This is a genomic window from Amycolatopsis albidoflavus (assembly GCF_039525725.1).
GTDB classification, from domain to species: Bacteria; Actinomycetota; Actinomycetes; order Mycobacteriales; family Pseudonocardiaceae; genus Amycolatopsis; species Amycolatopsis albidoflava.
In genome coordinates this window covers 600,798-657,351 of record NZ_BAAAHV010000011.1, presented here as the reverse complement: position 1 = coordinate 657,351, position 56,554 = coordinate 600,798, and the positions used below count along the sequence as shown (strand labels likewise).

55 protein-coding genes (2 of these 55 only partly in view) are annotated in these 56,554 nt (G+C 70.3%); 34 read left to right on the top strand and 21 right to left on the bottom strand.

The features are described from left to right. Positions 1-577 carry the start of a sarcosine oxidase subunit beta family protein gene (locus ABD156_RS17510; protein ID WP_344273956.1) on the bottom strand. It extends 668 nt beyond the left edge of the window, so only the first 577 of its 1,245 coding nucleotides appear in the window; the start codon lies at positions 575-577; its stop codon lies beyond the left edge, outside the window. Between the two features lie 71 nt (positions 578-648). On the opposite strand from ABD156_RS17510, the gene ABD156_RS17505 reads away from it, so the two are divergent. Next, on the top strand, positions 649-1,311 hold the full coding sequence (locus tag ABD156_RS17505) for a GntR family transcriptional regulator (protein WP_344273953.1): 663 nt from the start codon (positions 649-651) through the stop codon (positions 1,309-1,311). On the opposite strand, the gene ABD156_RS17500 is transcribed toward ABD156_RS17505, so the two are convergent. Next, positions 1,308-2,429 carry an aromatic ring-hydroxylating oxygenase subunit alpha gene (locus ABD156_RS17500; protein WP_344273950.1) on the bottom strand — a complete coding sequence of 374 codons (1,122 nt, stop codon included), beginning with the start codon at positions 2,427-2,429 and terminating at the stop codon, positions 1,308-1,310. The genes ABD156_RS17505 and ABD156_RS17500 overlap by 4 nt on opposite strands. 279 nt (positions 2,430-2,708) lie before the next feature. On the opposite strand from ABD156_RS17500, the gene ABD156_RS17495 reads away from it, so the two are divergent. Both ABD156_RS17495 and ABD156_RS17490 read left to right on the top strand, forming a co-directional pair. After that, the gene (locus ABD156_RS17495) at positions 2,709-3,026 is read left to right on the top strand and encodes a bifunctional 3-phenylpropionate/cinnamic acid dioxygenase ferredoxin subunit (RefSeq protein ID WP_344273947.1); all 318 of its coding nucleotides are present in this window, start codon (positions 2,709-2,711) and stop codon (positions 3,024-3,026) included. Continuing rightward, positions 3,023-4,180, top strand: a complete 1,158-nt coding sequence (locus ABD156_RS17490; RefSeq protein WP_344273943.1) for an NAD(P)/FAD-dependent oxidoreductase — start codon at positions 3,023-3,025, stop codon at positions 4,178-4,180. Before ABD156_RS17495 ends, ABD156_RS17490 begins: the two co-directional genes overlap by 4 nt. Here ABD156_RS17490 and ABD156_RS17485 read toward each other — a convergent pair whose 3' ends face one another. Both ABD156_RS17485 and ABD156_RS17480 read right to left on the bottom strand, forming a co-directional pair. Next, positions 4,181-4,615, bottom strand: coding sequence for a L,D-transpeptidase (locus ABD156_RS17485; protein WP_344273940.1), 435 nt, complete (start codon positions 4,613-4,615; stop codon positions 4,181-4,183). An 85-nt stretch (positions 4,616-4,700) separates the two neighbouring features. Continuing rightward, complete coding sequence (locus ABD156_RS17480) at positions 4,701-5,255, bottom strand: HD domain-containing protein (RefSeq protein ID WP_344273938.1); 555 nt, start codon at positions 5,253-5,255, stop codon at positions 4,701-4,703. A gap of 93 nt (positions 5,256-5,348) precedes the next feature. Here ABD156_RS17480 and ABD156_RS17475 point away from each other — a divergent pair, with 93 nt between their 5' ends. The 11 genes from ABD156_RS17475 to lepB all read left to right on the top strand — a co-directional run bounded on the left by ABD156_RS17475 (position 5,349) and on the right by lepB (position 18,848). Next, positions 5,349-6,113, top strand: a complete 765-nt coding sequence (locus tag ABD156_RS17475; protein WP_344273935.1) for a crotonase/enoyl-CoA hydratase family protein — start codon at positions 5,349-5,351, stop codon at positions 6,111-6,113. A 526-nt stretch (positions 6,114-6,639) separates the two neighbouring features. Then, positions 6,640-7,509 carry a glycosyltransferase family 2 protein gene (locus ABD156_RS17470; RefSeq protein WP_344273932.1) on the top strand — a complete coding sequence of 290 codons (870 nt, stop codon included), beginning with the start codon at positions 6,640-6,642 and terminating at the stop codon, positions 7,507-7,509. Between the two features lie 2 nt (positions 7,510-7,511). After that, positions 7,512-7,988 (top strand): hypothetical protein, encoded by a 477-nt coding sequence (locus tag ABD156_RS17465; protein ID WP_344273929.1) that lies wholly within the window; start codon positions 7,512-7,514, stop codon positions 7,986-7,988. Continuing rightward, a complete protein-coding gene (locus tag ABD156_RS17460) occupies positions 7,985-9,085 on the top strand; it encodes a glycosyltransferase family 4 protein (protein WP_344273925.1) in 1,101 nt (366 codons plus the stop codon). Before ABD156_RS17465 ends, ABD156_RS17460 begins: the two co-directional genes overlap by 4 nt. Continuing rightward, positions 9,082-11,352, top strand: a complete 2,271-nt coding sequence (locus ABD156_RS17455; protein ID WP_344273921.1) for a DUF2206 domain-containing protein — start codon at positions 9,082-9,084, stop codon at positions 11,350-11,352. Before ABD156_RS17460 ends, ABD156_RS17455 begins: the two co-directional genes overlap by 4 nt. Beyond that, entirely contained in the window at positions 11,349-12,488 is a 1,140-nt protein-coding gene (locus ABD156_RS17450) for a glycosyltransferase family 4 protein (protein WP_344273918.1), read from the top strand. Before ABD156_RS17455 ends, ABD156_RS17450 begins: the two co-directional genes overlap by 4 nt. Beyond that, entirely contained in the window at positions 12,485-13,831 is a 1,347-nt protein-coding gene (locus ABD156_RS17445; protein ID WP_344273915.1) for an oligosaccharide flippase family protein, read from the top strand. Before ABD156_RS17450 ends, ABD156_RS17445 begins: the two co-directional genes overlap by 4 nt. Further along, positions 13,776-14,951 carry a glycosyltransferase family 4 protein gene (locus tag ABD156_RS17440; RefSeq protein ID WP_344273912.1) on the top strand — a complete coding sequence of 392 codons (1,176 nt, stop codon included), beginning with the start codon at positions 13,776-13,778 and terminating at the stop codon, positions 14,949-14,951. Before ABD156_RS17445 ends, ABD156_RS17440 begins: the two co-directional genes overlap by 56 nt. A gap of 118 nt (positions 14,952-15,069) precedes the next feature. Beyond that, positions 15,070-16,323 carry a polysaccharide pyruvyl transferase family protein gene (locus tag ABD156_RS17435; protein ID WP_344273909.1) on the top strand — a complete coding sequence of 418 codons (1,254 nt, stop codon included), beginning with the start codon at positions 15,070-15,072 and terminating at the stop codon, positions 16,321-16,323. A gap of 239 nt (positions 16,324-16,562) precedes the next feature. Next, complete coding sequence (locus ABD156_RS17430; RefSeq protein WP_344273906.1) at positions 16,563-17,714, top strand: glycosyltransferase family 4 protein; 1,152 nt, start codon at positions 16,563-16,565, stop codon at positions 17,712-17,714. Between the two features lie 249 nt (positions 17,715-17,963). Continuing rightward, positions 17,964-18,848, top strand: coding sequence for a signal peptidase I (lepB, locus tag ABD156_RS17425; RefSeq protein WP_344273903.1), 885 nt, complete (start codon positions 17,964-17,966; stop codon positions 18,846-18,848). A gap of 364 nt (positions 18,849-19,212) precedes the next feature. Here the strand turns inward: lepB and ABD156_RS17420 are convergent, their stop codons facing one another. After that, positions 19,213-19,668 (bottom strand): nuclear transport factor 2 family protein, encoded by a 456-nt coding sequence (locus ABD156_RS17420; RefSeq protein ID WP_344273900.1) that lies wholly within the window; start codon positions 19,666-19,668, stop codon positions 19,213-19,215. A 194-nt stretch (positions 19,669-19,862) separates the two neighbouring features. Between ABD156_RS17420 and ABD156_RS17415 the strand changes: the two genes are divergently transcribed. Then, positions 19,863-20,354 carry a hypothetical protein gene (locus tag ABD156_RS17415; protein WP_037814340.1) on the top strand — a complete coding sequence of 164 codons (492 nt, stop codon included), beginning with the start codon at positions 19,863-19,865 and terminating at the stop codon, positions 20,352-20,354. A 266-nt stretch (positions 20,355-20,620) separates the two neighbouring features. Here the strand turns inward: ABD156_RS17415 and ABD156_RS17410 are convergent, their stop codons facing one another. Together ABD156_RS17410 and ABD156_RS17405 are read right to left on the bottom strand one after the other, a co-directional pair. Beyond that, on the bottom strand, positions 20,621-21,247 hold the full coding sequence (locus ABD156_RS17410) for a DsbA family oxidoreductase (protein ID WP_344273892.1): 627 nt from the start codon (positions 21,245-21,247) through the stop codon (positions 20,621-20,623). A 23-nt stretch (positions 21,248-21,270) separates the two neighbouring features. Then, positions 21,271-22,128: an EamA family transporter gene (locus ABD156_RS17405; RefSeq protein WP_344273889.1), complete on the bottom strand. Its 858-nt coding sequence runs from the start codon at positions 22,126-22,128 to the stop codon at positions 21,271-21,273. Positions 22,129-22,212: 84 nt separating this feature from the next. On the opposite strand from ABD156_RS17405, the gene ABD156_RS17400 reads away from it, so the two are divergent. Together ABD156_RS17400 and msrA are read left to right on the top strand one after the other, a co-directional pair. Then, positions 22,213-23,100, top strand: a complete 888-nt coding sequence (locus ABD156_RS17400; protein WP_344273886.1) for a LysR family transcriptional regulator — start codon at positions 22,213-22,215, stop codon at positions 23,098-23,100. A 38-nt stretch (positions 23,101-23,138) separates the two neighbouring features. Beyond that, positions 23,139-23,639 carry a peptide-methionine (S)-S-oxide reductase MsrA gene (msrA, locus tag ABD156_RS17395; RefSeq protein ID WP_344273883.1) on the top strand — a complete coding sequence of 167 codons (501 nt, stop codon included), beginning with the start codon at positions 23,139-23,141 and terminating at the stop codon, positions 23,637-23,639. A 6-nt stretch (positions 23,640-23,645) separates the two neighbouring features. Here the strand turns inward: msrA and ABD156_RS17390 are convergent, their stop codons facing one another. Next, a complete protein-coding gene (locus ABD156_RS17390) occupies positions 23,646-24,866 on the bottom strand; it encodes an MFS transporter (protein WP_344273880.1) in 1,221 nt (406 codons plus the stop codon). 324 nt (positions 24,867-25,190) lie between these two features. On the opposite strand from ABD156_RS17390, the gene ABD156_RS17385 reads away from it, so the two are divergent. From ABD156_RS17385 to ABD156_RS17370, 4 genes are read left to right on the top strand one after another with little or no spacing between them, the layout of a single operon-like run. Continuing rightward, entirely contained in the window at positions 25,191-26,768 is a 1,578-nt protein-coding gene (locus ABD156_RS17385; RefSeq protein ID WP_344274496.1) for an ABC transporter substrate-binding protein, read from the top strand. Further along, positions 26,765-27,724 (top strand): ABC transporter permease, encoded by a 960-nt coding sequence (locus tag ABD156_RS17380; RefSeq protein WP_344273878.1) that lies wholly within the window; start codon positions 26,765-26,767, stop codon positions 27,722-27,724. The genes ABD156_RS17385 and ABD156_RS17380 overlap by 4 nt, the downstream gene beginning before the upstream one ends. Further along, positions 27,717-28,541: an ABC transporter permease gene (locus tag ABD156_RS17375; protein WP_344273876.1), complete on the top strand. Its 825-nt coding sequence runs from the start codon at positions 27,717-27,719 to the stop codon at positions 28,539-28,541. The genes ABD156_RS17380 and ABD156_RS17375 overlap by 8 nt, the downstream gene beginning before the upstream one ends. Positions 28,542-28,545: 4 nt before the next feature. Beyond that, positions 28,546-30,129, top strand: a complete 1,584-nt coding sequence (locus tag ABD156_RS17370; protein ID WP_344273872.1) for a dipeptide ABC transporter ATP-binding protein — start codon at positions 28,546-28,548, stop codon at positions 30,127-30,129. A 2-nt stretch (positions 30,130-30,131) separates the two neighbouring features. Here the strand turns inward: ABD156_RS17370 and ABD156_RS17365 are convergent, their stop codons facing one another. After that, positions 30,132-31,103, bottom strand: coding sequence for a quinone oxidoreductase family protein (locus ABD156_RS17365; RefSeq protein ID WP_344273870.1), 972 nt, complete (start codon positions 31,101-31,103; stop codon positions 30,132-30,134). Positions 31,104-31,204: 101 nt separating this feature from the next. Between ABD156_RS17365 and ABD156_RS17360 the strand changes: the two genes are divergently transcribed. Both ABD156_RS17360 and ABD156_RS17355 read left to right on the top strand, forming a co-directional pair. Next, positions 31,205-32,227, top strand: coding sequence for an LLM class flavin-dependent oxidoreductase (locus tag ABD156_RS17360; RefSeq protein WP_344273867.1), 1,023 nt, complete (start codon positions 31,205-31,207; stop codon positions 32,225-32,227). A gap of 26 nt (positions 32,228-32,253) precedes the next feature. Then, complete coding sequence (locus ABD156_RS17355; RefSeq protein ID WP_344273864.1) at positions 32,254-33,033, top strand: nitroreductase/quinone reductase family protein; 780 nt, start codon at positions 32,254-32,256, stop codon at positions 33,031-33,033. Positions 33,034-33,118: 85 nt separating this feature from the next. Here the strand turns inward: ABD156_RS17355 and ABD156_RS17350 are convergent, their stop codons facing one another. Beyond that, positions 33,119-33,985: an aminoglycoside phosphotransferase family protein gene (locus ABD156_RS17350; RefSeq protein WP_344273861.1), complete on the bottom strand. Its 867-nt coding sequence runs from the start codon at positions 33,983-33,985 to the stop codon at positions 33,119-33,121. 136 nt (positions 33,986-34,121) lie between these two features. Between ABD156_RS17350 and ABD156_RS17345 the strand changes: the two genes are divergently transcribed. Both ABD156_RS17345 and ABD156_RS17340 read left to right on the top strand, forming a co-directional pair. Then, a complete protein-coding gene (locus ABD156_RS17345; protein ID WP_344273857.1) occupies positions 34,122-35,237 on the top strand; it encodes an LLM class flavin-dependent oxidoreductase in 1,116 nt (371 codons plus the stop codon). 17 nt (positions 35,238-35,254) lie between these two features. Next, positions 35,255-36,577 carry an NtaA/DmoA family FMN-dependent monooxygenase gene (locus tag ABD156_RS17340; protein ID WP_344273854.1) on the top strand — a complete coding sequence of 441 codons (1,323 nt, stop codon included), beginning with the start codon at positions 35,255-35,257 and terminating at the stop codon, positions 36,575-36,577. Here the strand turns inward: ABD156_RS17340 and ABD156_RS17335 are convergent. From ABD156_RS17335 to ABD156_RS17315, 5 genes are read right to left on the bottom strand one after another with little or no spacing between them, the layout of a single operon-like run. Beyond that, positions 36,574-37,548 carry an amidohydrolase family protein gene (locus tag ABD156_RS17335; protein WP_344273851.1) on the bottom strand — a complete coding sequence of 325 codons (975 nt, stop codon included), beginning with the start codon at positions 37,546-37,548 and terminating at the stop codon, positions 36,574-36,576. The genes ABD156_RS17340 and ABD156_RS17335 overlap by 4 nt on opposite strands. A 2-nt stretch (positions 37,549-37,550) precedes the next feature. Next, positions 37,551-38,075: a 3-hydroxyanthranilate 3,4-dioxygenase gene (locus ABD156_RS17330; protein WP_344273848.1), complete on the bottom strand. Its 525-nt coding sequence runs from the start codon at positions 38,073-38,075 to the stop codon at positions 37,551-37,553. Then, positions 38,072-38,503 (bottom strand): RidA family protein, encoded by a 432-nt coding sequence (locus tag ABD156_RS17325; RefSeq protein ID WP_344273845.1) that lies wholly within the window; start codon positions 38,501-38,503, stop codon positions 38,072-38,074. The genes ABD156_RS17330 and ABD156_RS17325 overlap by 4 nt, the downstream gene beginning before the upstream one ends. Further along, positions 38,500-39,231 carry a 2-keto-4-pentenoate hydratase gene (locus ABD156_RS17320; protein WP_344273843.1) on the bottom strand — a complete coding sequence of 244 codons (732 nt, stop codon included), beginning with the start codon at positions 39,229-39,231 and terminating at the stop codon, positions 38,500-38,502. Before ABD156_RS17320 ends, ABD156_RS17325 begins: the two co-directional genes overlap by 4 nt. Continuing rightward, positions 39,228-40,685: a 2-hydroxymuconic semialdehyde dehydrogenase gene (locus ABD156_RS17315; protein WP_344273840.1), complete on the bottom strand. Its 1,458-nt coding sequence runs from the start codon at positions 40,683-40,685 to the stop codon at positions 39,228-39,230. The genes ABD156_RS17320 and ABD156_RS17315 overlap by 4 nt, the downstream gene beginning before the upstream one ends. A gap of 156 nt (positions 40,686-40,841) precedes the next feature. Here ABD156_RS17315 and ABD156_RS17310 point away from each other — a divergent pair, with 156 nt between their 5' ends. From ABD156_RS17310 to ABD156_RS17300, 3 genes are all read left to right on the top strand, one after another. Beyond that, on the top strand, positions 40,842-41,672 hold the full coding sequence (locus ABD156_RS17310; RefSeq protein ID WP_344273836.1) for an alpha/beta hydrolase: 831 nt from the start codon (positions 40,842-40,844) through the stop codon (positions 41,670-41,672). A gap of 35 nt (positions 41,673-41,707) precedes the next feature. Next, positions 41,708-42,634, top strand: a complete 927-nt coding sequence (locus ABD156_RS17305) for a LysR substrate-binding domain-containing protein (protein WP_344273834.1) — start codon at positions 41,708-41,710, stop codon at positions 42,632-42,634. A gap of 74 nt (positions 42,635-42,708) precedes the next feature. Next, positions 42,709-43,347: a cysteine hydrolase family protein gene (locus ABD156_RS17300; protein ID WP_344273831.1), complete on the top strand. Its 639-nt coding sequence runs from the start codon at positions 42,709-42,711 to the stop codon at positions 43,345-43,347. A gap of 84 nt (positions 43,348-43,431) precedes the next feature. Here ABD156_RS17300 and ABD156_RS17295 read toward each other — a convergent pair whose 3' ends face one another. Further along, positions 43,432-44,625 (bottom strand): FAD-dependent monooxygenase, encoded by a 1,194-nt coding sequence (locus ABD156_RS17295; protein WP_344273829.1) that lies wholly within the window; start codon positions 44,623-44,625, stop codon positions 43,432-43,434. 72 nt (positions 44,626-44,697) lie between these two features. Here ABD156_RS17295 and ABD156_RS17290 point away from each other — a divergent pair, with 72 nt between their 5' ends. Further along, positions 44,698-45,261: a TetR/AcrR family transcriptional regulator gene (locus ABD156_RS17290; protein WP_344273826.1), complete on the top strand. Its 564-nt coding sequence runs from the start codon at positions 44,698-44,700 to the stop codon at positions 45,259-45,261. A gap of 21 nt (positions 45,262-45,282) precedes the next feature. Here ABD156_RS17290 and ABD156_RS17285 read toward each other — a convergent pair whose 3' ends face one another. Then, positions 45,283-45,960: a phosphonatase-like hydrolase gene (locus ABD156_RS17285; protein WP_344273824.1), complete on the bottom strand. Its 678-nt coding sequence runs from the start codon at positions 45,958-45,960 to the stop codon at positions 45,283-45,285. Beyond that, positions 45,957-46,946, bottom strand: a complete 990-nt coding sequence (locus tag ABD156_RS17280) for a phosphotransacetylase (RefSeq protein ID WP_344273822.1) — start codon at positions 46,944-46,946, stop codon at positions 45,957-45,959. The genes ABD156_RS17285 and ABD156_RS17280 overlap by 4 nt, the downstream gene beginning before the upstream one ends. Positions 46,947-47,150: 204 nt before the next feature. On the opposite strand from ABD156_RS17280, the gene ald reads away from it, so the two are divergent. The 5 genes from ald to ABD156_RS17255 all read left to right on the top strand — a co-directional run bounded on the left by ald (position 47,151) and on the right by ABD156_RS17255 (position 53,303). Continuing rightward, entirely contained in the window at positions 47,151-48,266 is a 1,116-nt protein-coding gene (ald, locus tag ABD156_RS17275) for an alanine dehydrogenase (protein ID WP_344273820.1), read from the top strand. A gap of 93 nt (positions 48,267-48,359) precedes the next feature. Next, positions 48,360-49,823 carry a MocR-like pyridoxine biosynthesis transcription factor PdxR gene (gene pdxR / locus ABD156_RS17270; protein WP_344273818.1) on the top strand — a complete coding sequence of 488 codons (1,464 nt, stop codon included), beginning with the start codon at positions 48,360-48,362 and terminating at the stop codon, positions 49,821-49,823. Positions 49,824-49,968: 145 nt separating this feature from the next. Further along, complete coding sequence (locus ABD156_RS17265; protein ID WP_344273815.1) at positions 49,969-51,633, top strand: amidohydrolase; 1,665 nt, start codon at positions 49,969-49,971, stop codon at positions 51,631-51,633. Beyond that, the gene (locus ABD156_RS17260) at positions 51,630-51,863 is read left to right on the top strand and encodes a DUF3311 domain-containing protein (RefSeq protein ID WP_344273812.1); all 234 of its coding nucleotides are present in this window, start codon (positions 51,630-51,632) and stop codon (positions 51,861-51,863) included. Before ABD156_RS17265 ends, ABD156_RS17260 begins: the two co-directional genes overlap by 4 nt. Beyond that, complete coding sequence (locus tag ABD156_RS17255; protein ID WP_344273809.1) at positions 51,864-53,303, top strand: sodium:solute symporter family protein; 1,440 nt, start codon at positions 51,864-51,866, stop codon at positions 53,301-53,303. On the opposite strand, the gene ABD156_RS17250 is transcribed toward ABD156_RS17255, so the two are convergent. The 3 genes in view from ABD156_RS17250 to ABD156_RS17240 are tightly spaced (at most 13 nt apart) and all read right to left on the bottom strand, a layout consistent with a single transcriptional unit that may run on beyond the window. Next, positions 53,300-54,979: a cobaltochelatase CobT-related protein gene (locus ABD156_RS17250; protein WP_344273807.1), complete on the bottom strand. Its 1,680-nt coding sequence runs from the start codon at positions 54,977-54,979 to the stop codon at positions 53,300-53,302. The two genes, ABD156_RS17255 and ABD156_RS17250, sit on opposite strands and share 4 nt — an antisense overlap. Beyond that, the gene (locus ABD156_RS17245) at positions 54,976-55,929 is read right to left on the bottom strand and encodes an AAA family ATPase (RefSeq protein WP_344273804.1); all 954 of its coding nucleotides are present in this window, start codon (positions 55,927-55,929) and stop codon (positions 54,976-54,978) included. Before ABD156_RS17245 ends, ABD156_RS17250 begins: the two co-directional genes overlap by 4 nt. Before the next feature lie 13 nt (positions 55,930-55,942). Next, positions 55,943-56,554 carry the 3' portion of an IclR family transcriptional regulator gene (locus ABD156_RS17240; protein WP_344273801.1) on the bottom strand. 234 nt of this gene lie beyond the right edge of the window, so the window shows 612 of its 846 coding nt (coding positions 235-846); its start codon lies off the right edge, out of view — the gene reads right to left on this strand; its stop codon occupies positions 55,943-55,945.

Sequence of the window (56,554 nt, the reverse complement as noted above, 5' to 3'; positions counted from 1 at the left end):
CCGCGCGGGCGAAACCCCAAGCCACGTAGTCGTGTTTGGCGATTCCGGCGCGCGGCTGGTAGGTCGCGCCGAGCACCGGGTAGCGGACGTCCGGCGAGGTGTTGACGATCGGGCAGAGTTCCTTGACCCCGTCCGCGTCGACCCACTCCGCGTCGATCCCGTTCAGCCGGTTGGCGTTCACGCGGCGCACGCTGTCGCGGACGTCCTGCAGGCTGTGCGCGAGGTTGAGCACGCCGCGCTGGCTGAACAGGATCGGGTAGCCGAGGTCTTCCTCCAGGCCCTCCCACAGCTTCAGCGAATGCTCGTAGATGCCGGAGCTTTCGTCCCACAGGTAGTTGGACCGGATGATCGTCGTGTTGCGGGCCATGTTCCCGCCGGCGAGCCAGCCCTTCTCGAGCACCGCGACGCCTCTGATGCCGTGCACCTTGGCGAGGTAGTAGGCGGTCGCGAGGCCGTGTCCGCCGCCGCCCACCACGACGACGTCGTACGCACGCCGCGGCTCCGGGTCCCGCCACAGGAAATCCGGGTGCTCCGGAAGATCCGCGCCCGGGGGACGCGGCTGGTCCGTCGTGGTCATTCCCGCTGGCCTCCCGTATCGGACAACTGGTCGACTACTGATATATCAATCTTCGCTGTAGAGTAAGGCGAGTGAGCAACCCGGTCAACCACGTCATCCCGGCCGCCGCCCCGTCGCTGGCCGAACGCGCCTACGAGTTCCTGCGCGACCGCCTCGTCATGCTCGACATCAAGCCGGGCGACCCGATCAACGAGGAATGGGCGGGCGGCGTGCTCGAAATGGGCCGCACGCCGATCCGCGAAGCACTCAAACGACTCGAGACCGAACGCCTGGTGGTCGCGTATCCGCGCCGCGGCACGTTCGCCACCGACGTGAACATCTCCGACCTCGCGCACATCTCCGAGGTCCGGCGCACCCTCGAACCGGCGGCCGCCGCGTCCGCCGCCACGCGCGCGACCGACGCGGATCGCGCGCGGCTGGCGCAGCTGCGCGATCAGCTGGATTCGGCCGCCCAAAAGGAAAACGCCGACCTCCTGCGCATCGACCTCGAGCTCCACCGCGCGATCTACCAGTGCGTGCACAATCCGTTCCTCGAGGACACTCTGATCCATTACGACAACCTCGCGACCCGGATCTGGTGCGTGTTCCTGCCCCGGCTGCGCGGGATGGCCGGACACGTGGACGAGCATTCGCCGCTGCTGACGGCGATCGTGGAGGGGGACGCCGACAAGGCATCGGAGCTGACGCTCGACCACGTGACCGGCTTCGAGAAAGCGATCCGCGCGCTGATCTAGTCCCCGGCCTTCGCCCGCACCCACTCGTGGAATTCGCCGATGTGGTGCTCGCTCGGCACCAAGACGCCGCCGCGGGCGTAGGCGCGGGACCCCATCGCCTGCTGACACCGTTCGCACGCCTCGAAATCCTGCTGGTTCACCCGGTGGAACAGCTCCACCGAACGGTCGAGGTCCGCGCCGGAGTCGACCACCGCGGGCAGGTACAGCCAGTCGCAGCGGACCAGGGTGCGGTCCGGGGCCAGCGGGAACATCCGGTGCACGATCACGTGGTCCGGCACCAGGTTCACGAACACCTGCGGCCGGATCGTGATCGCGTAGTACCGCCGGTCCTGGTGCTCGCCGACGCCCGGCAGCCGCTGCAAACCGTCGCCGCCGTCCACCGTGAACCCGGTGACGTCCGACCCGAATTCCGCGCCGTGGCCGACGAAATACTGCGCGGCGTACCCGTCAGCGAACTCCGGGAGCACCTCGGTCAGCTCCGGATGGATCGTCGCGCAGTGGTAGCACTCCATGAAGTTCTCGATGATCTGCTTCCAGTTCGCGCGCACGTCGTACTCGATGCGCCGGCCCAGCGACAGATTCTCGATGCCGTACGCCTCGATTTCGCCCGGCCCGCCGAGGCGTTCGCTCACGTCGGCCTGCACAGTGTCCGCAAAGGACGGTGCGTCCTCGGCGAGGCAAACCCAGGCGTAGCCGAGCCATTCGCGCAAATGCACCTTCGTCAGGCCGTACTCGACGCGGTCGACGTCCGGCATTCCGGTCAGATTCGGTGCTGCGACAAGCTTTCCGTCGAGGCCGTAGGTCCAGGCGTGGTACATGCACTGGAAAGCGCGCTTCACCGAACCCTTCTCGTCGGTGCACAGCCGCGCGCCGCGATGGCGGCACACGTTCAGGAACGCGCGCAAGGCCCCGTCGCGGCCGCGCGCGATCAGCACGCTTTCGCGGCCGACCTGCACGGTCTCGAACGAGCCGGGCGACGGCAGGTCGGCGCTGCGCACCGCGCAGAACCAGCCCGTTTCGAAGATCCGCTCCTGCTCCCGGGCGAAGATCGCCGGGTCGGTGTAGTGCGGCCCGGGCAGAGTCGGCAGCAGGCTCTGCGGGAGGTCGATAGCGGTCACCGGCAGGGCTCCTCTCGAACACACTCGATGTTGCGTATTACGCGTCTGGTTGCCCTCTACGGAACAAGATGAGGCTCGGCCGGGGCGCTGTCAAGCACCCTTCCCGGTGCCGCACCGCGCGCCGGAACCGCCTTCGACCACGGCTTTCACCCGGAACGGCGCTCCGCAAAACTCCACCCCGGAACCTCTTGACGGCGCCCCTCCGGCGCGCTCAAACTCTGTTGCGTATCACGTCGGGTGTTCCTCAATACGCAACAATCCCCAGCTTCGGAGGAATCAATGCTGCGCGCGTGCTCAGTGGACGAACTGCCCCCGGGCGAGTCCGTCCGGATCGCGGGGCCCGAGCCCATCGCCGTCTTCAACGCCGACGGCGAGTTGTACGCGATCGGGGACACCTGCACTCACCAGGACGCGTCGCTCGCCGACGGCTGGCTCGAAGGCTGCTTCGTGGAGTGCCCGCTGCACGCGGCGCTCTTCGACCTGCGCACCGGCCTGCCGTCGTGCCTGCCCGCGAAGCAGCCGGTGCGCACGTACCAGGTGCAGGTCGACGAGGGCGTGATCTACGTGCTCGCCGACGCCGCCGAGGACGCTGCGTGAAAACGGTCGCGATCGTCGGCGCGTCGCTCGCCGGCGCCCGCGCCGCGCAGGAGCTGCGCGCACAGGGGTTCGACGGTCGCGTGGTGCTCATCGGCGAAGAGCCGCATCTCCCCTACGACCGGCCGCCGCTGTCGAAGACCTTCCTCGCCGGAACCGCGTCGCGTGAGTCGCTGGATTTGCTCGACGCCGACGATCTCGCGTCCTTGGACGTCCGGCCCGGCACCCGCGCGGAACGGCTCGACCCGTCGACCGGCCGCCTCGTCCTCTCCGATGGCGAGCTCGAAGCCGACGGCGTCGTCCTGGCGACCGGCGGGCGCGCTCGAGCCTTGCCGGGGACGGAATCCGTTGCCGGAGTTCATGTTCTGCGCACCTTGGACGACGCACTCGCCCTCCGCGAGGAGCTGGTCCCCGGTGCCCGGGTGGTGATCGTCGGCGGCGGATTCATCGGGGCCGAGGTGGCTTCGACCTGCCGCGGCTTGGGCCTGGACGTCACGGTGCTGGAGGCATTGCCGACGCCCATGGCGCGCGTGCTCGGCCCCGAGCTCGGCTCGATCTGCGCGCGGCTGCACGGCCGGAACGGGGCCACGCTCCGCTGCGGCGCTTCGGTCGCCGGGCTGTCCACGACCTCCGGCCGGGTCACCGGCGTTCAGCTGGAGACCGGCGAGACTCTGCCCGCCGACGTCGTTGTCGCCGGGATCGGAATGAGCCCCGCAGTCGGCTGGCTGGACGGCTCGGGGCTGGAGATCGGCAACGGCGTGCGCACCAACGCCGGCCTGGTCACTTCACTGCCGAACGTGGTCGCGGCGGGCGACGTCGCGGCGTACGGACCGGCGGGCCTCCGGCACGAGCATTGGACGAACGCCACCGAACAGGCTTCGGTCGCGGTCGCCAACCTGCTGGCCGGACAGGTGGTCCGGGAGTACGAGCCGAGCGGCTACGTCTGGTCCGATCAGTACGCGGGGACGCTCCAGCTCGCCGGGCATCCTTCCCCCGGCGACGAGGTGCGCTTCGCCGACGGCGGCCCGGGCGACGAGTCCTTCCTCGCCACCTACCACCGCGACGGCCAGACGGTGGCCGTGTTCGGGTTCAACAACCCGAAGGGGTTCGGCCGCCTGCGCCGGCAAGCGCTGCGGCGGCCGATGCCCGTCGGGTGACTACCGCACGACCTGGACCACGTCGCCCGGCTGCAGCGTGTTGAAGAACGCCACCGCGTCCGCGTGCGACAAATGCACGCAGCCGTGCGACTGGACCTTCAGGCTGCCCTGATGGAACGCCACCCCGGTGTTGGTGAAGAAGACCGAGTACGGCATCGGGCCGTGGAACTGCTTGCTGTAGTGGTGAAGATCCTTGTACTGCACGCGGAACGTGCCGACCGGCGTGGGGTACGCGGGCTTGCCGACGGTCACGCGCACGCCGCCGCGGGTGACCTTGCCGTTGTTCATCAGCCACGCCGTGTTCGCCGACAGCTTCAGGCACGCTTTCGCCTGCGCGCCGCACGGCGGTCCCGCTGCCTCCGCGGTCGCCGCGAATCCGATCGTTGCCGCCATCGCCGCGATACTGGCCAGCATTGCCGTGAGTTTCCGGTTCATCCTGTGCCTCCCCGAGACGGTCGTACTCTGGATCTTTCCCAGAGAGGGCGGAGTTAAACCAAAAGTGCGCCCATGTGGGTGATCCCTAACGGGACCGCCAGGACAGCGGCGACGTCGCCAGCGCGGCTTCGGCGACGCGCCGGGCGGTTCCGGTGAACAGCCCGGCCTGCGCCGACGCGAGCCATTCGTCCACTGCGGAGACTCCGGTCGCCCGGTATTCGAGGGCCTGGAACAGCATTTCGAGTTTGTCCGCGTCCTTCGCGCACTGCGCCTCGGGCGACTCGCGAGTTTCGTACTCGTCTACCGCCGCCTGCACGGTTTCCGCCGACGCACGCGGCAATCCCGAGGTCTGGTCCGCCGTGATGGCCCGAGGTTCGGGCTTCGTCAGATACGGCGCGGCGGTGTGCGGCAGGTCGCCGGTGCGGGTCTCCTGGGTGTCGTGCCAGAGCGCGAGGAACGCCGCGCGCTCGGGAACCGCGCCTTCCTCGGCGGCGAGCAGCGCGGCCAGCTGCGCCGCGCGGAGGCTGTGCTCGGCCACCGACTCGGGGTCGCGCACTCCCGCCTGCCACCAGCCCGCGCGGCGGACGCGCTTGAGCACCCCCAGCTCGAACCCGAACGCGGCCAAGGCTTCGGCGTCCATCCCGCGATTCCTTTCCCCTGCCGATCTGCCAGCCGGAGCCTACGGGGCGTGGCATGCTGCCCGGACACCCGCTTCTTCGGCAGGAGGCCCCGCGTGAGCACTGTGCTGGTCGAGCACGACGGTCCGGTCACCACCATCGGCATCAACCGGCCGGAGCGGCGCAACGCCGTCGACCGCGCCACCGCCGAGGCATTGGCCGACGCCTTCCGGGAATTCGACGCTTCCGACGCCTCGGTCGCGGTGCTGTACGGCGTGGGCGGGACGTTCTGCGCGGGCGCGGACCTCAAAGCGGTGAGCGAAGGCCGCGGCAACCGCACCGAGCCGGACGGCGACGGCCCGATGGGACCGACGCGCCTGCGGTTGCGCAAGCCGGTGCTCGCCGCCGTGTCCGGACATGCCGTCGCCGGCGGACTGGAACTGGCGATCTGGGCCGACCTCCGGATCGCGGAGGAGACCGCGGTGTTCGGCGTCTTCTGCCGGCGCTGGGGAGTTCCGCTGATCGACGGCGGCACGGTCCGGCTGCCGCGGCTGATCGGGCGCAGCCACGCGATGGACCTCGTGCTGACCGGACGTCCGGTCGGCGCGGAAGAGGCGCACCGGATCGGATTGGCGAATCGCGTCGTGCCTTCCGGGCAGGCATTGCCCGCCGCCATCGCATTGGCCCGGGAAATCGCGGCCTTTCCGCAAACGTGCTTGCGGGAGGACCGGGCGGCATTGCTGGAAGGCGAGTCCCTGACCGAGGAATCCGCATGGGAAAACGAATTCCGGCACGGGATTCAGTCATTGAATGCGGATACTCTTGCGGGTGCCGCGCGCTTCGCCGAAGGAGCGGGCAGGCACGGGTCGTTCGGGAACTAGTCGCGTCCGATTACCGTTGCACAGCAAGGCATGTACTCGCGTCCAAGCACGCGCGGACGACAGGCGGACATAGCAGGCATACCGCGCGATGCCGCCTTTTCGGCCCAGTCGCGCGGTTTTTCCAGACTAGGCCGAACGAGTGAAACCGCACGCGAATCCCTTTCGGTTTTTTCCGCGCCGGTCACCATTACCTGCGACGACCGTTTATTATCGCGGCCACATTCGGCGCTAGCCCGATCGAGCGAACGAAAAATTCGCTAAACGCACGTAGCGCCCAGGCCCTCGGCATCGATACAGATACACGAGGCCGGGCGCCGAAGCGCGCTCGCACGGCCGTCCGCACCGCCCGCCTCGACCACAACAGAACCCCGCCCCCCGACCCGTCGCCGGCAGGCTCTCCGCCGGCGGACGCCGACCGCCCGGCCTGACGAGGCCGGGCAATCGGCGCTTGCCGCCGCCGGAGAGCCTGCCGTGCCCCGTGCTCCCCTCCCCCCGCCGAGCACAAGACAAGAACCGAGGTTCTTCCATGACGTCGAACATCGAGCGTTCCAGCTCCTCGCCGTCGGACGACACCGCCTCCCGCCCGGCCGCCGGGCCCTGCTGCCGCCTCCGGGTCGCCAGCCGCGGCGCCTGCGGGGAAAGACCGCGGCCGCGGAAGCTGTCCATCGTCATCCCCGCGCTGAACGAGCGGGTCAACATGCCCCGGGTGCTGGCCACGATCCCGCGCTCCGGGCTCGCTTCCCTCGGCTACGAGATCGAGGTGATCGTGGTCGACAACGCCTCGACCGACGGGACCGGCGAGGTGGCCGCCGCCCTCGGCGCGCGGGTGATCCTGCAGCCGCTGCGCGGGTACGGGCACGCCTATCACGCCGGTTTCGCCGCCGCGACCGGCGACGTGATCGCGACCGGCGACGCGGACTGCACCTACCCGTTCGACCACTTGCCCGGGCTGCTGTGCACGATGGCCGACCGGCAGCTCGATTTCCTGTCCACCAACCGGCTCGGCCACGAGAACCGGGAGGCGATGAAGCCCTCGCACCGGATCGGCAACCGGGTGCTGACCCTGATCAGCCGGCTCTTCTTCCGTTCGCCGTTCCGCGATTCGCAGTCCGGGATGTGGGTGTTCCGCCGGCACGTGTGGCAGCACCTCGACATCCGGTCCGGCGGGATGCCGTTCTCGCAGGAGATCAAGAACGACGCGTACGTCCGCGGCTTCCGCTGCGGCGAAACGCCGATCGAGTACCGGATCCGCGGCGGCGAAGTGAAACTGCACGCCGTGCGCGACGGCCTGCGCAACCTTTCGCAGCTGGCCGTCCACCGGGCGCGCACCGTCCGCGGGCCCGCGACCGTGCTCTGCGCCGGCGAAGCCGAGTGCGTCCTGGCGATGGCGGACTGAGCGTGGACGACTCCGCGGGAGAAGACCGGGGAAACGCTCGCGGCTGGCTGAAGTTCGCCGGCGCGGTTTCGGCGGTGGTGGTGCTCGGGGTCGTGACGGTCCTGGTGTGGCCCGCCGCGCGGACGCTGTTCCGGCAGTCCTTCACCGAGCTGCCCGAGACCTACACCGAGCTGTATTTCGTCGGCACACCCACGTTCCGGGACGGAACTGTCACCGCCGAAGTCGCGCTCGTTCGGCACGGTCCGGCGCACGCGGACTACACCGTCGTGGCGGCGCTGGAGACCTCGTCGGCGGACCGGCTCGCCGGGGTGTCGCGGCGCGTGACCCTCGAGCCCGGCCAGTTCACCACCCTGGACTTCCGCCTCCCGGTCCCGCCCGGGCACGTCGTGGACGCGATCGCGGTGAACGTCGCGGGCGGCATGGAGAACCTCCGGTTCCGGCTGCCCGGCAACGCTTCCGCCACCGGCGGCAGACCGTGACGCCCCGCCGCCGGATCGTCCAGATCACGCCCTACTACCCGCCGCATCTGGGCGGGATGGAAGCGGTGGTGCGGCACTTGGCGGTGCAGCAGGCGCGGCAGCACGACGTCACCGTGCTCACCACGACCGTCGGCGCCCGAGATTCGCCGCGGCGCGAGCGCGTGCACGACGTCGACACCATTCGGGCGCTCGCGCTCGACGTCGCGCACACGCCGGTGTCCGCCAGCTTCGTTCCCGCGTTGCTGCGCACGCCGAAGACCGCGGTGTGGCATCTGCATGCCGCCCACGCGGTGCTGCCCGAGCAGGTCGCGCTCGCCGCGGCGGTCCGGCGTCAGCCGTTCCTGCTGCACTTCCACCTGGACGTCGACCAGTCCGGGAAGCTGGGATGGCTGTTGCCGCACTACAAAAAGCACATCTTCGGCCGCGTTCTGCGGGCTGCCGCCGGGGTGCTGGTGCTGACCGAGGCGCAGCGGGAGTTCGTCCGCACCGCCTACCGGGTGGATCCGGCACGGATCTTCGCGGTGCCGAACGGGGTGTCCGCCGAGTTCTTCCTGCCGCCGCGTGCGCGACGGGAACCGGTGCTGCGCTTGCTGTTCGTCGGACGGCTCAGCCCGCAGAAGAACCTCGCCCGGCTCCTGCACGCGCTGACCCTGGTGCGCCAGCCGGTCGAACTCGACGTCGTCGGGGACGGGGAACAGCGGCAGCAGCTTGAAGAAACCGTGCAGCGGCAGCGGATTCCGGAGGTGCGGTTCCACGGTCGGCTGCACGGCGCGTCGCTGCTGCAACGGTACGAACAAGCCGATCTGTTCGTGCTGCCGTCGGATCGCGAAGGGATGTCGCTCGCCGCGCTCGAAGCCATGGCCGCCTGGCTGCCGGTGCTCGCGACCGACGTTCCCGGCAACACCGAACTCCTGCACGGCGTCGGAGCCCTCACCCCAGCCGATCCCGCCGCGCTGGCCGCGGCGATCGACGACTTCGCGACGGATGAGGACTTCCGGCGACGGACCGCCGCGGCCAGCGCGGCAGCAGCGCGGAGGTTCACCTGGGCCGAGGTGGCAAGACACGTCGAAGACGTCTACGCCGAGGTACTGCCGTGACGAGACCCAGCCAGCGCACCGTCCTGCTCGGGTCGGTGCTCGTCGCCGGTGCCGTGGAGTTGAGCCCGTGGCGACCGGCCGTACTGGTGACCGTCGCCGGTCTCTGGCTGCTGCTGGGCGCCCCGGCCTGGCTGTGCCGCCGGATTGCCACCCGGATCGTCTCCACTCGGGAAGCCCAATGGTTGCTGGGCCTAGGTTTCGCGGTGCTGGCGGCGATGGTGGCCGCACTGGCGGTCAACACCGTGCTCCCCTGGTTCGGCGTCTCGCGCCCTCTCACGACCGTGTCGCTCGCCGTGGCCCAGACCCTCACCGCGGCGGCGCTCGCGTTCTTGGACCGACGGCTCACCGGCGCCTCGCCGCCCGTGCGCGCGCTGCGGCTGATGCCGGTGCGCGACGTCGCGCCCATCGCTGTTCTCGGGGTTCTCGCGCTGGTGGTCGCGATCGCCGGGGCCGTTCGCCTGAACAACGGGTTCACCGGCGCGACGAGCCTGATCGCGCTGGTCCTCATCGCGGCGCTGCTCGGGTTCCTCGTGCTCAAGGCAGGCCGTTACGGCGACGGGGCCATCGCGTTTGGAATCCTTTGCGCGGCAACGGCTTTGCTGCTGCTGACATCGCTGCGCGGCTGGTACGTCAGCGGGCACGACATCCAGCGCGAGTACCTCCTCTCCCAGCTGACCTCGGCCAAGGGCTACTGGGACATCTCCGGCTATCCCGACGCGTACAACGCCTGTCTGAGCATCACCCTGCTGCCCGCCTCGCTGGCCAAGCTGACCGCGTTGCCCGGCTTGGCGATCTTCAAAGTCGTGCTGCCGACGCTGTTCGCCGCCGCACCGGTCGCGGTGTACCGCACGGCACGGAACCTCACCTCGAAACGCGTCTCGCTCCTCGCCGCGATCTACTTCCTCGCGTTCCCCACGTTTTTCACCGACATGCCCTTCCTCGGCCGTCAGGAGATCGCGTTCCTCCTGCTCGGCTGCGCGGTACTGGCGCTGAGCGACCTCTCGGCCCCGCGACGAGCGCGCAGGATCGCGTTCACCGTCCTGTTCGCGGGAATCGTGCTGTCGCACTACTCCACCACTTACGTGCTGATCGGCGTCCTGATGCTGGGCAAACTCGCCAGCGGCGTCATCCGCGTGGTCCCGCCGCTGCGTCGGCGGCTCGCCGACCGGGCGCCGAAGGAGGCGACCGACTTCGTCGCCTGGCCGATGATCGGCATCGCGGTCCTGTGCTCAGCGCTGTGGACCGGCCCGGTCACCGGCACCTGGCATCAGCTCCAGCACACCGCCGCGGCCACCGCCCAGGACCTGTTCCACCCGGACCAGGTGCAACGCGGTTCCTCCGACACCGCCTACAGCATCTTCAGCTCCGCCCGGGTCAGCCCGCAGCAACGGCTGCGCGACTACGCCGATTCCACCCGGCCGCACACTGGCGGCGAAGCACCGGCGGCGCTGTCCGCGGGGGCGACCGCCCAGGTCGCCCCCGCGGACAATCTCCCGCTCACCGCAGCGGGTTCCGCGCTCGACCATCTCGGCGTCGACGTCCCCCGCGTCAACGGCCTGCTCCGCACTCTGTGCGCGGACGGGCTGCAACTGCTGGTGATCCTCGGGCTGGCCGGAACCGTCGTCGCCACCGCGACGCTGTTCCGCCCGACGCACGACCTGTTCGTCCTCGCCGGCGGAGGTTTGGGCGTGCTCGCCGCAGAGATCGCCCTTCCGCAGCTCTCGGTGGACTACGGCCTCCTGCGCACCTTCCAGCAGGGGCTGTTCGGGTTCGCCCCGTTCATCGCGATGGGGTCGGTCTGGGCGCTGTCGTGGCTCAGGCAACGGTGGCGGATGCCCGCCGCGACCACCGCGGCGCTGCTGCTGTTCCTCGACCTCACCGGCGCGCTGCCCCGGCTGTTCGGCGGCTATCCCGCGCAACTGCACCTCGACAACGCCGGGCAGTACTACGACATCTACTACGCCCACCCGCAGGAGCGCGCCGCCATCGCCTGGCTCGAACAGCACACCGCCGCACCGCGGATCCAATCCGACCGCTACACGCTCAGCCGGCTCCAAACGCTCATCGACGGCCGCCCGGGCGACGACATCTATCCGACTCTCGTGCAGCCGGGCTCGTTCGTCCTCCTCGGCTACCCGACTGTCCGCAAAGACGAGGTCACCGTGTTCTACCAGGGCGACCTCGTCACCTACAGCTATCCGCTGCGATTTCTCGACGCCACCAAAAACAAGGTCTACAGCAGCAACGGAACGAGTGTGTACCGATGACGTCTTCCCGTCCGCTCCGGATCCTGCTCGTCTCGCACTACTACCCGCCGCACGTCGGGGGAATCGAGAACGTCGCCGCCCAGCAGGCCCGGACGCTCGCCGCGCGCGGCGCCGACGTCACCGTGCTGACGAGCGCCGGGCCGCCAGTTGCGGACGAGGGCGTCCGAGTCGTGCGCGTTCCGGCCTTCAACGGGGTGGAAACCCGCACTGGAGTGCCGTTTCCGGTGTTCGGGCCCCGGCTAGCCCGTGCCGTCCGCGAATGGGTGCGGTGGGCGGATGTCGTCCACCTTCACGACACGCTTTACCAGTCCTCCTGGAGCGCCGGGCTGCGAGCCGCGAGGACCGGCACCCCGCTTGTCCTGACCCAGCACGTCGCGGTCGTCGAGCATCCGTCCGCGTTGGTGCGGGCCGTACAACACGCGGTGTACCGGTCTGTCGGGCGGCGGCTGTTCCGGGCCAGCCGCGAGGTCTTCGTGGTCAACGATTCGGTCGCCGCCTTCGTCCGCCGATTCCGGGGCGGCAGCGCGGAACTGCTCCCCAACGGCGTCGACACCGCCCAGTACCGCCCCGCCGCAGCCGGAGAACGAGCGCTGCTGCGGAAACGCTGGCGGCTGCCCGACACCCGAGTCCTGGTGCTGTTCGTCGGACGGCCGGTGCCGAAGAAGGGATACGACCTGCTCCTCGCCGCCCGCCATCACGACTACGACCTGGTCTTCGCCGGCGAACGACCCCAGCACCTTCCCGCCGACCTCGCCGTGCATCACCTCGGCGCGCTCAGCCCCGGGGAGATCAGCGGCCTCTACCGCGCCTGCGACGTCTTCGCCCTGCCCTCCACCGCGGAAGGATTCCCCCTGACTGTCCAAGAAGCCATGGCCTCCGGCCTCCCGGTCGTCACCACCGACGACCCGGGATACGCCTCCTACGGACTCGACCGAACCCAAGTCGCGCTCATCCCCCGCGACGCGGACATCCTGCGCGCGACACTGCGCTCGCTGGCCGCCGATCCCGCGCGCCGCGAAGCCATGGGCCGCTACTCCGCCGATCTCGCCGCCGCACGGTTCTCCTGGCCGAAACACGTCCAGCGCCTCGAACAGGCCTACCGCGAGGCACTCGACCCGGCCGAGGTCCGGGCATGACCGCACTCGCCGGGCCCGTGCCGTCCTTCGCCGCCCGGCTGAAATCCGACCCGCTGGTGCGGAACTCGTTCTTCCTCATGGCCACGACCGCGCTCGGCGCCGGGTCCGGGTTCGTGTTCTGGATCGTCGTCGCCCGGCTGTACCCGCCCGCCGAGGTGGGCTGGGCGAGTTCGCTGCTCTCGGCGGTGACGCTGCTGAGCTATTTCAGCGGGCTCGGGCTCAGCTCCAGCCTCGTCCGGTACCTGCCCACGACGCCGTCCCGCGGCGCGCACGTCAGCACCGCGCTCACTTCGGTGGCCGTCACCGGCACCATACTCGGGGCCGGATTCGCCCTCGCCGCACCGCTGGTCTCGCCCGGGTTGTCGTTCCTCAGCGGGTCGTTCCCGGCGGTCGCGCTGTTCGCTCTGCTGGCGATGGCCGTCGCGCAGAACCTGCTGACCGACTCGGTGTTCGTCGCCCTCCGTGCGGCGAAATACAACATGCTCCTCAACGGCGTCCTGATGAGCGTGGTGAAAATCGGCCTGCCGATCGTTTTCGTCGGCGCGGGCGCGATCGGGATTTTCCTGTCCAGCACGGTGGCTTCCGCCGTCGCCGCCGTCGCGAGCGTCGTCGTCATCCGACAGCGCCTGCGGATCCCGGTGCGGCCCCGCCTGTACCCGGCGACGCTGCGGTCCACGCTGGCGTACTCGCTCGGCAATTACGCGTCCAGTTGCCTGAATCTCGTGCCGCTGCTGGTGATTCCGCTGCTGGTGCTGCGTTCGCTCGGCCCGGAGGCGTCGGCGGCGTACTTCGTGGCGTTCCAGATCGCCAACTTCGTCAACGCCGTGCCGTTCGCGGTCGGCGAGGCGCTGTTCGCGGAAGGCTCGCACGAACAGGAAGACCTCAAGCATCTGGCGAAACGCTCGGCGCTGCTCATCCTCGCGATCGTGGTGCCCGCCGTCAGCGTCACCGCCGCCCTCGCGAAACCCGTGCTGACCCTGTTCGGCGCGAGTTACGCCGCCGACGCCCGGAATTGCCTCGTCGTCCTCGCGGTCTCCGCTTTCGCGGTGGCTTTCAACACGTGGTCCGGGTTTCTGCTCAAGGTCACCCGCCAGCTCTCGGCGATGAATCTGTCGAATCTCGTCTACGCGGTGGTCACCGTCGGCCTCGCCGCGCTCGGGGCGCGGCACAGCCTCGTCTGGATCGCGGCGGCCTGGGGCGTCGGCAATCTCGCGTCCGGCCTCGTCGCGGTCGCCGCGCTGGCACTGCGCGGGTTCCGCTTTTCCCCGAGCGGCAAGGGAGGTTCGGATGAAGATCGCCCACATCGTCAACGTCGGCTTCGAAGCCGGCGGCGCGGAGCGTAGCGTCCGCCTCATCGCCGAGGGCCTGCGCCGCCGCGGGCACCAGGTCCTCGTCATCGCGACCGACCATCTGCTCGACGATCCCGCCGTCAGCGACCGCGAAGTCTTCGCCGACGTTCTGGTGCCCGCCATCCGCGGAGGTGCCGCCCGCCGCTTCGCCGGCTACTTCTGGCACCGGCCGGCCTACCGGCAGGTGACCGCCGCGCTGCGGTCTTTCCGACCCGATGTGGTGCACCTGCACACCATCGGCGAGTTCAGCCCGGCCGTGCTCAGCGCGTCCGCGGCCTGCCCACAGGTCCTCACCGTGCACGGTCCCGAAGACTGGACCGGGGACCTGCTGTCGTGGAATCTCCGCAGCCGCACCGAAGGCCGCGCCCGACTGTCCACGATGGACACTGCACGCCTGGCCTATTTGCGATTCCTGCAACGACCGGCCTACCTGTACCGCCTGCGCACCGTCGACCGCGTGCTGACCCCGAGCCGCTTCCTCGCCGACGCCGTAATGCACGATCTGCCCCGGACACCGATCCACGTCGTCCCGAACGGCGTGCCGCTCCGTGCTGCCGAACCGGTCCCCGACGCCGCCCACGCGCTGTTCGTCGGACGGCTCGAACCAGTGAAAGGCGCGCACGTCCTCGTGGACGCCTTCGCGACCGTCGCCCGCCGACTTCCTCGCGCTCGGCTGACGCTCGCCGGCGACGGAAAACAGCGGGCTGTCTTGGAAAAATCCGTCAGCGAACACGGGCTGGCCGACCGCGTGCGGTTCGCCGGCTGGCTCGACGGGCCCGAGCTGGCGGCCGCGTACCGCGCCGCCTCGGTGGTGGTGATCCCTTCGGTGTGGCCGGAGAATTTCCCGACTGTCGCGCTGGAAGCCCTCTGCGTCGGCCGGGCGGTCGCGGCCACCGAGGTCGGCGGGATCCCCGAACTGGTCCGCCCGGGCCACAACGGGGTGCTCGTCCCGCCGGGCGAACGCCGCGCCCTCGCCGACGCGCTCTCCCGGCTCCTCGGCGACACGGCGCTGCGGCGGGCGATGGGCGCGCGATCGGCCGGGCTCGCTTGCTGCCACAGCCTCAGCACGTTCCTCGACCGGCTAGAGCGGCACTACCAGGAGGTGCAGCCGTGAACCCCGCCCCCTGCTCAGCCCGCCCTCTCCGCTCGCCCCGAACCGCCACGCCAGGAGACCTGCTCATGCGCCGCACCCTCCCCGCTCCGCCGGAGCACCCCCGCCAGGAGGCCCGCCGATGACCCGCGTCCTCGTCGTCAACGCGTTCGAACGCGGCAACCGCGGCGACGCCGCCCTGCTCAGCGTCCTGCTCGACCAGATCCGCCGCGCACTGCCCGGCGCGCGGATCGCGATCGCCGGCTTCGAGCATCCCTCGCGATGGCCGGAGTTCGAGGGCGTGCCCAACCTCGGCTCGTTCCGCCGCTACTCCGGCGAGGAGGACATCCCCCGGTTCCGGAGAATCCTGCGCAAACTGAGCCTGCTGCCCGTCCTCGCCCTCGCCGCCGCCCGGCTCCCGCGCCGTCCGCTGCTGGCCGTCGCCCGGCTGCTGCCCGCCGAACCGCGGCGCGAACTGCGCGCCCTCGCGTCCGCGGACCTCGTCGTCTCCCTCGGCGGCGGCTACCTGACCGGCCGCGCGAACTTCGCCTCCGACCTGAACATCCTGTTCCTGCTGCTGCCGCTGTGGCTGGCCGAGCGGTTCGGCGTCCGGGTCGTGACCGGCCCGCAGTCCTACGGCCCGTTCCCGCGCCGGGTCCAGCGCGTGCTGGTCCGCCACGTCCTCGGCCGGGCGGACGCGGTCCTCGTCCGCGAAGACATCAGCCGCGACCGGCTCGCCGAAATCGGGCTGCCGCCGCGCTTGCTCACGCGCAGCGTCGACAGCGCCTTCGCCTTCGAAACCCGCTCCGACCGCGCCTGGCGCCCCGCCCTCGGCGTCCCCGCCGACGCCCGGATCGCGATGGTCACCGCCCGCCAGTGGCTCGACGAGACCGGCCAGCACCGGTACGAGCACGCCTTGGCCGCGGGCATCCGCCACCTGCTCGGCCGCGGGTACTACGTCGTCCTGGTCCCCCAGGTGACCTGCGCCTTCCAAGGCGACGACGACCGCCGCGTCAACACCCGCCTCGCCGCCGGGCTCGAGCACCCCCGGCTGCGCGTCCTGGGCGACGACACCTTCGACCACCGCGACGCCCGCGCCCTCTACGCGGAGGCCGACCTCGTGATCGGCACCCGCTTCCACTCCGTCATCTTCGCCCTCACCGCGCACGTCCCGTGCCTCGCGATCGAGTACGAGCACAAAACGGCGGGCATCATGCGCGACCTCGGGCTCGAACAGTGGGTCGTCGGCATCGGGGAAGTCCGGGACACCACGTTGCCCGCGCTCCTCGACAGCCTCGTCGACCACCGCGAGGACTACCGGCGGCACCTGCGCGAAGTGCTTCCCCCTTACGCGCGCCGGGCCCGCGACCTGAGCCCGCTGCTGCATGCCGCCTGACCCGGGGTCAGCCCCGCCGCAGCCACCTGAACCGGCGGCAGCCGCACCGCCCGCAGTCGGTGCCGCCGCGCAAATGCTGGTGCTCGCTGCGGTCGTGGCCGCACGCGCGGCACCGCGCCGCCGCCCACGGCATCCGGATCCCGGACATCCTGCGCCTCCTCGAAGTCCCCCATCCCCCGACACAGACCATCACATCCGCGCGCGCCCAGCCAACCGGACCAATGAGGACAGGAGCCTCCGTGAGCCGAGACCGCACCGTCGTCTTCGTGACGCCGTACTACCCGCCGGACGTCGGCGGCGTGCAAACCTACGTGCACAACCTGGCCGCCGCGCTGCGGGAAGTCCCCGGATGGCGGCCCGTCGTCATCACCACCAGCACCCGCGCCGGGTCCGCCGACGCCTTCCCGGTCTACCGGCTCCCGGCGCTCGCCAAACTCTCCAACACCCCGCTCGACCCGCGCTGGCCGTCGCAGATCCGCCGCATCCTGCGCGCCGAACAGGCCGATTACCTCAACGTGCACACTCCCGTGCCCGGCTTGGCCGACGCCGCGACGATGGTCGCCGGACGCATCCCCGTCGTCGTGACCTATCACGCCGCTGCCCTCGCCAAGGACGGTCACCCGCTCTTCAACACCGTCGCGCGCGCGTATTCCGGCGCCGAGGGCTTCATGCTCCGCCGGGCCGACCTGATCCTCGGGGTTTCCGGCTACGTCGCCGACCGCTTCCGTCCCCGCTTCGGCGACAAGGTCGGTGTCCTGGAGAACGCCGTCTCCCCTTCGGTCTTGGCCCCGTCCGCGCCGGCGCACCGTCGTTACGCCGCGGCTTTCCTGGCCAGCCTGGAGCCGACCCATGCCTGGAAAGGTCTGGACCAACTCCTGTACGCGCTGCGCCTGCGCCTCGGCGGTTCCGCGCCGTCCGCCCGCCTGCTGGTCATCGGCGACGGCGCCGCGCGTCCCGGATACGAAGCCCTCGCCCGGAAACTCGGCATCGCGGACAATGTCGTCTTCGCCGGAAACCTCGGCGGAGACGCGAAATTCCGGGCCCTCCGCAGCGCCGGATCGCTGGTCCTCTGCCCGACCAGCCCGAACGACGCCTTCCCGACCGCCCTGCTCGAAGCGTGGGCGAACCGGGTGCCCGTCGTCGCCACCGCGGTCGGGCCGCTTGCCGCGCTGGTGGACGACGGTGTCAACGGGCTGCTGGCCGCGCCGTGTTCTCCCGAGGCATTGGCTGAAGCGTTGCGCCGCCTGGAGAGCAGTCCGGCTTTGGCGGAGACGCTCCGGGACAACGCCTACGAGCTTGTGCGCGGCCGGTACACGTGGAGCCATCGGGTCGCGGAGTTCGTCGAACAGCTGACCGCGATCGATCGGCGCGGTGCTCGGGTCTCTCGGTGATGCCGACGCTGAAACCAGGACGCACCAAACCCCTGTGCCGCTTCACCTCCGCTTCACCTCGCCGCGCCCACCGGATCCCGCGCCCCCGCATCCTTCCCAGCCGGATTCCGGATCTCTCCCCCGGTTCCGGCCCGTTTTCCTTCCCCGCGGGCGAAACCTCCGGTTGCCGTCCCGCTCACCGGCACGACCCCCCGATCGTGGCCGCTCGCGGTCCGCCGTCCGGCGGGCGGTTCTGGGTAGCCTGGCGACGTGGCCGACCCGATCCCCCAAGTCCCTGCCCCCGGCGAGTCCGGATCCGAGCGTCCCGGCGAGGACGAACCGCCCCGGAAGGGCCGGCGGAAGCGTCCGTTCTGGCAGGAGCTGCCGATCCTGATCGGGATCGCGCTGGTGCTGACGATCCTGATCCAGCAGTTCGTCGCGAAGGTGTTCCTGATCCCGTCGGCGTCGATGGAGACGACGCTGCACGGCTGCGACGGCTGCTTCGGCGACCGGGTCGTCGTCGACCGCGTCACCTACGATTTCACCGACCCCGCCCCCGGCGACGTCATCGTCTTCCGCGGCCCGCAGCCGTGGACCGCGAACGAGATCGCGCCGCAGGAATCGGGCAACGTCTTCACGAAGGCGTTGCGCGGCCTCGGTTCCCTCGTCGGCTTCGCGCCGCCGGACGAGCGGGACTTCGTCAAACGCGTCATCGCCGTCGGCGGGCAGACCGTCCAGTGCTGCGACCCCCAGGGCCGCGTCCTGGTCGACGGCAAGCCGCTCGACGAGCCCTACATCCACTGGCTGGACCAGCCGCCGTCGGTGCAGCAGACGTTCCCCCCGGTCACCGTCCCGAAGGGCAGCCTCTGGGTGATGGGCGACAACCGCGAGAACTCGTGCGACTCCCGCTGCCAGGGCGGCGGCGGGGTGAACGGGACCGTCCCGGTGGACGACGTCATCGGCAAGGCCCGGGTGATCGTCCTGCCGCCGTCGCGCTGGGGCGGCGTGAGCGACCACGACCCGCAGGCCGCGCCTGCCGCGCTCGGCGCTCCCGCGTGGCAGCAGGGAATCCCGCTCGGGGCGGGCGCTTTGCTGGCGTTCCCGACGCTCGCCGCCAGCCGGGGTTTGCGGCGGAAGCTCAGCAAGCAGGACTAAGCCGCCGTCTCCCGACTAGAAACCCCATGCCGCGGTGGGCGTACCCACCGCGGCATGGGGCTTTCTCAGCAGCAGTGCGGTGTGCGGCGGTGCTGGCCAGGGGGATGCGGAGCACCGCCTGGCGAGACAGGCCGCGTGGCTCAGTTCCCGCGAACGTCCGTGAGGGGAACCCTGAGGGACTCAGAGTCCCTCAGGGTTCCCCTCACGGACCTCGGCGGCGGTAAGCGGTCCGGCGGTCCTGCTGCGGCCAAGCTCCCAGCTGGGGCCGCGCACCGTCGCCTTCGCCGGAGGGAGTCCGCGCTGCCGGTTCCGAAGTCCGCACTGCCTGTTTCAGCGGCGCGCTCCTTCGACGACGTGGCCGCGGTCACTGCCCGGAACCGGCCGCCCGCACGACGTCCAGCCGGAGATGCCGCGTCAGGTCCCCGGTCATCTGCAGCACCGGCGTCCGCTCCGCGAACAGCCACTCGTCCCCGCGCCGGACGAACCGGTCGTCGTAGTGCCCGGCGGCGATGGGCTGCAGCGGAAGGTCTTCCGTGGCTTGGAAAACGGTGAAGTAACTGTGCGCCGAAGCGGTGTCCTCCCCGGCCGTGATCCGGACGTTCGTCGTCACGTGCCGAGTCCTCGGGGTGCCGTCCGGATGGAGGATCAAGATGGCGCGGAACCAGTTCTCCACGGCTTCCCGTCCGGTCCGCCCGCCGCCGCTGTGCAGGGTTCCCTCGCGGAACAACTCGCCCACCCCGGCCAGATCGCCCGCGTCGATGCGCGCCGCGTAGGTCATGATCAGGTCCTGGATCGCCCACCGGGCCGAGTCTGCCGACATCCGGCCAGCATAGGAGCTCCACTGTGGACAACGGCCGGACAAGAACCGCCGCCGGAGCCCGAAACCGCGCCCGGACCTGTGACCTGCGGTTCTCCCGGACACCGCCCTCCCGCCGCAGCCCGGTCCGGCGGCGGTGGCATGATGCCCGCACGGTCCCGGCCGATCGGACCGCTCGCCGAGGAGGAGGGTGACGCTTGAGCACGCGCACTACCCAGGTGGACGACCTCCGGCTGGTGGCGCAGCCGAGCGCGGTCCCGTGCACCGAGCTGTTCGTCCGCCTGATCCTGACCGACTGGTCGCTGATGCCGATGCTGGACCAGGTCACGAACGCCGCCGTGCGGCTGGTCGGCGACGTCGTCGACCAGAGCAGCCCGTCCGCGCCCGCCTTCGTGACCGTCCGGCTGCAGCTGCGCGGCGACCGGCTCGTCATCGAAGTCGACGACGACCTCGTCGCCCCGACGCCGCCGCGCGACGAGCGGATCGGCGTCCGCCCCGGCGAACGCGGCGGCCGCACCACGTGGTGCGAACTGGCGCTGCCCGGCGGGATTTCGGCGGGCCAGGTCCGCCTCCCGCGCCGGGGCGACCGGCGCACGCTGGTGGACGAGCCCGTGTCCGGCGAACCGGTCACCGCCGACCCGCAGGTGCTCGAACGGCTTCTCAACCGCCTCAGCACCTGGTCCGAGTAATCGTCGCCCGGCAGCCGGTCGCACGCCCCGGCCGGCTGCCGGACGGGAATCCCGCTGACGCCGCCCGCCGGTCGAACGGCCTCGGAAACCAGCGACCGCGCCGCGGACCGAGCCCCAAGGCTCGTCGCCCGGAGCCTCGGCAGCCGAATCAGTTTCGGCCGCCGACACCCGGATACTGCCAAGCACCTCGCGGCCCGGCAGCCAAACCAGCCTCACCGGTCACCACCCGGCCGCCGCCAAAGCCACCGCGACCAGCCATCAGGCCGTCACCCGGCAGAAGCCTCCCAAGCCTGCTCCAGCGCCTGCGCGAAAACCTCCACCGACTGTCCGCCGGAAACCCCGAATCGTCGCCCCAGCACGAAAAACGGCACCCCGCCCGCGCCCAGCTCCGAAGCCTCGCGCTCCTCGGCCCGGACCGCGTCCGCGTACCGCGACGGATCGGCCAGCACCGCTTCCGCCTCCGCGCGCGGCAATCCGGCCTCCTCGGCCACCTCCGCCAGCACCTCGCCGGTGAACACCGCCCGAGCCTCGGCGAAATTCGCGCGGAACAACGCGGACACCATCTCGTTCTCCAGCCCCTTCTCCCGCGCGAGGTGCAGCACACGGTGCGCGTCGAAGGTGTTGCCGATTTCCCGGTCCGTCCGGTAGCCGAGCCCCTCCGCTTCGGCGAGCCCGGCGACCCGCTGCTCCATCTCGGCCGCCTGCGGCCCGTACTTCGCGGTGAGCATGTCCAGCAGCGGCTCGGTCCCCGTCTTCCCGGGGTCCAGTTCGAACGACCGGTACGTCACGGTCACCTCGTCCCGGTGCTCGAACCCGGCCAGCGCCTTCTCGAACCGCGCCTTCCCGAGGTAGCACCACGGGCACACGACATCGCTCCAGATTTCCACCTGCATGCCGCCAGCGTAGAACGCGCCGCCTACGCGCCGGCCTTCACCGGCTCCCGCGCCCCGGTGCGTTCCGCGCCGATGCCCGCGGCCACCACGAACGCGATCCCGGCCACCGCCGCGGGATTCGGCACCTGGTGCAGCACGATCAGCCCGAGCACCAGCGCGATCGCCGGCTCCAGGCTCATCAGCGTCCCGAACGCCGACGCCGTCAACCGCCGCAGCGCCAGCATTTCCAGGCTGAACGGCACTACCGGCACGAGCACCGCGAGCCCGAGCCCGGCCAGCACCAGCGGCAACGTCAGGTCGCCGACCACCGACGGGGCGTGCACGAAGGTGGCGACCAGACCGGCCACCGGCATCGACACCGCCAGCCCGCGCAAGCCCGACACCTCGTCGCCGACTCGTTGGGTCAGCACGATGTAGGCGCCCCAGCAGACCGCCGCCGCGAGCGCGCAGCCGAGGCCGATCAGGTCAGTCCCGCCCTGCCACGGCTGGGTCAGCAGCACCACGCCGGCCGCCGCCAGCACCGGCCAGACCCGGTTTCCGCCGCGGCCGCGCACGATCGCGACGGTCAGCGGCCCGAGAAATTCCAGCGCGCTCGCCGTGCCGAGCGGCAAGCGGGTCGCGGCGACCATGAACAGGATCGTCATCCCGGCGGTCGCGAAGCCGAGCACCACACAGGTCAGCAAAGCCGGGCGACGGAACGCCGACGGCCTCGGCCGCACGAGAACCAGGAGCAGCACGCCGGCCCACGCGAGCCGCAGCCACGCGACGCCGGTCGGCCCGATCTGGTTGGCGAGGCTGACCGAAACCGCCAGCCCGAGCTGGACGGACAGCATGGCGCCGACGGCCAGCGCGACACCGACGCGAGGAGTGGAGGGAAGCACGCTGTCCAGGAGAACTCATCGGGACCGTTCGTGTCCACGTGCCAATCCTGGACGTACCGTCCGGAGATCCTGGACAATCGACGGATGGACACTCGCAGGCTGCAGTTCCTTCTCGAACTGTCGCGGCTCGGCTCGATGCGCGCGGTCGCGGACGTGCTCGAAACCACAACGTCGACCGTCTCGCAGCAGATCTCGGTGCTGGCCAAGGAAACCGGCGTCGCTTTGCTCGAACCGGACGGCCGCCGCGTGCGCCTCACTCCCGCCGGCCGACGGCTCGCCGAACACGCCGTGACGATCCTGGCCGCCGTCGAAGCCGCCCGCGTCGATCTCGATCCCGAGGCCGAGCCCGCCGGCACCGTGCGCGTCGCCGGGTTCGGGACCGGGGTACGGCACGCCGTGCTCCCGGTCGCGGACCTTCTCGCACAACGGCATCCGCGGGTCCGCGTGGTGATCAGCGAGCACGAGCCCGCGGAAGCACTGGCGCAACTCCGGACCGACGACATCGACCTCGCCCTCACCTACGACTACGACCTCGCGCCCGCGACCCACGATCCGTCGCTCGCCGTCCGTCCGCTGTGGACGGCGCCGTGGGGCCTCGCCGTGCCGCGCCCGGAGGCGAACCGGGTGCGGGGCGCCGGCGCTCTAGCAGTGGTCTCCGCGTTCCGCGAGCACGACTGGATCGGCAACTCCCGCAACGGCGCGGACGAGACGGTGGTCGGGACGCTGGCGTCCATGGCCGGGTTCTCGCCGCGGTTCACCCACCGCGCGGACAACCTCGACCTGGTGCAGGACCTGATCGCCGCGGGCGGCGGGGTCGGCCTGCTGCCCGAATCGTGGCCGACGCGGCCCGACGTCACCGTCCTGCCGCTGACCGGCCCCGACGTCCGGCTGCGGGCCTTCGCGTGCACCCGGCGCGGGCGGGACGCGTGGCCGCCGCTCGCCCTTGTCCTCGGTTTGCTGCGCGCCGACTAGCATGGCGGCCGAGGCGGTTCGAGCACGGAGGAGGCGACATGGCAGCGGAAAAGGCAATCCTGGCCGGCGGGTGTTTCTGGGGCATGGAGGAGCTGTTCCGCCACCAACCCGGCGTGACCGCGACCCGCGTCGGCTACAGCGGCGGCGACGTCCCGAACGCCACCTACCGCAACCACGGCACCCACGCCGAAACCATCGAAGTCACCTACGACCCCGCCCGCACCGACTTCCGCGCCCTGCTGGAGTTCTTCTTCCAGGTCCACGACCCCAGCACCACAAACCGCCAAGGCAACGACATCGGCGCCAGCTACCGCTCCGCCATCTTCTACACCACCGACGAGCAAAAACAGATCGCCGAAGACACCATCGCCGACGTCGACGCCTCCGGCCTCTGGCCCGGCAAAGTCGTCACCGAGGTCACCCCCGCCGGCGACTTCTGGGAAGCCGAACCGGAACACCAGGACTACCTCCAGCACTACCCCAACGGCTACACCTGCCATTTCCCGCGCCCCGGCTGGAAACTCCCGAAGCGCGGCTGACCCGGCTCAGCGCGCCATCGCCGCCTCCGCGTCGCGGAACGCCGCCGGGGACAACTGACGCCACACAAACGCCGTCCCCAGCAACTGCACCGCCGCCGCCATCACCCACACCCCGCGCAGACTCCAGTGCACCGCCACAAATCCACCGGCGAGCGCGCCCAGCGGCGTCAATCCCCAAGCCAGCGCCCGGTGGCTGGTCAGCACCCGCCCCAGCAGCTCCGACGGCGTGAACCGCTGGCGGCTGGACTGCGAGCACACGTTCCAGATCAACGTCGTCCCGGTCAGGAAGATGAGCACCGCACCGACGAGCACCGGCCACGGCGGCACGATCGCGATCAGCAGCTGGCTCAGCACCGCGCACGCCTGCGCGATCCGCATCGCCGTCGAGTAGCCGAACCGCCGGACAAACCCGTCCACGAAGAACGACGACGCCACCCACCCGACGGCCAGGCAGGCCAGCAGCACGCCGTACCCGAACGGCGAGAGGTGCAGTTCTTTCGTCGCGTAGAGGACAAGCATCGAGCTTCCCGCGGCCGCCGCGAACGAGCCCAGCGCGACCGTGATGGTGATCGACCGCAGCAACGGCGTCCCGACCAGGTAGCGCAGCCCGGCCGTGACGTCCTTCAGCGGATGCGCGGGCGTGCGCACCGGTTTCGCGGACGGAATCCCGCGCGCGAGCAGCAGCGCGACGAGCGCGGCGACGGCGGCCAGCCACGCGGGCAGTCCCGCGCTGATCCCGATCAGCAACCCCGTCGCGGGCGGAACCACGAACTGGACCATGCCGCGGTCGATCACCTGCAACCGGGAATTGGCCATGGTGAGCTGATCCGGCGTAACGACCTCAGGGACCACCGAGCCGGCCGCGCCGTCGCCGAACACCTGCGCCGTGGTGAGCACGAAGGCCACCACCAGCAACGCGGGAAGGCTCAGCGAACCGGTTGAACCCAGCAGCGCCAAGGTAAGCGCGGCGACGATCTGCACCGCGTACGCGCAAGCCAGCACGGTCGTCCGCCGGACCCGGTCGATCACCACTCCGGCGAACAGCGAAAGCAGCAGCCACGGCGCTTGTCCGGCGACGTTCACCAACGACACCGCACGCGGGTCCGTCGTGATCGAGACGGCTAACAAGGGCAGCGACGCAAGCAAAAGCCCTTCACAGGTTGAACCGGACACCGCCACCGCTTGCAGGCGGACCCAAGCCGATCCGCTCCCACCCCACCCCGCCATGTCCGCCAGTGTCCTGTACCCCGCAACTGGTTTTCCGCAGCACACCGCCGTGTTCTCCCGTTCTCCGGACCTCCTCGCCGAACAAAACGCCACTGGCTATCACGCGGGCGCGGGCCACGCTTTCCCTTGCGCGTCAACCGGAATCCATCCTCCCGGCCGAATCGCGGGACAGCCGCTCACCTGCTGGGACGGGCTTCAGCGAAGCGCTCCGAACGGTTGAGCTGAACACATCCGATCCGTCCCCGCTGGAGGAACTCCGTGCCCCGCCACACCCCGCCCCGACCCGGCCGTCCTGCCCGCGCGCGGTCCCGTTTCGCCTTCGCACTGGCTCTTCCGCTGCTGCTCGCCGCCTGCGGCACCGCGGGCGGGGCCAGCCCGCAGGACGCCGGTCCCCCGCGTCCGGGCGGCACGCTGCGGCTGGGCATCTCGTCCAATCCGGACTGCGTCGACCCGCAGCAGGTCAGCACGAACGCCTCGGTGAACGTCGGCCGTCAGCTGGTCGATTCGCTCACCGACCAGGACCCGAAAACCGGCGCGATCACGCCCTGGCTCGCCGACCGCTGGACCGTCAGCCCCGATTCCACAAGCTTCACCTTCCACCTCCGCTCCGGCGCGACCTTCTCCGACGGCTCCCCGGTGGACGCCGCCGCGGTGAAGACCAGCTTCGACGGCATCAAGGCGCTCGGCGCGAAGGCGCTGCTCGGGTCCAGCTACCTGGCCGCCTACCGCGGTGCGACTGTGGTCGACCCGGCCACCGTCCGGCTCGATTTCAGCCAGCCCAGCGCCCAGTTCCTGCAGGCCAGCTCCACGATGTCGCTCGGCGTGCTCGCGCCGGCCGCGTTCAAGCACACCGCCGAGCAACGCTGCCAGGGCACCGGCCTGATCGGCTCCGGTCCGTTCGTGTTCACCAGCCTGAAGCCGAACCAGAACATCGTGCTCAGCAAGCGCACCGGCTACCACTGGGGTTCGCCGTTGTGGCGGCACCAGGGCGAGGCGTACGTCGACAAGATCGACTTCCGCGTCGTGCCCGAACCGGGCGTGCGGTCGGGCAGCCTGACGTCCGGGCAGCTCGACGCGATCACCGACGTGCAGCCGGTGGACGAACCGCAGTTCTCCGGCAACGGGTTCACCGAACCGGTGCGGCCGAACCCCGGCATCGTGTTCAACCTGCACGCGAACGTGACCCGCGGTGTGCTCGCGGACGAGAAGGTGCGCCAGGCGGTCTCGAAGGGCGTGAACCGGCCTGAGGTCACCAGCACCGTGCTCACCCCGAACTACAAGCCCGCCACGAGCATCCTCGGCTCCGCGACGCCGCTGTACACCGATCTGTCCAAGGAACTCGCCTACGACCCGGCAGGCGCGCAGGCGCTGCTGCAGTCCGACGGCTGGGTCCCCGGCCCGGACGGCATCCGGACGAAGAACGGGCAGCGGCTGTCCGCGTCCGTGCTGTTCTCCGCGGTGTTCAACCAGAACCAGAGCGTGCTGGAGCTGCTCCAGCAGCAGCTGCGCAAGATCGGTTTCGACCTGAAGATCGAGCTGCACACCAACGCCGAGGTCACCCGGTTGCAGCAGGCCGGCGACTACGACTTCCTCTGGTACAACGTCACCCGCGCCGACCCGGACATCCTCCGCCAGCAGTTCTCCACGAAGACGAACAACCGGAGCAAGCTGCCCGCGGACAACCCGCTCGACGCGTCGCTGACCGAACAATCCGCCACCGTCGATGCCGCGAAGCGCAAGCCCGCGGCCGAAAAAGCACAGCGGACCATTGTGGAGCAGGCCTACTCGATCCCGGTGTTCGAGCTGACGCAGGTGCTCGGCGTCGGTCCGAACGCGCATGACGTCGGTTTCGAGGCTTCCTCGCGGCTGCAGCTGTTCGACGCCTGGGTTTCGGCCTCGTGAAAGGGTTTCCGCTGCTTCGCCGGATCCTGCAGGCCGTAGTGGTGCTGTGGGCGGCGTTCACGCTGTCGTTCGTCATCCTGTACCTGCTGCCCGGCGACGCGGTGCTGACCAAACTCGGCTCGGCCGAGGGCGGTCCCAGCGCTTCGCCGGCACAGATCGCCGCCCTGCGCGCCGAGTACGGGCTCAACGATCCGGTCATCGTGCAGTACGGCAAGCACCTCCTCGCCGCGCTGCACGGCGACTTCGGCACGTCGGTGGCGACCGGCGACGACGCGACGCACCAGGTCCTCACCGCGTTGCCGCCGACGCTCGCCGTCTCCGGACTGGCCTTGGTGCTCGCGATCGTCTTCGGCGGCGGGATCGCCGTGCTCGGCACGTTCACCCGCACCCGCTGGGTGAGCCAGCTGCTGCTTTCCCTGCCGCCGCTGGGCACTTCGCTGCCGACGTTCTGGGTCGGGCTGCTGCTGATCCAGCTGTTCTCGTTCCAGCTGAGGCTGTTCCCCGCGCTCGGGTCGACCGGTTTCGCGTCGCTGGTCCTTCCCGCGGTCACCCTTGCGCTGCCGACCGGTGCCATCATCGCGCAGGTGCTGGCGAAGAGCCTGCAGACGCAGCTCGCCGAGCCGTACATCGAGGTCGTGCGGGCGAAGGGGGCGAGCCGTCGCCGAGTCCACTTCGCACACGCGCTGCGCAACGCCGGACTGCCCGCGCTCACGCTGGTGGGCGTGGTCGCGGGCAACCTGCTGGCCGGTTCAGTGGTGACCGAGACCGTCTTCTCGCGCGACGGCCTCGGCCGGGTGACCGCGGCGGCGGTGACCGCGCAGGACGTGCCGGTGGTGCAGGCCGTGATCGTGCTCGCCGCGTTCTTCTTCGTGGTGCTCAACCTGGCCGTCGACCTCGTGTACCCGCTGCTCGACCCGCGGGTGTCCGTGCGCAAGGAGGTGCCCGCGCATGTCTGAAGCTGTGCTGCCCCAACGGTTCCTCATCCGCCGGCCAGGCCTGCTCCTCTCCGGCCTCATCCTCGCCGCGGTCCTGGCCGCCGCCTTCGCGCCCACCCTGTTCACCGGTCAGGACCCCATCACCGGCGTCCCGTCCGAACGCCTCCAAGGCCCCTCGCTCGCGCACCTGTTCGGCACCGACGAGACCGGCCGCGACGTCTTCGCCCGCGTCGTGCACGGAGCCGGATTGTCCCTGCGCGCGACAGTGCTCGCGGTGCTCGTCGCCTTTGTCGCCGGGTCCGCGTTGGGGCTGCTCGCCGGGTTCCGCGGCGGCTGGCTCGACTCGGTGGTGATGCGGATCGTCGACGTCCTCCAGGCAGTCCCGCCGATCCTGCTGTCGCTGGCACTGGTGACCGCGCTCGGCTTCGGCACCACGAACGTCGCGATCGCCGTCGGGGTCGCGCACCTCGCCTCGTTCGCCCGGCTGATGCGCGCGGAGGTGCTGCGAGTGCGCTCCGGCGTGTTCGTCGAGGCGGCCCGGGCGTCCGGCGTGCGCTGGGCTGGGGTGCTCGGGCGGCACGTGCTGCCCAACGCGCTCGGACCGGTGCTGGTGCTGGCCACGGTGACGGTCGGGATCGCGGTGCTCGAAGTGTCCGCGCTCAGTTTCCTCGGGTTCGGCGCGAGCCCGCCGACGCCGGAGTGGGGCGCGCTCGTGGCGGGCGGACGGAATTTCCTGGCCACCGCTTGGTGGATGACCACGTTCCCGGGCTTGACCGTCGCGGCCGTCGTGCTGGCCGCGAACCGCGTGTCCCGGGCTCTCGACGGCGAACGGAGCTGACAAAGTGCTGGAGATCAGCGAACTGGCGGTCTCGTACCGCACCTCGGGCGGCGTGGTGCCCGCCGTGCGCGACGTGAGCCTGCGGGTCGGCGCGGGCGAGATCGTCGCGGTGGTCGGCGAATCCGGCTCCGGGAAGAGCACCACCGCCCACGCCGCGATCGGGCTGCTGCCGCGCGGCGGGCTGGTCCGCCGGGGACGGATCGCCTTCGAGGGACGCGACCTGACCACACTGTCCGAAAAGGACTGGCGGAAGGTGCGCGGCACCGGGATCGCGCTTGTGCCGCAGGATCCGACGGTGTCGCTCAACCCGGTCCGGCGGATCGGCGAGCAGGTGGCCGAGGTGCTGCTGATCCACCGTCTGGCCGCCCGCGGCGATGCCGCCGCCCTCGCGGTGGAACTGCTGCGAAGGGCCGGCGTCGACCGGCCGGAGCTGCGCGCACGGCAGTATCCGCACGAGCTGTCCGGCGGTCTCCGGCAACGGGTGCTGATCGCCATCGCGCTCGCGGGCAAACCGCGGCTGATCATCGCCGACGAGCCGACCAGCGCGCTCGATGTGACCGTGCAGAAGGAAATCCTCGACCATCTGGCGGGACTGGCCGCCGACGACGGCACCGCGATCCTGCTCATCACGCACGACCTGGGCGTCGCCGCCGACCGGGCCGCGCGGATCGCCGTCATGTCCGAAGGACGACTGGTCGAGGGAGGACCGGCCCGCGAACTCCTCGCCGCGCCAACGCAGGACTACACGCAACGGCTCCTCGCCGCCGCGCCGAGTCTCAGCCGCGAACCGCTCCGGCCCCGCCGCGCGGAGGGTCCGGAGGTCCTGCTGTCCGTCGACTCGGTCTCGAAGACCTTCGCCTCGTCCCGGGCCGGTTCGGTGCGAGCCGTGGACGACGTGTCGTTCCAGCTCACCCGCGGCCGAACGCTGGCGCTGGTCGGCGAATCCGGCTCCGGCAAGACGACCACCGCCCGGATGGCGGTCGGCCTGGAAACCCCGACCGCGGGCACGGTCAGCTTCGACGGCCAGGACGTCACCCGCCTCCCGGCCGCCGAACTGCGCCGGCTCCGCCGCCGGTTCCAGCTCGTCTACCAGAACCCGTACGCCTCGCTGAACCCGCGCTTTTCCATCGCCGACGTGATCGGCGAACCGCTGCGCGCGTTCCGCGTCGGCGGCCGGGCCGCACGAGTCGCCGAGCTGGCGGACCAGGTCGCGCTGCCGTCGTCCGTGCTGCGCCGCAAGCCCGCCGAACTGTCCGGCGGTCAGCGCCAGCGCGCGGCCATCGCCCGGGCATTGGCACTTCGCCCGGATCTCGTCGTGCTCGACGAGCCAGTGTCCGCTTTGGACGTTTCGGTTCAGGCGCAGATCCTGAACCTGCTCGTGGAGCTGCAGGACGAACTCGGCCTGACGTACCTGTTCATCACCCACGACCTGGCCGTGGTGCGGGAGATCGCCGACCAGGTCGGGGTGATGCGCCAGGGCAAGCTGCTCGAACTCGGCCCGGCCGACGACGTCCTGCTGCGTCCGCGCGAGCAGTACACCCGCGACCTGCTGGCCGCGATTCCCGGCGGCGAGCAGGTGCGCGCGTGACGCTAGTTGGCGAGCACCAGCCGTCCGACGGCCTCGCCCGCGTCCATCCGCCGGTGCGCCTCGCGCGCCTGCGCCATCGGCAGGACGGTGACCGGCAGCCGGATCCGGCCGTCGGTGTAGAGCGGGAGCACGGCGTCCGCGGCGGGACGGGCGGGCGCGGGGCCGGCGGCCAGGAAACCGCCCACGTTGAAGCCGATCACGCCGATGTTCTTGCCCCACACGGCGTTCGAGTCCACCAGCGGCGCGGTCTCGCTGCCCGCGCTGCCGACGACCAGCATCCGGCCCATCGGCGCGAGCAGGTCCAGCGACTCGATGCGCAGGTCTCCGCCCACCGGGTCGACGATGACCTCGAACCGCTCCTCGCCCAGGCCACTGAGCTCCCCGGACAGCAGGACGCGGTCGAAGCCGAGTTGCTTCGCCGCCTCGACCTGCTCGGGCCGCCGGACCGTGCCGACGACCTCGCGCGCGCCGAGCAGCCGCGCCACCTCGGGATACACCGAGGCGAGACCGCCGAGCGCACCGTGCACGAGCACGCGCGCGTCCTTCGGCAGCCGCACCGCCTCGGTGAGCGAAAGGTAGGCCGTCACGGTGTTCGCCAGTCCGGCGACCGCCTGCGCGCGCTCCACTCCGGCACCGGCCAGCGGCACCACGAGAGCGGCAGGCGCGAGCTTGACGTCGGCGTAACCGCCCATTCCGGGCAGCGTGAGCGTGACGACCTCGTCCCCGACCGAGAAGCCGCTGTCCGGACCGGCCGCGCGGATCGTGCCCGCGACCTCGAGCCCGGGCACCAGCGGCGGCTTCGGCGCGTAGTCGTACTCGGCGAGCGTGCCGCGGCGGATCAGCGCGTCGATCAGCCCGACGGACGCGTGCGAGACCGTGATGGTCACCTCGCCCGGTCCCGGAACGGGCTCGGGCACCTCGATTTCCTCGAGGACCTCGGGACCGCCGTAGCGAGTGATGGACAAAGCGCGCATCGTGCGTACTCCCCAGTGTTCTGCGTTTGTTTCAGCGAGCCGGAACAACCTACGCCACGCGGCGGTTATTCCGGCTTAGTTCACCCGAGGAAGGACGCGCCGTGCCGACCGAAACGCAATCGCTGCGCAAACTGGGTTTCCTGACGATCGGCCTGTTCGACGGCGACGAGCCGCGGCCAGGGCACGAGTCCACGCTGCGCGTGCTCGAACTCGGCGAGCAGCTCGGCTTCGACAGCGCCTGGGTGCGCCACCGGCACCTGCAGTACGGCATCTCGTCGCCGGTCGCGGTGCTCGCCGCCGCCACCCAGCGCACCAGCCGGATCGAGCTGGGCACCGCGGTGATCCCCCTCGGCTGGGAGAACCCGCTGCGGCTGGCCGAGGACCTGGCGACCGTCGACGTGCTGTCCGGCGGACGGCTCAACCCCGGCGTCAGCGTCAGCCCGCCGAGGCACTACGAGGATGTGCGGAGCGCGCTGTACCCGGACACCGGCGACCAGGAGGACTTCGGCTACGACCGGGTGTCGCGGCTGTTGTCGCTGGTCCGCGGCGAGCGGGCCTCGACGTTCAGCGGGGTCGAGGGCATCGAGACGTTCTCCGACCGGGTGCAGCCGCATTCGCCCGGGCTGGCCGGCCGCCTCTGGTACGGCGGCGCGAGCACCCGCTCGGCGATCTGGACCGGACAAGCCGGGATGAACTACCTGACCAGCAGCGTCGTCCGCGCCGAGGAGGGCTCGACGGACTTCGAGAAGATCCAGCTTTCGCACGTCCAGGCGTTCCGGGCGCATCATCCGGACGGCGCGCGGGCACGGGTTTCGCAAGGCCTGGTGGTGATTCCGACCGACAGCGCCACGGCCGAGCAGCGCGCGAAGTACGAGGATTACGCGGCAAAACGCCTGCCGCGCACGAAAACCCCGCAAGGTCCGGGCGGTTTGCTGTTCTCGCGCGACTACGTCGGCACTTCCGCCGAAATCGCCTCGCAGCTGTACCAGCACGCCGCATTCCGCGAGATTGACGAGGTCGCCTTCGCGCTCCCGTTCACCTTCGAGCACGAGGACTACGTGCAGATCCTCACCGACCTGGCCACCCGGCTGGGCCCGGAGCTGGGCTGGAAACCGGCGTCCTGACCGGCGGTGAGTGCTAGCGTGGCAGGGTGCCGGATTTCACGTCCACAGTGGACATTGCCCGTCCCGCCGGGGACCAGCGCGACGCACTGCAGTGGGCCCGCGCGGTCTGGGAAGAAGCTCCGCCGCCGATGCGGACGTTCCTGCGCGCCGGGTGGCTCGGCCTCGGCCTGACCACCCGCCTGGCTCCGGACCGCGTGCTGGGCTGGACGATCGCTTCGGCCACGCCGGACCGGGTCGTGCTCGAAGCGCCGTCGCCGCTGATGACCACGCGCAACATCGTGCACCTCGACGCGGACCGGGTGTACTGGACCACCGAAGTCACCTACGACCGGTTCCCGGCCCGCCAGCTGTGGGCGTTGGCGGTGCCGATCCACGAACTCGTCATCCCGGCCCGGTTGCGGCACGCCGCCGGCGCTTCGCGGCCCGGCGACCTCCAGCACCAGCTCGTCACGACGTTCCAGCGACGGCTCGGCAACCCAGTCCTGTCCCGGCTCCCCGGCCAGACGCTGCTCGAAACGACCGGCCGCACCTCGGGTCTCCCCCGCCAGACCCCGATCGGCGGGCGGCGGACCGGCCAGGAGTTCTGGCTGGTGTCCGAATTCGGCGAGCGGTCGCAGTACGTGCGCAACATCCAGGCCGACCCGAACGTCCGGCTGCGCCTGCACGGCCGCTGGCTGCGAGGGGTCGCGCACCTGCTCCCGGAGGACGACGCCCGGGCGCGGCTGAAGTCGTTGCCACGCTTGAACAGCACGGCGGTCCAGGCGTTCGGCACCGACCTGCTGACCATCCGGATCGACCTCGGCTAGCGCTGGGCCGTCGTGAGTGTTCATGCCGGTTCTCACCGGCGTTGCCACTCACGAGACCCCAGCAGGCTCCCCGGAACGACCCGGCCTATCCGTCGGACAACACAGCCTCGATGGTGCGCCGCGAATTGGCCGCCAGCACCGGATTCGTCTCGCGGTAGTACGGCAGTTGGATCAGCGCGATCGACAACGCCCAGCCCCGGCCGCGCTCCCACGTCGCGTCGTCCACCTCCACCGCCTCCCGGAACACCTTCCGCTCAGCCGCCGCGAACGTGTTCCACGCCGGGATCACATCCACCGCCGGATCGCCGACGCCCACCCCCGCGAAGTCCAGCACCGCGGTCAACCCGCCGTCGCCGACCAGCACGTTCCCGGGCGACAGATCCGCGTGCAGCCACACCGGTCCCCCGGCCCACTCCGGTGCCGCGAGCGCCTTCTCCCAGGCCGCGACATACGCCGGATCGCCACCGAGTTGCGCGATCGCCTCCCGGGTCGGCGCGTCGCGAGTGCGCAGCGGACGGCCCCGGCTGACCTCCGGCGCGCCGGAAATGTCCAGGCCGCGCAACGCTTTCACGAACGTCCCCAAATCCCGCGCGACCTGGGCATCGCCGAAATCCGGATTGACGCCGGGCAGCCAGCGCAGCACCGACCAGTCCCATTCGAAACCCTCGCCAGGCTGTCCTTCGCCGAGCACTTCCGGCACCGCGACCGGCAGCCGCGGCGCGAGCCACCGCAGCCAGCGCTGCTCGTGGCCGATCTCGGCGGCTCCGCGTTCCAGTCGCGGCAGCCGGACCACCAGCTCGTCGCCGAGCCGGAACATCGCGTTTTCCGTCCCCGACGAGGCGACCCGCGAGACCGCCAGCCCGGCCCACCGCGGAAACTGGGCCGCGACGAGGCGACGAACGAGGTCGTCGTCGATTTCCGCTTCGTCCTTGTGCATCCGATTCATCGGCATCGAGCAAACCGCGTCCGCGCGACAGCGGGCAACCGGTTTATTCCCGTTCCCGCCGACTGTCCCAGACCCTGGTTACCGTCGCCGCCGTCCCGGATCCCGAGCCACACTGCAGGCATCCACGGGGAAAGGACGCAGCATGACAGGGCTCACCGGACCACGGCTCGCCGTCGCGCTGGAAGGCGCCGGCTGGCATCCGGCCGCGTGGCGCGAACCGGACGCCCGCCCGGCCGACCTGCTCACCGCCGGATATTGGACCGGGCTGGTCCAGGAAGCCGAAGCCGCGCACCTGGACTTCGTCACCTTCGAGGACTTCCTCTCCCTGCGCGATCCCGCCGAACCGGAGGCCCGCGCCGACCGCGCGCAAACCCGGCTGGACGCCGTCCTGCTCGCCTCGCGGATCGCGCCGCTGACGTCGAACATCGGCCTGATCCCGACCGCGGTGGTCACCCACACGGAGCCGTTTCACCTGTCGAAGGCGATCGCGACGCTCGACTACGTGAGCACCGGCCGCGCCGGGGTCCGCGTGCAGGTTTCCGGGCGTCCGGAGGAGTTCCAGCACTTCGGCCGCCGCACGCCGCCCGAGGTCGCGGACCTCTTCGAGGAAGCCGCCGATTACGTCGAGGTGCTGCGCCGGCTGTGGGACAGCTGGGAGGACGGCGCCGAGATCCGCGACGTCGCCACCGGCCGGTTCATCGACCGCGACAAATTGCACTACATCGACTTCGAGGGCCGCTGGTTCTCCGTCAAAGGCCCGTCCATCACACCGCGTCCGCCGCAGGGCCAGCCGATCGTGGCCGCACTCGCGCACGGTCCCGACGCCTACCGCCTCGCCGCCCGCCAGGCCGACGTCGTGTACGTGACCCCGAACGACCGCGCGCACGCCGCGTCGATCATCGACGAAATCAGTGCCCCCGTTCAGGTTTTCGCCGACCTGGTGGTCTTCCTCGACGAAACTTCGCAGGCCGCCGCCGACCGCAAGGCCCGGCTGGACGACCGCGCCGAGTTCGCCTCCGACGCGCACGTCTTCACCGGCACCCCGGCCCAGCTCGCCGACCTCCTGCTCGACTGGCACGCCGCCGGGCTGACCGGCTTCCGGCTCCGCCCCGGCGCCCTGCCGCACGACCTCGCCGCCATCACCCGCGCGCTGGTCCCCGAACTGCGCGACCGGGGCGCGTTCCGCTCCGAATACGAGGCCTCGACCCTGCGCGGGCTGCTGGGCCTGCCGCGCCCGGCCAACCGCTACGCCGCCTGATTCCCGGGAGATTCTCCATGACTGCCAAGCAAATCCACCTCGCCGCGCACTTCCCCGGGGTCAACAACACCACCGTGTGGAGCGATCCCGAAGCGGGCAGCCACATCGAGTTCAGCTCGTTCGTCAAGCTGGCCCAGACCGCCGAACGCGCGAAGTTCGACTTCTTCTTCCTCGCCGAAGGCCTGCGCCTGAGGGAACAGGGCGGCGAAATCTACGACCTCGACGTCGTCGGCCGCCCCGACACCTTCGCCGTCCTGTCCGCGCTTGCCGCCGTCACCGACCGCCTTGGCCTGGCCGGAACCATCAACTCCACCTTCAACGAACCGTTCGAGGTGGCCCGCCAATTCGCCTCCCTGGACCACCTTTCCGCCGGCCGGGCCGCGTGGAACGTCGTCACGTCCTGGGACGCCTTCACCGGCGAAAACTTCCGCCGCGGCGGCTTCCTGCCGCAAGACCAGCGCTACTCCCGCGCCGAAACCTTCCTGCGCACGGCGTGGGAACTCTTCGACTCCTGGCGCGGCGACGAACTCCTGGCGGACAAGGAATCCGGCCGCTTCCTGGCCGGCGGCGGCGACTTCGCCCACCACGACGCCCACTTCGACATCTCCGGCCGCTTCCCGGTCCCGCGGAGCCCGCAAGGCCGCCCAGTCACCATTCAGGCCGGGGACTCCGAAGAAGGCCGCGAATTCGCCGCCGCGACCGCCGACGCCATCTTCACCCGCCACGGCACTCTCGAAGCGGGCCAAGCGTTCTATCAGGACGTCAAGGGCCGCCTGGCGAAATACGGCCGCGCGCCGCACGAGCTGGTCATCTTGCCCGCCGCCACCTTCGTGCTGGGCGACACCGACGCCGAAGCGCACGAACTCGCCCACGAGGTGCGGTTGCAGCAGGTCAGCGAGCAAACCGCGATCAAGTTCCTCGAACAGCTCTGGAACACCGACCTCAGCGACCACGACCCGAACGGCCCGCTCCCGTCCTTCGACCCGACAGTCGGCGACCTGATCTCGAAGGGCCGCGCGAGCGTCCGCATGCACCGCGACCCGATCGCGACCGCGCACGAGTGGCGTCAACTGGCGGAGGCGAAGCACCTGTCGAGCCGGGAGCTGATCATCGAGGTCACCGGACGGCAGAACTTCATCGGCTCCGCCGAGACTGTCGCGTCCACGATGAACGAGCTCGTGCAGGCGGACGCGTCAGACGGGTTCATCCTGGTCCCGCACGTCACGCCGGGCGGGCTGGACCGGTTCGCCGACGAAGTGGTGCCGCGGCTGCAGGAGCGCGGGGTGTTTCGGGAGGACTACAGCGGGCCTACGCTGCGGGACCACCTCGGCCTGAATTAGCCCAAGAAGCGCTTTGCGTTCCCTCGCAACAACAACTCCCGCGAGGCCTCGTCGAGAAACTCCGCCTGCCGAACCACCCCGCCAGCCGGACGCTCCCCCAGCGGATACGGGTAGTCACTCCCCACCATCACCTGCCCCGCCCCCAGCGTGTCGACCAGATTCCGCAGCGCCGCCTCGGTGAACACCACCGAATCGACACTGAACCGCCCCACATACGCCGACGGCGGCAGCTCCGACGTAGCAATAATGTCCGCCCGCTGATGCCAGGCGTTCTCCAACCGCCCCAGCCAGAACGCGAACGACCCGCCCCCGTGCGCGAAGCAGATCCGCAGGCTCGACGGCACCCGATCGAACACCCCGCCGAGGATCATCGCGATGATCGACAAGTGCGTCTCCGCGGGCATCCCGGTCAGCCACCGCGCCATCCACCGGTCCAGGCGCGGCGCGAGCGGCATGTCCCACGGGTGCACGAACACCGGCACGCCCAGCGACGCCGCGTGCTGCAGGAACGTCACCACCCCCGCGTCGTCGAGGTCGCGGTCGCCGACGTGGTTGCCGATCTCCACGCCCCGGTGCCCGGCCGCGACCGCGCGGTCCAGTTCGCGGCACGCGGCGTCGGTGTCCTGCAACGGAACCTGGCAGAACGGGATCAGCCGCTCCGGCGCGGGCGCGCAGATCTCCAGCGCGAGGTCGTTGAAGACCCGCGCGATCTTCTCGCCTTGTCCGGGACTGGTTTCGTAGCCGAAGAACACCGGCGTCGGCGAGACGACCTGCGCCTCGATCCCGTCGGCGTCCATGTCGCGCAGCCGGACGGAGGCGTCCCAGCAGTCGGACCGGATCCGGCGGAACTCCTCCGACCCGACCATGATCATGGCCTCGCGCTCGGTTTCCGCGCGCAGCCACGGCATTCCCTCGCCGAGATCGGGCCAGCCGTGCGGGACGAAATGGCTGTGGACGTCGATCGCGCGCACGCTCAGCCCTTCCCCGGGTGCAGCGTCCCGCACGCCCCGCAGGTCCGGGCTTCCTCGGACGCGTAGAACTGCTCGAACACCGGCGGCAGGTCGTCGACGATGTCGCGCACCTGCAGCTCGACCTCGTGCACCTTCGCGTCGCACTCAAGGCAGAACCACACGAACTTCTCGAGCGTCCCTTCCTCCCGGATCCGCTCGATCACGATCCCGATCGACCCCTCCTGCGGACGCTGCGGCGAATGGTGCACGTTGCGCGGCAGCATCCACATCTCGCCTTCGCGGATGTCGACGCGCCGCGGGCCGTCCTCGGTCATCAGGTTGACGTGCATGTCGCCCTGGTACTGGTAGAACCACTCCTCGTACGGGTCGAGGTGGTAGTCGGTGCGCTGGTTCGGCCCGCCGACGACCTGCACGATGAAATCGCCCATCGGGGCCCACATCTGCTTGTTGTTGACCGGCGGCTTCAGCTCGTCCTCGTGCTCTTTGATCCACTTCGCGAAATCGAACACGGGCGGGATGGCGGTCATCGTTCCTCCTTCGCGGGGATCCGGGCGATCGCCTGGATCTCGATGAGCAGATGCGGATGCGGCAGCTGGTGCACCGCGACGGTCGTACGGGCCGGACCGGTCTCGTCGAAGAATTCGCCGTAGACCTCGTTGTAGCCGCCGAAATCGTTCATGTTGACCAAAAACACGGTCAGCTGCGCGAGGTCTTCGAGCCCCGCGCCGGCCGCGGCCAGGATGTCGCGGATGTTCTCGATCACCGCACGCGTCTGCGCCCGGATGTCCAAAGTGGTCACACCGAACTCGTCGGCCTCCGCGCCCGCGAAGGTGTTGTCCGGCCGCCTGCTGCTGGTGCCGGAGACGAACACGAGGTCCCCGACCACCTTGACGTGCGGGAACCGCCCGCGCGGCGTCGCTTTCCCGGCGACTACATGGGCTTGCGCCACGTTCATCCCTCCTTAGTCCGCACCGAAACCGAACCGAGCCCGGCCACCCGCGCCTCGACGTGCGCTCCCGCTTTCAGCACCACGGCCGCGGTCGCCGCACCCGCCAGAAGGACCGATCCACCGAGCAGACGGTGCCCGTATGCGGCGGCCATCCGCTGTGCGGCGGGAAGCGCGCGCAGCGGGTCGCCGAGGATGTCGGCGGTCGATCCGGACGCGACGATCTCGCCGTCGAAGAGCAGTTCTACGGACAGCGCGTCCACCTGGTCGATCTTGGACCATGGCCCGACTACGAAGGCCGACGCCGAGGTGTTGTCGGCGACGACGTCGGCAAGGCTGAACCGGAAGTCGCGGTACCGGCTGTCGATGATCTCCAGCGCGGGCGCGACAGCGACCAGTTCGCCGTCCGGTCCGAGCCGGAACGCGACCTCGGGTTCGATCCGCGGATGCACGCCCCGGCCGACGTCGAACGTCCCGCCGTCCTCGATCCGCATGCGGTCGGTCAGCGAGCCGATGATGACGTCGGAGACGCCCATCTGTTCGGCCTTCGCCTTGCTCGTGAAGCCCAGTTTGACTCCCGCCAGCTTCTCCCCGCGCCGCTCGCGCAGTGCGATTCCCGCGTGCTGCACGGCGTACGCCGTCGCCAGGCTCATCGGTTCGCTGCTGGTGAGCTGCGGAATCGCCTGTCCGGTTGCAGTCGCCTGGTCGAGCAGCGCTGCCCGTTCCTCGATGGTCATAGCTGCACGCACACATTCGTCGGCTGGGTGTAGAAGTGCATCGAATGCAGGCCGCCCTCCCGGCCGATGCCGGAAAGCCCGACACCGCCGAACGGCGAGCGCAGGTCCCGCAGGTACCAGGTGTTGACCCAGGCCATCCCGACCCGCATCTGCTGCGCGACGCGGTGGCCGCGCTCCAGATCCGTGGTCCAGACAGCGGCGGCGAGCCCGTAGTCGGTGTCGTTCGCCAGCCGGACGGCGTCGTCCTCGGTGTCGAACGGGATCAGCGCCGCGACCGGCCCGAAGACCTCCTCGCGCACGACCCGCGCGGAGTTGTCCAGCCCGGTCCACAGTGTCGGTTCGATCCACGACCCGCCCGCGAGATCCGGCCCGAGTTCCGGCACCGAACCGCCGGCGAGCACCGTCGCCCCCTCGGCCACCGCGAGGTCCAAATAGGACTGGACTTTCTTCCGGTGCTGCTGGGAGATCAACGGCCCGGTCGTGGTGTCCGGAGCGTCCGGCCGCCCCAGCCGCAACGCCTTCGCCCGCTCGGCGAGCCCATTCGCGACCGCGTCGAAGACGGAGCGCTCGACGTAGACCCGCTCGGTGCACAGGCACACCTGCCCGGTGTTCAGGAAAACCGACCGGGCGAGGCCGTCGAGAGTCTTCTCGAGGTCGCAGTCCGCGAACACCACCGCCGCGTTCTTTCCGCCGAGCTCAAAAGAAACCGGCCGTACCGACGGAGCGACCGCCCGCATGATCGCCGAGCCAGTCCGGGATTCGCCGGTGAAGGTCACGCCGTCGATGTCGCGGTGCGTGGTGAGGTACTCCCCGGCGGAGTCCGGCCCGAAGCCGTGAACGACGTTATACACCCCGGCCGGCGCCCCCGCCTCCGCGATCACCTCGGCGAGCAGGGTCGCGGTCGACGGCGTCTCCTCCGACGGCTTGACCACCACCGCGTTCCCGCACGCCAGCGCGGGCGCGACCTTCCAGGTCAACAGCAACAGCGGCAGGTTCCACGGCACGATCACCGCGACCACGCCCAGCGGCTTGGGCACCGCGTAGTTCAGCGCCTTCCGGCCGTTCGGCAGCTCGGTCAGGAAGGAGTCGAGACCGGCCGCCGCGACGGTGTCGGCGAAAGACCGGAAGTTCGTCGCCGCCCGGGCGACGTCCAGCTCGCGAGCCAGGTGCTCCGGCTTTCCGGTGTCGCGGACCTCAGCGGCGACGAAATCCTCGAACCGCTCCTCGATCCGGTCCGCGATCCGGCGCAACAAGGCGGTCCGCTCAGCTACCGAGGCGCGTCCCCACGGCCCGTCCAGCGCGGCGCGCGCCGCGGCGACCGCTGCGTCGACCACGTCCGGCCCGGCCTCGTGGACGTGCGCGACGAGCGACCCATCGACCGGGTCGAGCTTCTCGAAGGTGCGCCGCCCGGCGACCCGGGTCCCGCCGACGACGTTGTGGAGTTCCGCAGCCATGAAACAGACCGTAGGGACGCCAGGAATGCCTGGCCAATGCTCTTTGCCGCCGCTGCCATAGCCGTCCGGACATGCCTCGGCCATGCCTGCCGCGGCATAGCTTTCGCCGGAATGGGCATTGGCCAGGCATGACGACGGCAGCGAAGGATGGGGCCCGTGAGCCACGTCGACCAGGACTACAGCGCGCAGGCCACGGTGACCGAGCCCGAGTTCGACGCCGTGATGGCCCGCTACCGCTCCGCCTCCGAGTCCGCCACCGCCGGTCTGAACGGCGAGGTTGGCCTGGCGTTCGACCCGCTCAGCGACGAACGATTGGACGTCTGGGGCACCTCGCCAGGGCAGTCGCGCCCCGTCGTGATCGCCATCCACGGCGGCTACTGGCGCATGCTGTCGCGCCACGACACCGCGTTCATGGCCAAGGTGCTGGCCGACGCCGGAATCGCCACCGTCGTGCCCGACTACACGCTCGCTCCCGCCGCCGCACTGGAAGAGATCGTGCGCCAGGTCCGCGCCGCGGTCGCCTGGGTGCACCATCACGGCGCCAAGCACAGCCTCGACCCCGGCCGCATCCACGTCGTCGGCAGCTCAGCCGGAGGCCACCTCACGGCAATGACCGCGGTCGCCGGATGGCAGGTCGCCGCCGGGCTGCCCGAGGACGTCGTCAAGGGCGCGATGACGATCAGCGGTCTCTTCGACCTCCGCCCGCTCGTCGGCTCCTTCGCCAACGCGTGGCTGACCCTCGACCCGGCCCGCGCGGAAGCCCTCAGCCCGATCTTGCTGCCGCCGGGCGCCGCGCCCCTGCACGTCGCGGTCGCCGAACACGAAGCCGCCGGATTCCATCGGCAGAGCAAGGCTTTCCACGCGCGCTGGCCCGCCGCTTCTTCCTGGACCGTCGTGCCCGGCCGCAACCACTTCGACGTCTTCCTCGACCTCGCCGACCCCAGCTCCACGCTCAGCCAGGCCCTGATCCGGCTCGCCCTCTCGTGACGCCGCAGCCCAGTCCGGCCAGTACTGTCGCCGGAATGGAGATGCCCCGCCTGCTCGACGGCCGCCTCAAGCTCAGGCACCTCGTGCTGGTGGACACCCTCACCGAACAGGGCAGCGTCGTCGGCGCGGCCGCCGCCCTGCACGTCACCCAGCCGGTCGTCACGCGCGGTCTGCACGACCTCGAAGCCATCCTCGGCGTGCCGCTCTACGAACGCGGGCCGCGCGGCATCACACCGACCGAGTTCGGCACCGCCTTCACCGAACACGCTCGCGCCGTCCTCGCCCAACTGACCCACGCCGCCCGGCACGTCGTCGAAATCGCCGACGCCACCCGAGGCCGGGTCGTCGCGGGCATCCACCTCGCCGGTTCGAACCTCCTGCTGCCACGCGCCATCGCGCACTTGAAGAACGACCACCCGCTGGTCACCGTCGTGGTCCGGGAGGGAACGCCCGAATCGCTGCTCGTGGAACTGACCGCAGGCCGCGTGGACGTGATCGTCGGCCGGCTCAGCGGCCCGGGCACCGAAGGCACCCGACGGCAAGCGCTGTACCAGGAGTCGATCCGCGTCGTCGCCGGCGCACACCATCCGCTCGCCACGCGCGAGAGCGTCTCGCTGGAGGATCTCGCCGACTTCCCGTGGATCGTGCCCGGCACCGAAACAATGCTGCGCCAGGAGCTGGAAAGCCTCTTCGCCCAGCACGGCCTCGATCTGCCCGCCAACCGCGTCGAAGCCACGTCGTTCCTCACGGTCCGGCAGCTGCTCACCGAAACCGCCATGGTCGCCGCGCTCCCCGGCCTGCTCGGCATGGACGACCCGCGGCTAGTCACCCTGCCGACGCCGCTGGAGAACATCGGCCACAGCGTCGGCCTCACGCTCGCTGCCGGACGCAGGCTGAATCCAGCCACCCAGGCGCTGATCACGTCGCTGCACACCGTCGCCGCGCAGATCGAAGACGCCTGACGCCTTCTGTCGCTTTCTTGACGACCGACGTCAAACCGTGATACCTCATTGGTCCGCCGCGGAGGGAGCGTTCCATGGGTTACCGCTTGTCCACCGTCGATCCGGCCCGCACCGCGCTGGTCGTCATCGACATGCAGCACGACTTCCTGGCTCCGGGCGCCCCGCTGGAATCCCCGGCCGGCCGCGCCATGATCCCCGTCCTCAACGACACCGTCCGGTTCTGCCGCGACGCGGGCATCGCCGTGTTCTTCACCGCGCACGTCCACCGCCCCGACGGCTCCGACATGGGCCGCTTCGCCGACCTGTACCCGCCGATCGCCGCCGGTGACGCGCTCATCGATGGCACGCCCGGCGCCGCCTTGTATTCCGAAGTGGACCGCCGCCCCGACGAACCGCTGATCCCCAAACACCGCTACAGCGCCTTCTACGGCACCGATTTCGAGATGCAACTCCGAGGACGAGGCGTGGACACCCTGATCGCCGCCGGAGTGACCACCGAGGACTGCGTCCACGCCACCATCCGCGACGCCATGTTCCGCGACTTCCGCACTGGAGTGCTGTCCGACGCCTGCGCCACCTACGACCACCCCGACCAGGGCCACGGCGCGATGTCCGCCGCCGAAGTGCACGCCGCCACCCTGGTCGTCCTGGCCCAATCCACCACGAACGTCCTGACCAGCACCGAATTCACCACCCTCACCACAAACCCCTGACCCCCCACCCCGCGGAGTCGCGTCGGCGTCTGGAGGGCAACGGGACCGCCCCCAGGCGGTCGCGTTGCCCTCCAGACGCCGACCTCAAGGCGACTCCGCACGCGGCGGCGAAGCCGACGCCAAAGACCCAGCGTCGTGCGAGTGAATCCACTCCACCGTCTCGCCGATCCGCCCCAACTCGACATCCCTGGCGTCAGCATCCGGACCGTCCGGCAAATGCAACAGCCCATTCGCCACCCACGAACTCCGCTGCACCGCCCGAGTCCGCGGCCGCCGCAGCTTCTCGTACCGGGCCAGTGCCGTCTCGAGTGAATCCCGCGCCAGGCACTCGGCGAGTGTCACGGCGTCCTCGATCGTCTGGTTCGCGCCCTGCCCGTGGTGCGGCAGCATCGCGTGCGCGGCGTCGCCGAGAAGCACCACGCCGCCGCGATGCCAGCGGTTGAGCGGATACTGACTGAATAGTCCCCACCGCTGATGCAACGTCGTCGCGCCGACCATCTCGCGCACCGCCGGATGCCAGCCCTCGAACGCCGCCTCGATCCGCTCCCGGGGAATGTCCTCGGTCCACGACGCGCCCGCCCACTCGGCCGGTTCGTCCAGCACCGCAAGGAAATTCACCACCGACCCGTCGCCGATCGCGTAGTGCAGCAGATGCCCGCCCGGCCCCATCCAGAACTGCATCGCTCCCGCGTCCGGCAACGACGGCACCCGCGATACGGGCACCAGCCCGCGAAACCCGCTCGAACCCGAGTACCGGGCAAGCGACGCGTCGTCCACCCACGCGCGAACCGTCGAATGCACCCCGTCCGCACCCACCACCACATCAGCGGTTTCGCTTGTCCCGTCGGCGAATTCGAGCCGATACCTCGCCCCCTCCGCGACCACCGCGGTCACCTGCCGGCCAAGATGGACCTTGCCCCACGCGTCCGCCAGAATCCGCTGCAAATCCGCCCGATGCACCCCGAAATACGGCCCGCCGAACCGTTTCTCGTAGGCGTCCCCGATCGGAAACGCCACCACGCGCTGCCCGCCCCGCCAATGCCGGTAAACCAGCTCCGTCGGCACCGCCGAACAGGCCGCCAGCTCGTCCCGCAACCCCAGCCGCTGCATCACCCGGGACCCGTTGGCAGCCAACGCCACCGCAGCCCCGACCTCCCGCAGTTCGGCAGAGCGCTCGTACACCTCCGCCCCGATCCCGCGCTGCCGCAACGCGAGCGCGAGCGTCAGCCCGCCGATCCCGCCGCCGACGATCGCCACCGAGAGTGCTGTGCCCGCCATCGACCCTCCTCCGCCATGTACCGATCGGTACATGAATGGACGGTACGACGTACCGATCGGTACAGTCAAGGGGTGGATTCCGGAACCGGCCGCCGCGCCGAACTGCTGCAGCAAGCCGTGGGCTACCTCGCGACGCACGGCATCGCGGACCTGTCGCTCGCGCCGATGGGCGAAGCGCTGGGGACGAGCAAGCGGATGCTGCTGTACTACTTCGGCAGCCGGGAAAACCTGATCACCGAAGCGATCGCCGCGAGCCGCCCGGACGTCACCGAGCTTTTCCGCGCCGTGCACGACGAAGAGTCCCTCGCCGCCGCGGCGCTCGCCCTGTGGAAAGCGATCACCCGAGGCCGCCAGCAACGCCCGATCCACATCCTGTTCCAGGTGCTGGCGCTGGCCCCGACGCAACCGGAGCGATACCTGGAAGTCGCCAGGGAAACGATCACCGCGATGGTGGATCCGCTGCTGCCGGTGTACCGCGGCCTGGGCTACACCGAAACCGAGGCAGGAGCGCGGGCAAGCCTGCTGATCTCAGGCCTGCGGGGGCTGTGCCTGGACCGGATCGTCACGGGAGACGACGAACGGATCGAGATCGCGGCCCGGGCGCTGATCGCCGCCGCGGTCGCGCCGCCTGCCTGACTGCAGCGACGCCTCAAGCAGTTAGCCCTCAAGAACCGCCGGCAACTCAGCCACCGATCCCAGCACATGCGTAGCCCCGTGCGCCCGCAACGTCGCCTCGTCGTGCGCCCCCGTCAACACCCCCGCCGCCACCGACGCGCCCGCGCGACGGCCGGTCAGCATGTCGAACCCGGTGTCCCCCGCCACCGCCACCGCGCGAACGTCCGTGATCCCCAACCGCAGCACCGCGGTCAGCACCATGTCCGGGAACGGACGGCCTCGCCCTCCCGCATCCGCCGGGCACACCACCAGGTCCGCCAGCTCCGTCCACCCGAGCCGCCGCAACAAGGCATCGCGCGTGACAGCCGAGAATCCCGTGCTCAGGCACACCCGGCGCCCCTGCGCCCGCAACTTGTCCATCGCTTCCTCCGCACCAGGAAGCGGCGTAGCAACCTCGACCGCCTGCGAGGCAAACGCGCGCTCGAAAACCTGATTAGCCTTCTCCGCAACACCCGCAGCAGGAAACAGCGCCCGGAAGACCTCGATCTTCGACTGCCCCATAGTGTCGCGAACGTAGGCATCCACGTCTTCCCGCTCCGGCGAGTCCGCGGGAACCCCGACGGCCTCCAGCGCGGCGGAAAAAGCCGCCTCGACAGCGCCGTCGTCCCGAACCGTCGTGCCGGCCATGTCCAGCACGACCAGCTCCACGCCTCGCGTCATCGGACCCCCTCCACTTCCCGCCCGGTCACCGCGTGCACCGCGCTGATCAGGGCCATCGTCTCGATGTCGGCCGCGCTGCAGCCGCGCGACAGATCGTGCAGCGGTGCCGCGACGCCTTGCAGAATCGGCCCGAGAGCAGTCGCTCCGCCGAGCCGTTCGGCGATCTTGTAAGCGATGTTCCCCGCGTCAAGATTGGGGAACACCAACACATTCGCCCGCCCAGCCACGGTCGACCGCGGCGCCTTGGCCACCCCGACCGCATCCACCACAGCGGCGTCGAATTGCAATTCGCCGTCCACATCGACGCCCGGCAGCCGTTCCCGCACCAGCGACGTCGCCTGACGAACCTTGTCCACCGCCGAATGCTTAGCGCTGCCTTGGGTGCTGAAGGACAACATCGCCACGACAGGCTCAGTTCCGGTCAGCGCCCGGTGCGTCGACGCCGCGCCGACCGCGATGTCCGCCAACGCATCCGCGTCCGGCTCCGGAACCACGGCACAGTCAGCAAAAGTGAGCGATCGGCCGTCCTGCAACAGCATCAGGAAGCAACTGCTCAAAGTCCGCACCCCAGCAGCAAGGCCGACAATCCGCAGCCCCGCCCGGAGCACATCGGACGTCGGCCGCGTCGCGCCAGCGAGGCACGCGTCCACCCGGCCCAACGCGAGAAGCGCAGCAGACAGGGCAACGGGATCATTGCGAACCGTCTCGACCCGGTCCGGAAACGCCGTAGCCAGCCGCGCGAGGACAGCCTCGTCGGCGGCCAGCTCAGCGGTGTCCAGCAAAGGCGGAACAACCACCCGAAGCTCCGCCGCGACAGCAGTGATCTCCGCCGCGGGCCCCACCAGCACCGGCTCGATCTCGCCGCGCTCTGCCAGGTGCGCGGCCGCGGTGACGGCACGCGGATCGGCGCCGTCGGCAAGCGCGATCCGCGGGCGGGCGTCGCCGACGCGTTCCCGCCAGGTCTCGGCCAGAGGGGCCATGGTCATCTCGCAAACTCCCTCGCGGACGGCAGTGCTCCCCGAGCAGGATCTCGGCCCCTGGCCCCAAGCGACAGAGCCAGAACAGTCCCCGATGAGGGGTCCAGAAGGCCCGGCGGCTGGACCCGTCGACCGAGCGGTTTCTGGCACTTTCGCGGTGGCCAGCCGTCCCGCACTCTCGGTCGGACCACACACGGCAGATGGGAGCAGGCGATGAAGATCGGTGTGCCTCGCGAGGTCAAGAACCACGAATACCGGGTGGCGGCGACGCCTGCCGGAGTACACGAGTTCACCTCGGCCGGCCACGAGGTCTTCGTGGAGCGCGGCGCGGGCGAGGGCTCGTCGATCCGCGACGAGGACTACACGGCCGCCGGCGCGAAGCTGCTCGACCACGCGGACGACGTGTGGGGCACCGCGGACATGGTGCTGAAGGTCAAGGAGCCGGTCGCCGAGGAGTACCACCGGCTGCGTTCCGACCAGCTGCTCTTCACCTACCTGCACCTCGCCGCGAGCGAGCCCTGCACCAAAGCCCTGCTCGACGCGGGCACCACGTCCGTGGCCTACGAGACGGTCCAGCTGCCGAACGGCTCCCTTCCGCTGCTGTTCCCGATGAGCGAGGTAGCCGGACGGCTGGCTCCCCAGGTCGGCGCGCAGACGCTGATGCGCGTCAACGGCGGGCGCGGCGTGCTGATCGGCGGCGTCTCCGGGGTTCCGCCGGCCCGCGTGGTCGTGCTGGGCGCGGGCGTCGCCGGGATGAACGCGGTCGCCGTCGCGGCCGGGACCTGGGGCGACGTCGTGCTGTTCGACAAGAACGTCGACAAACTCCGCGCCGCCGACCGGATGTACCAGGGCCGCATCCGCACCGCCGCCGCGAACTCGTACGCGATCGAGCAGGCGGTACTGGAGGCCGACCTGGTGATCGGCGCGGTGCTCGTCCCGGGCGCGAAGGCCCCGAGCCTGGTGTCCAACGAGACGGTCTCCCGGATGAAGCCGGGCAGCGTGCTGGTGGACATCTCCATCGACCAGGGCGGCTGCTTCGAGGACTCGCGTCCGACGACCCACGCCGACCCGACCTTCCGGGTCCACGAATCGGTGTTCTACTGCGTGGCCAACATGCCGGGAGCGGTCCCGCACACCTCCACGCACGCGCTCACCAACGTCACGCTCCCCTACGCGCTGGAGATCGCGAACAAGGGCCTTCGCACGGCGGTGCAGGACACGCCCGAGCTCCGCGGCGGCGTGAACACGGTGGCCGGGGCGCTGACCTACGAGCCGGTCGCGCTCGCGCACGGCCTGCCCGTCACCGACGTCGCCGACGCGCTGGCCTGAGCCCCGTCGGCGTGGCGCGGGGTGGGAAAACCGGCCACTGCGAGTTACGTTTCAGCCCACCCCGCTCCACGCCGGCCACTTGGGAGAGCGCACTTGCCACGCACGTTGATCGAGATCGACCGCTCGTCGGACGAACCGCTGTACCGCCAGGTCCGGCGGGCGATCGAGCACGGGATCGCCATCGGCACGTTCGACCCGGCCCGCCGGCTGCCGAGCTCGCGGGAACTGGCCGTCGAACTGGGCGTTTCCCGGAACACGATCAACCTCGCCTACCAGGAGCTCGTCGCCGAGGGCTACGTGGAAAGCCGCGAGCGCAGCGGGCTGTTCGTCAACGGCGAGATGCGCCCGCACTGCGCGGTGGAGGAACGGGACACCGAATCGCGCATCGACTGGGCCGCCCGGGTGCGCCGGTTCCCGGACGCCGACGTCGCCCACATCGAGAAGCGCACCGACTGGGCGAGCTACCCGTACCCGTTCCTCGCCGGGCAGGTCGACATCACCGCGTTCCCGGCCCGCTCCTGGACGCGTTGCCTGCGCGACGCCCTCTACCGGCCGCACGTCTTCCACAGCCTGCAGGACAGCGTCGGCTCCGACGATCCGATGCTGGTCGAGATGGTGTGCCGCCAGCTGCTGACCACGAGAGGCATCGAAGCCGACCCCGACGAAGTCCTGATCACCGTCGGCTCGCAGCAGGGCCTCGACCTGCTCGGCCGCGTGCTGCTCGGCCCGGACCAGGTCGTAGCCATCGAAAACCCCGGCTACCTCGACGCCCGGCACATCTTCCTCCGCACCGGCGCCCGCGTGACCGGGATCGACGTCGACTCCCGAGGCCTCCAACCACCGGAGTCCCTCGACGGCGTCGACCTCCTCTACCTCACCCCCAGCCACCAGCACCCGACCAACGCGACCCTCAGCATCGGCCGCCGCCGCCAGCTCCTCGCACAAGCCGCGGCGTCCGGCACGGTCGTCGTGGAAGACGACTACGACAGCGAATTCCGCTACCAAGGCAGCCCCACCCCGGCGTTGAAGGCGCTCGACAACACCGGCGACGCCGTCTACCTCGGCACCTTCTCCAAATTCCTCTCCCCCGGACTCCGCCTCGGCTACCTGGTCGGCCCCCGCGAGCTGGTGCGCGCGCTGCGCGAGGCCCGCCGGTACGTCCTGCGCCACCCGCCCGGCCAGCTGCAGCGGGCGTTGGCGCTGCTCATCGAAAGCGGCGAGTACCACCGTTCCCTGCGCCGCTACCGCACGAAACTGATGCGCAAATGGACCGCCACCACCGCCGCGGTCACCGAATACCTGCCGTGGGCGCAGGGTCCGTACCCGCCCGGCGGAGTCAGCCTCTGGATGACCGGACCGTCCGAACTGGACTGCCGCCTCCTGGTGGAACGCGCGGAGGAACTGGGCATCCTCATCGAACCCGGCGACATCTTCTTCCTCGGCGAGGACCCGCCGCGCAACCACTTCCGCATCGGCTTCTCCGCCACCCCGCCGTCGGCGATCGACCCCGGGATCCGGTTGCTCGGCGACCTCTGCCGGGAACTCCTCGACAGCTGACCCGCCCCGGCAGCCGGGCGGTACGAGGCAACCCCAGCAGCCGCGCCGTCTGGACCCACGCGCGGGCAGCTTTCTGGACCTGTTCGCGGACCAGCTCCCCCGGCACTGTCTTGGGGGCAGGACACGTGGACAAGGAGGTCCCATCGTGGGCGAACCCGCTGTATCCGCTCGTCCGGCCCCCGACCTGGTGGTGCTCGGGGGCACGGTGCTGACCCTGGACCGAGGAGGAACGCGGGCGTCCGCGCTCGCCGCCCGCGACGGCCGGATCACCGAAATCGGCGACGACCGCTCGATCGCCGCCCTCGCCGGTCCCGAGACGACAGTGCTCGACCTGGCCGGACGCACGGTCGTCCCGGGTTTCGTGGAGTCGCACAACCATCCGTCGTTCTTCGGAATGACGCTGGCCGCCCCGGTCGACGCCGGCAGCCCGCCCAACGACCGGATCAGCGACATCGCCGACCGCGTCCGGCAAGCGGCGCGCGACTTCGGCCTCGGCGAATGGATCAAGGGTTTCCGTTACGACGACACGCTTCTCGCCGACAACCGGCACCCCACTCGGCACGACCTGGACTCGGCTTCGCCGCGCAACCCGGTCCTGCTCACCCACGTGACCGGCCACTTCTCCGTGGCGAATTCCGCCGCGCTGCGAGCCGTCGGCATCACCGCGGCCACTCCTGATCCGCCCGGCGGGGTGATCGCCCGCGACGGACGCGGCGAACCGACCGGCCTCCTCATCGAGACGGCGGCGTTCCTCGTCAACTCCGCGATGCCCTCGCAAGGCCCCGACGAACTGGCCGAAGCACTCCAGCTGGCCGACGCCGAGTACCTGCGCAACGGCGTAACTTCGGTGCACGACACCGGAATCGGCCTGATCGGCGGCGAACAGGAACTCGCCGCGTACCGGATGCTGACCCGCGCCGGAAAGCTGCACACCCGCATCCACGGCTACCTCTTCCACACCCTGCTGCCCGGCCTCGCCGAAGGCACCCCGGAATCGCCCGATCTGTCCAATCCGGACGGATTCACCATGAACGGCATCAAAATCGTCGCGGACGGCTCGATCCAGGGCCGCACCGGCTGCCTGGCCGAGGGCTACACCTGCGCTCCCGACGACCACGGCATGATGCTGCTCGAACCGGACGACCTGTCCCGCCGCATCGCCGCGCTCGACGCCGCCGGCTGGCAGGTCGCCGTGCACGGCAACGGCGACGCGGCGATCGACGCCATCATCGACGGCTACGCCCGCCTCGGCGCACCCGAAGGCACCGGCCGCCGCCACCGCATCGAGCACTGCCAAACCGCCCGCGAGGACCAGCTCGACCGGATGGCCCAAAACGGCATCGCCGCGTCGTTCTTCATCAAGCACGTCTACTACTGGGGCGACCGGCACCGCGACGTGTTCCTCGGCCCGGAACGCGCCCGCCGGATCAGCCCGCTCGCGTCCGCCCGCTCGCGCGGAATCCACTTCGGACTCCACTCCGACACCCCGGTCACCCCGGTGCCACCGCTGGAAGGCATCTGGTGCGCTGTCGCCCGCCAAACCAGCAGCGGCCAGTTGCTGGGCCCGGAGCAGGCGATCGACGTCGAAGCCGCCCTGCGCGGTTACACCATCGACGCGGCCTACCTCGCTGGCGAGGAAGAGATCAAGGGCAGCCTCGAAATCGGCAAGCTCGCGGATCTCATCGTGCTGTCCGAGGATCCGACCACAGTGGACCCCAGCCGGATCCGCGACCTGACCGTCGACGCCACGGTGATCGGCGGACGCCTGGTCTGGCAACGCGATCCGATCCCGGCCGGAGGTGTCCGATGATCCGCAGCTGGCCGAGCCTGTGCATCGGACTCGGCATCCCCGCCGTCGCGATCCTCGGCGGAATCCCGCTGGTGGCGGGCTCGCCCGCGACGGTCGCCGGGTTCCCGCTGGTGTTCTTCTGGATGTTCCTCTGCTTCCCGCTGACCACCCTGTGCCTCTGGATCAGCTGGCGGTTCTTCGACCGCCAGCACTACCCGGCCGACAAGCCCGCAGCGAAGGAGGACCAGTAAATGCTGATTCTCATTGTCGCCGTCGTAATGGGACTGTCGATCCTGCTCGCGCTCTGGGCGGGCCGCTCCTCGCGCGGCGGCGGAATCTCCGAGTTCCTGGTCGGCGGCCGCTCGTTCCCGCCGTGGCTGCTGTACTTCCTGGCGGTCGGCGAGGTGTACAGCATCGGGACGATGATCGGCTTCCCGAGCGGGATCTACGCCCACGGCGCGAGTTACGGAATCTGGTTCCTCGGGTACATCCTGCTCGCCTATTCGCTGGGCTACTTCCTCGCCCCGCTGGTCTGGCGCGCGGCGCGCAAACACGACGCGATGACCGTCCCGGACGTCTTCGGCCGCCACTACGGCAGCCGGACACTCGAGCTGATCACCTGCGTGACGATGCTGATCGCGCTCGTGCCGTGGGGCCAGTACCAGTTCATCGGCCTGCAGGTGGTGCTGAGCAACCTCGGGCTGAAGCTCACGCCCGTGCAGTGCGTCCTGCTGGCCGGGGTCATCGCGTTCGCCTACATCGCCGTGTCCGGCATCCGCTCCCCCGCGTTCGTGTCGATCCTCAAGGACGCGTTCATGCTGCTCGGCGTGGTGCTCGTCGGCCTCGCCGCGGTGCTGGTCGCCGGCGGCACGTCCGGCGTGACCGGCCCGGAGGCGCTGGCCAGGGCGCAAACCACGATGGGCGGCCAGGACCTCTGGTTCGCGATGACCACGATCCTGTTCCAGAGCGTGGTCTTCTACCTCGGTTTCGGCGGCGCGTACGTGTTCCCGGCGCGTTCAGAACGGGCAGTGAAGAGTTCGACGGTGTGGATGCCGCTGTACATGCTCATCTACCCGTTCCTCGTCTTCGCCGCCTACTACGGGCTGAAGCAGCACCCCGGCCTCAAGAATCCGAACACCGTCTTCATGGTGACCGCGAAAGGCCTTCTGCCAGAACCGGTTCTGGGCCTTGTCGCCGCCGGTGCCGCATTGTCCGGCGTCCTGGTGCTGTCCGCGACGGCATTGGCGATCGGCGGCATGGTCAGCCGCAACCTGGCCCCGAACGTCCGGCCCGCGGCACAACGGCGCTGGACGGTCGTGGCGGTAGCGGTGTTCCTGGTGCTCGCCGCCGTGCTCACGCTGACCGCCTCGACGCTCATGCTCACCGTGCTGAACCTGACCTACAACCTGCTCGCCCAGGTGGTGCCGGGCTGGCTGGCGATCCTGTTCGCGCGTCGGGTGCGGACCGCCGCGATCGCGACCGGCATGGTGGTCGGCGTGGTGACCGCGGTCGTCCTGTACGCGACTGGCGTGACACTCGGCGGCCTCAACACCGGCCTGGTGTCGATGGGCGTCAACATGGTGATCGTCTTCGGCTGGAGCCTCCTCGCTCCCGGCAAACGACGCTCACCGATCGCCTTGGAGCGCAACGAACCCGCCGCGGTCTCGCCGATCGCGCAACCAGCGGGCTAGCGGCGAGCCATCAGATCGAGGATCTCGCGGAAGGCACGGAATCCCGTGCCTTCCGCGGCGTCCAGCGCCACGCTGCGGCGGTAATACGCACTGAGATCCAGCCCGACCCCGATGCCGTACACCTCCGTCTCGCTCCGCTCCAGCCCGTCGGCCACCTGCACGAGATGGCGATCGAGATAGCGTTCCTCGTTGGCCAGCACGGTCGCGCCGTCCATCGGGCTTCCGTCCGACAACACGAAAACCAGCCGCCGCCGAGCCTCGCACACCCGCGCTCGTTCAGCCGCCCACTTCAACGCCTCGCCGTCGATGCCCTCGCGGAACAGATCTGCTTTGAGCAACGCCGCGACGTCCCGCCGAGCGCGCCGCCACGGCGTCGCAGCGTCCTTGAACACCAGATGCCGACGCTCATTCAGCCGTCCCGGGTGTTTCGGCCGCCCGGCGCGCATCCAGTCCCGCCGCGCGCGTCCGCCGTGCCAAGCACCCGTGGTGAAGCCAAGGATTTCGCAACTGGCACCGGCGAGATCGAGGGCGCGAGCGAAGAGATCAACCAGCACCGCGACGGTTTCCCGGTGCGCCTTCATCGACCCTGAGCAGTCGATCAGGAACGTCACCAGCACGTCCGCGACCGGCTCCGTCCGCTCGACCCGGAACACGCGATGGTCCGCAGGCGTCGCGATCAGCCGCGCGAGGGCACGGCCGTCGATCTGGCCTTCTTCCTGCGCACCGTCCCACCCGGACCGCTCCGGCTCGGCGAGCACCGCGGTGAGTTCCCGCGCGAGCCGAGCCACGTTGACGCCCTGCTTCGCAACCCGAGCATCAAGCCGTTCGCGCAGTTCCCGGAGCAATTCCGGCCGCACCAAAGGTCCCGCCCGGTCCTCGCGGTCGTACGCGGTGGTGAAGACCCGATACTGCCCGGCCGCCACCGGTCCTTTGTGGTCGCCGAGGCCCGCGATACCGCCTTCCTCGCTGCCGGTTTCGTCGTCGAAATCCAGCAGCAACGCGTATGCCGCGGCTTCTGCTTCGTCCTCATCCTCTTCGGACTCCTCCGGCTCCAGCAATGCCGCGACCGTTTCAGCCAGCGCCTGCGCATGCTCGGCAAACGCGGCCTGATCAGTCCGGTGCCGCCGAAGCCCGGCTAACTGCGTACCCAGCATCGGCGCGATCGCCGCCCGAGTCGCCTCGATCAGATCCTCGGTCTCTTCCACGACCGGCTCGCCGGTGATCCGAGCCCGCGCAACCTGCGCGACGGTGTAAATCAGCACACCGCGCGCCGTCTCGGTCAGTCCGCTGTGGTGCGCCGACAGCGACCAGCGTTCGTGCCGCCGCCGCACATTCGCCGTGATACCAGGAAAACCGGCCGGAACCAAAGACTCGACCCGGAACTGCTCCAGCAGTTCGAACAGCAACCGCTCGACGCCGCCGTCGGGCCGCAATCGCCTGTGCAGCGCCCGATCGGACCGGCTCAGGTGCAACGCCATCCCGTCGGCCGCGCCGCGAAAGGACTGCAGATCCTCGTCGTCGGCAAGCAAATGCGGCGCGGGCATCGGCACCGGGCGGGTGCCGCGGTGCAAGCGCCCGCCCCGGAAATGCGCGTCCGGCGACCCGCTGACCGCCCGGATCGCCGCCGCGGACAGCTCCTCGACCTGCTGGCGCCGCCGGGTCTCGGGCGTGCTCACGCCGCGGCCAGCTCCTGGTCGAAGCACCGCTGGAAGTACTCGGCGACGACCGGCCGTTCGGCCTCGTCGCATTTGTTCAGGAACGTCAACCGAAAAGCGAGCGCCGGGTCGGTGAAGATCTCGCAGTTCTCCGCCCACGTGATGACCGTGCGCGGCGACATCAGCGCCGACAGATCGCCCGCCCGGAAGCCTTCGCGGGTCAGCCCGGCGACGGCCACCATCGCCTCGATCAAAGACACGGACAGTCCCGGCACGCGCGCCCGCACGATCGCGGCTTCCTCTTCAGGGGCCAGATAATCCAGCGCGGCGACGATGTTCCACCGGTCGATCTGCGCGTGGTTGAGCCGTTGCACGCCGTGGTAGAGCCCGTTGAGATTGCCCAGCCCCACCGTGTTGGCGGTGGCGAAAAGCCGGAAACCCGGATGCGGGCGCAGCACGGTGTTGCTGTCGATCAGGGTGAATTTGCCGTCCCGTTCGAGCAGCCGCTGGATGACGAACATGACGTCCGGCCGCCCGGCGTCGTACTCGTCGAGGATCAGCGCCGTCGGCCGCCGCAGCGACCACGGCAGGATTCCCTCGCGGAATTCGGTCACCTGCTTGCCTTCGCGCAGCACCACCGCGTCCTTGCCGACAAGGTCAAGGCGGCTGATATGGCCGTCGAGATTCACCCGCAGACAAGGCCAGTTCAGCCGCGCCGCGACCTGTTCGACGTGCGTGGACTTGCCGGTGCCGTGCAATCCCTGCACGAGCACGCGCCGGTTGTGCGCGAACCCGGCCAGCAGCGCGAGCGTCACGTCCGGGTTGAAGCGGTAGGCCGGATCGACCTCGGGCACGTGCTCGTCGGGTTCGGAAAAGCACGGAACAACCAGACTCGAATCGAGACCGAACGCGTCGCGCACGGCGATCCGGGCGTCAGGGCCGGCGGGACCGTTGCCGCTCAACGGGTTCATCGGGGGACCTCCGTCAGGACGGGATGCTGTCGGCGTCGTCGGCCGACCCCTCGGCCTCGACCTCCTTGATCGCTTCGGCGGCCCGCTGCAACGCGGGAAGCGCCTGCAAAGCCTTGTCGGCGGTGAGCCGCATGACCGGGGCCTGCACCGCCACCGCCAGGTTGGACCGTCCGGTGCGGCTGGGCACCAAAACCGCCACGCACACGAGCCCGGGCAGGAATTCCTCGTCGTCCAGGGCGAAACCGTCGCGCCGGATGCGGGCGAACTCCTCCTCCAGCGCGTCGAGATCGGTGACGGTCTTGGCCGTGTACTGCTTCAGCGGAGCGTGCGCCAGGAGCTTTCGCCGCTGCGCCGGGCTCATCTGGGAGAGGATGATCTTGCCGCTGGCCGAGCAGTGGATCGGCACGCGCGAACCGGGCCGCAGGTAGAACCGCAGCGGCTCGGGCGTTTCGACGCGGTCGAGGTAGACGATCTCGCTGCCGGACAGCGCGGTGATGTTGCAGCTCTCCCCCAGCTCGTCGACCAGGTGATTGAGCACCGCGCGCCGCGCGCCGTGATGCGTGGCGTTGAGCAGCAGGTTTTCCGCGAGGCGGCGCAGCCGGTCGCCGGTGCCGTAATGCCGCCC

Coding starts and splice junctions, on each gene's coding strand:
- ABD156_RS17435 (WP_344273909.1), top strand. CDS start 15,070: ATGACCCGCGTCCTCGTCGTCAACGCGTTCGAACGCGGCAACCGCGGC.
- ABD156_RS17340 (WP_344273854.1), top strand. CDS start 35,255: ATGACTGCCAAGCAAATCCACCTCGCCGCGCACTTCCCCGGGGTCAAC.
- ABD156_RS17315 (WP_344273840.1), bottom strand. CDS start 40,685: ATGGCTGCGGAACTCCACAACGTCGTCGGCGGGACCCGGGTCGCCGGG.
- ABD156_RS17470 (WP_344273932.1), top strand. CDS start 6,640: ATGACGTCGAACATCGAGCGTTCCAGCTCCTCGCCGTCGGACGACACC.
- ABD156_RS17330 (WP_344273848.1), bottom strand. CDS start 38,075: ATGACCGCCATCCCGCCCGTGTTCGATTTCGCGAAGTGGATCAAAGAG.
- ABD156_RS17320 (WP_344273843.1), bottom strand. CDS start 39,231: ATGACCATCGAGGAACGGGCAGCGCTGCTCGACCAGGCGACTGCAACC.
- ABD156_RS17295 (WP_344273829.1), bottom strand. CDS start 44,625: ATGGCGGGCACAGCACTCTCGGTGGCGATCGTCGGCGGCGGGATCGGC.
- ABD156_RS17375 (WP_344273876.1), top strand. CDS start 27,717: ATGTCTGAAGCTGTGCTGCCCCAACGGTTCCTCATCCGCCGGCCAGGC.
- ABD156_RS17495 (WP_344273947.1), top strand. CDS start 2,709: ATGCTGCGCGCGTGCTCAGTGGACGAACTGCCCCCGGGCGAGTCCGTC.
- ABD156_RS17285 (WP_344273824.1), bottom strand. CDS start 45,960: ATGACGCGAGGCGTGGAGCTGGTCGTGCTGGACATGGCCGGCACGACG.
- ABD156_RS17300 (WP_344273831.1), top strand. CDS start 42,709: ATGGGTTACCGCTTGTCCACCGTCGATCCGGCCCGCACCGCGCTGGTC.
- ABD156_RS17400 (WP_344273886.1), top strand. CDS start 22,213: ATGGACACTCGCAGGCTGCAGTTCCTTCTCGAACTGTCGCGGCTCGGC.
- ABD156_RS17480 (WP_344273938.1), bottom strand. CDS start 5,255: ATGGACGCCGAAGCCTTGGCCGCGTTCGGGTTCGAGCTGGGGGTGCTC.
- ABD156_RS17325 (WP_344273845.1), bottom strand. CDS start 38,503: ATGAACGTGGCGCAAGCCCATGTAGTCGCCGGGAAAGCGACGCCGCGC.
- msrA (WP_344273883.1), top strand. CDS start 23,139: ATGGCAGCGGAAAAGGCAATCCTGGCCGGCGGGTGTTTCTGGGGCATG.
- ABD156_RS17450 (WP_344273918.1), top strand. CDS start 11,349: ATGACGTCTTCCCGTCCGCTCCGGATCCTGCTCGTCTCGCACTACTAC.
- ABD156_RS17345 (WP_344273857.1), top strand. CDS start 34,122: ATGACAGGGCTCACCGGACCACGGCTCGCCGTCGCGCTGGAAGGCGCC.
- ABD156_RS17255 (WP_344273809.1), top strand. CDS start 51,864: ATGCTGATTCTCATTGTCGCCGTCGTAATGGGACTGTCGATCCTGCTC.
- ABD156_RS17260 (WP_344273812.1), top strand. CDS start 51,630: ATGATCCGCAGCTGGCCGAGCCTGTGCATCGGACTCGGCATCCCCGCC.
- ABD156_RS17485 (WP_344273940.1), bottom strand. CDS start 4,615: ATGAACCGGAAACTCACGGCAATGCTGGCCAGTATCGCGGCGATGGCG.
- ABD156_RS17445 (WP_344273915.1), top strand. CDS start 12,485: ATGACCGCACTCGCCGGGCCCGTGCCGTCCTTCGCCGCCCGGCTGAAA.
- ABD156_RS17305 (WP_344273834.1), top strand. CDS start 41,708: ATGGAGATGCCCCGCCTGCTCGACGGCCGCCTCAAGCTCAGGCACCTC.
- ABD156_RS17420 (WP_344273900.1), bottom strand. CDS start 19,668: ATGTCGGCAGACTCGGCCCGGTGGGCGATCCAGGACCTGATCATGACC.
- ABD156_RS17410 (WP_344273892.1), bottom strand. CDS start 21,247: ATGCAGGTGGAAATCTGGAGCGATGTCGTGTGCCCGTGGTGCTACCTC.
- ABD156_RS17350 (WP_344273861.1), bottom strand. CDS start 33,985: ATGCCGATGAATCGGATGCACAAGGACGAAGCGGAAATCGACGACGAC.
- ABD156_RS17365 (WP_344273870.1), bottom strand. CDS start 31,103: ATGCGCGCTTTGTCCATCACTCGCTACGGCGGTCCCGAGGTCCTCGAG.
- ABD156_RS17390 (WP_344273880.1), bottom strand. CDS start 24,866: ATGGCGGGGTGGGGTGGGAGCGGATCGGCTTGGGTCCGCCTGCAAGCG.
- ABD156_RS17245 (WP_344273804.1), bottom strand. CDS start 55,929: ATGAACCCGTTGAGCGGCAACGGTCCCGCCGGCCCTGACGCCCGGATC.
- ald (WP_344273820.1), top strand. CDS start 47,151: ATGAAGATCGGTGTGCCTCGCGAGGTCAAGAACCACGAATACCGGGTG.
- ABD156_RS17280 (WP_344273822.1), bottom strand. CDS start 46,946: ATGACCATGGCCCCTCTGGCCGAGACCTGGCGGGAACGCGTCGGCGAC.
- ABD156_RS17440 (WP_344273912.1), top strand. CDS start 13,776: ATGAAGATCGCCCACATCGTCAACGTCGGCTTCGAAGCCGGCGGCGCG.